Annotated in this window: 51 protein-coding genes (1 of these 51 running past the window's edge); 41 read left to right on the forward strand and 10 right to left on the reverse strand. The window is 50.8% G+C overall.

Annotated elements, in window-relative coordinates:
• Positions 1–168 precede the first annotated feature (168 nt).
• From I8J30_RS13930 to I8J30_RS13970, 9 genes are all read left to right on the forward strand, one after another.
• Positions 169–1,605, forward strand: coding sequence for a hypothetical protein (locus tag I8J30_RS13930; protein WP_210658580.1), 1,437 nt, complete (start codon positions 169–171; stop codon positions 1,603–1,605).
• A 79-nt stretch (positions 1,606–1,684) separates the two neighbouring features.
• Complete coding sequence (locus I8J30_RS13935; protein ID WP_210658582.1) at positions 1,685–2,209, forward strand: shikimate kinase; 525 nt, start codon at positions 1,685–1,687, stop codon at positions 2,207–2,209.
• A gap of 101 nt (positions 2,210–2,310) precedes the next feature.
• Positions 2,311–2,901 carry an HAD family hydrolase gene (locus I8J30_RS13940; RefSeq protein WP_210658584.1) on the forward strand — a complete coding sequence of 197 codons (591 nt, stop codon included), beginning with the start codon at positions 2,311–2,313 and terminating at the stop codon, positions 2,899–2,901.
• A 28-nt stretch (positions 2,902–2,929) separates the two neighbouring features.
• Complete coding sequence (locus I8J30_RS13945) at positions 2,930–3,685, forward strand: DUF4184 family protein (protein ID WP_210658585.1); 756 nt, start codon at positions 2,930–2,932, stop codon at positions 3,683–3,685.
• A gap of 200 nt (positions 3,686–3,885) precedes the next feature.
• Positions 3,886–4,371, forward strand: a complete 486-nt coding sequence (locus I8J30_RS13950) for a GNAT family N-acetyltransferase (RefSeq protein WP_240548092.1) — start codon at positions 3,886–3,888, stop codon at positions 4,369–4,371.
• A 255-nt stretch (positions 4,372–4,626) separates the two neighbouring features.
• Positions 4,627–5,331 carry a hypothetical protein gene (locus I8J30_RS13955; RefSeq protein ID WP_210658587.1) on the forward strand — a complete coding sequence of 235 codons (705 nt, stop codon included), beginning with the start codon at positions 4,627–4,629 and terminating at the stop codon, positions 5,329–5,331.
• 2 nt (positions 5,332–5,333) lie between these two features.
• Entirely contained in the window at positions 5,334–6,077 is a 744-nt protein-coding gene (locus tag I8J30_RS13960; RefSeq protein ID WP_210658589.1) for an S-layer homology domain-containing protein, read from the forward strand.
• Between the two features lie 358 nt (positions 6,078–6,435).
• Complete coding sequence (locus I8J30_RS13965; RefSeq protein ID WP_210658591.1) at positions 6,436–6,897, forward strand: hypothetical protein; 462 nt, start codon at positions 6,436–6,438, stop codon at positions 6,895–6,897.
• Positions 6,898–6,975: 78 nt separating this feature from the next.
• Positions 6,976–7,311: an immunity protein Imm33 domain-containing protein gene (locus tag I8J30_RS13970; RefSeq protein ID WP_420831226.1), complete on the forward strand. Its 336-nt coding sequence runs from the start codon at positions 6,976–6,978 to the stop codon at positions 7,309–7,311.
• A gap of 151 nt (positions 7,312–7,462) precedes the next feature.
• On the opposite strand, the gene I8J30_RS13975 is transcribed toward I8J30_RS13970, so the two are convergent.
• The 4 genes from I8J30_RS13975 to I8J30_RS13990 all read right to left on the reverse strand — a co-directional run bounded on the left by I8J30_RS13975 (position 7,463) and on the right by I8J30_RS13990 (position 11,694).
• Positions 7,463–8,722: a carboxylate--amine ligase gene (locus tag I8J30_RS13975; RefSeq protein ID WP_210658596.1), complete on the reverse strand. Its 1,260-nt coding sequence runs from the start codon at positions 8,720–8,722 to the stop codon at positions 7,463–7,465.
• Positions 8,723–8,954: 232 nt separating this feature from the next.
• Positions 8,955–10,052 (reverse strand): histidinol-phosphate transaminase, encoded by a 1,098-nt coding sequence (gene hisC / locus I8J30_RS13980; RefSeq protein ID WP_210658598.1) that lies wholly within the window; start codon positions 10,050–10,052, stop codon positions 8,955–8,957.
• A gap of 338 nt (positions 10,053–10,390) precedes the next feature.
• Complete coding sequence (locus I8J30_RS13985) at positions 10,391–11,125, reverse strand: outer membrane protein assembly factor BamB family protein (protein WP_210658600.1); 735 nt, start codon at positions 11,123–11,125, stop codon at positions 10,391–10,393.
• A 29-nt stretch (positions 11,126–11,154) separates the two neighbouring features.
• On the reverse strand, positions 11,155–11,694 hold the full coding sequence (locus I8J30_RS13990; protein ID WP_210658602.1) for a hypothetical protein: 540 nt from the start codon (positions 11,692–11,694) through the stop codon (positions 11,155–11,157).
• Positions 11,695–11,844: 150 nt separating this feature from the next.
• On the opposite strand from I8J30_RS13990, the gene I8J30_RS13995 reads away from it, so the two are divergent.
• From I8J30_RS13995 to I8J30_RS14010, 4 genes are all read left to right on the forward strand, one after another.
• Entirely contained in the window at positions 11,845–12,774 is a 930-nt protein-coding gene (locus I8J30_RS13995) for an ABC transporter ATP-binding protein (RefSeq protein ID WP_210658604.1), read from the forward strand.
• On the forward strand, positions 12,767–13,711 hold the full coding sequence (locus I8J30_RS14000; RefSeq protein WP_210658606.1) for an ABC transporter permease: 945 nt from the start codon (positions 12,767–12,769) through the stop codon (positions 13,709–13,711). Before I8J30_RS13995 ends, I8J30_RS14000 begins: the two co-directional genes overlap by 8 nt.
• Positions 13,712–13,887: 176 nt before the next feature.
• Positions 13,888–14,199, forward strand: a complete 312-nt coding sequence (locus I8J30_RS14005; protein ID WP_210658608.1) for a DUF1806 family protein — start codon at positions 13,888–13,890, stop codon at positions 14,197–14,199.
• Positions 14,196–14,903 carry a PIG-L family deacetylase gene (locus I8J30_RS14010; RefSeq protein ID WP_210658610.1) on the forward strand — a complete coding sequence of 236 codons (708 nt, stop codon included), beginning with the start codon at positions 14,196–14,198 and terminating at the stop codon, positions 14,901–14,903. Before I8J30_RS14005 ends, I8J30_RS14010 begins: the two co-directional genes overlap by 4 nt.
• Here I8J30_RS14010 and I8J30_RS14015 read toward each other — a convergent pair whose 3' ends face one another.
• A complete protein-coding gene (locus I8J30_RS14015; RefSeq protein ID WP_210658612.1) occupies positions 14,904–16,061 on the reverse strand; it encodes an acyl-CoA dehydrogenase family protein in 1,158 nt (385 codons plus the stop codon).
• 153 nt (positions 16,062–16,214) lie between these two features.
• Between I8J30_RS14015 and I8J30_RS14020 the strand changes: the two genes are divergently transcribed.
• The 5 genes from I8J30_RS14020 to I8J30_RS14040 all read left to right on the forward strand — a co-directional run bounded on the left by I8J30_RS14020 (position 16,215) and on the right by I8J30_RS14040 (position 21,045).
• On the forward strand, positions 16,215–17,558 hold the full coding sequence (locus I8J30_RS14020; RefSeq protein WP_210658615.1) for a helix-turn-helix domain-containing protein: 1,344 nt from the start codon (positions 16,215–16,217) through the stop codon (positions 17,556–17,558).
• 100 nt (positions 17,559–17,658) lie between these two features.
• Positions 17,659–18,069, forward strand: coding sequence for a VOC family protein (locus I8J30_RS14025; RefSeq protein ID WP_210659241.1), 411 nt, complete (start codon positions 17,659–17,661; stop codon positions 18,067–18,069).
• Positions 18,070–18,215: 146 nt separating this feature from the next.
• On the forward strand, positions 18,216–19,061 hold the full coding sequence (locus I8J30_RS14030; protein WP_210658618.1) for a DNA-primase RepB domain-containing protein: 846 nt from the start codon (positions 18,216–18,218) through the stop codon (positions 19,059–19,061).
• Between the two features lie 129 nt (positions 19,062–19,190).
• Positions 19,191–19,700 carry a DUF4362 domain-containing protein gene (locus I8J30_RS14035; RefSeq protein WP_210658620.1) on the forward strand — a complete coding sequence of 170 codons (510 nt, stop codon included), beginning with the start codon at positions 19,191–19,193 and terminating at the stop codon, positions 19,698–19,700.
• 70 nt (positions 19,701–19,770) lie between these two features.
• Entirely contained in the window at positions 19,771–21,045 is a 1,275-nt protein-coding gene (locus I8J30_RS14040) for an MFS transporter (RefSeq protein WP_210658622.1), read from the forward strand.
• A 78-nt stretch (positions 21,046–21,123) separates the two neighbouring features.
• Here the strand turns inward: I8J30_RS14040 and I8J30_RS14045 are convergent, their stop codons facing one another.
• The 4 genes from I8J30_RS14045 to I8J30_RS14060 all read right to left on the reverse strand — a co-directional run bounded on the left by I8J30_RS14045 (position 21,124) and on the right by I8J30_RS14060 (position 23,736).
• Positions 21,124–21,636: a hypothetical protein gene (locus I8J30_RS14045; RefSeq protein ID WP_210658623.1), complete on the reverse strand. Its 513-nt coding sequence runs from the start codon at positions 21,634–21,636 to the stop codon at positions 21,124–21,126.
• A gap of 63 nt (positions 21,637–21,699) precedes the next feature.
• Positions 21,700–22,569: an SDR family oxidoreductase gene (locus I8J30_RS14050; protein WP_210658625.1), complete on the reverse strand. Its 870-nt coding sequence runs from the start codon at positions 22,567–22,569 to the stop codon at positions 21,700–21,702.
• A gap of 91 nt (positions 22,570–22,660) precedes the next feature.
• Positions 22,661–23,119 carry a hypothetical protein gene (locus I8J30_RS14055; protein ID WP_210658627.1) on the reverse strand — a complete coding sequence of 153 codons (459 nt, stop codon included), beginning with the start codon at positions 23,117–23,119 and terminating at the stop codon, positions 22,661–22,663.
• A 92-nt stretch (positions 23,120–23,211) separates the two neighbouring features.
• A complete protein-coding gene (locus tag I8J30_RS14060; protein WP_210658629.1) occupies positions 23,212–23,736 on the reverse strand; it encodes a hypothetical protein in 525 nt (174 codons plus the stop codon).
• Positions 23,737–23,804: 68 nt separating this feature from the next.
• Here I8J30_RS14060 and I8J30_RS34220 point away from each other — a divergent pair, with 68 nt between their 5' ends.
• A complete protein-coding gene (locus tag I8J30_RS34220; protein ID WP_420831229.1) occupies positions 23,805–24,122 on the forward strand; it encodes a winged helix-turn-helix domain-containing protein in 318 nt (105 codons plus the stop codon).
• A 123-nt stretch (positions 24,123–24,245) separates the two neighbouring features.
• On the forward strand, positions 24,246–25,013 hold the full coding sequence (locus I8J30_RS14070; protein WP_210658633.1) for a class I SAM-dependent methyltransferase: 768 nt from the start codon (positions 24,246–24,248) through the stop codon (positions 25,011–25,013).
• A gap of 688 nt (positions 25,014–25,701) precedes the next feature.
• Here the strand turns inward: I8J30_RS14070 and I8J30_RS14075 are convergent.
• Entirely contained in the window at positions 25,702–26,409 is a 708-nt protein-coding gene (locus tag I8J30_RS14075) for a FadR/GntR family transcriptional regulator (RefSeq protein ID WP_210658635.1), read from the reverse strand.
• A gap of 351 nt (positions 26,410–26,760) precedes the next feature.
• Here I8J30_RS14075 and I8J30_RS14080 point away from each other — a divergent pair, with 351 nt between their 5' ends.
• From I8J30_RS14080 to I8J30_RS14180, 21 genes are all read left to right on the forward strand, one after another.
• Positions 26,761–27,918, forward strand: a complete 1,158-nt coding sequence (locus I8J30_RS14080) for an ABC transporter substrate-binding protein (protein WP_210658637.1) — start codon at positions 26,761–26,763, stop codon at positions 27,916–27,918.
• Complete coding sequence (locus I8J30_RS14085) at positions 27,915–29,114, forward strand: CaiB/BaiF CoA transferase family protein (protein ID WP_210658639.1); 1,200 nt, start codon at positions 27,915–27,917, stop codon at positions 29,112–29,114. Before I8J30_RS14080 ends, I8J30_RS14085 begins: the two co-directional genes overlap by 4 nt.
• Complete coding sequence (locus I8J30_RS14090; protein ID WP_240548071.1) at positions 29,111–30,322, forward strand: CaiB/BaiF CoA transferase family protein; 1,212 nt, start codon at positions 29,111–29,113, stop codon at positions 30,320–30,322. The genes I8J30_RS14085 and I8J30_RS14090 overlap by 4 nt, the downstream gene beginning before the upstream one ends.
• Positions 30,323–30,340: 18 nt before the next feature.
• Positions 30,341–31,183 (forward strand): amidohydrolase family protein, encoded by an 843-nt coding sequence (locus I8J30_RS14095; protein ID WP_240548072.1) that lies wholly within the window; start codon positions 30,341–30,343, stop codon positions 31,181–31,183.
• A 14-nt stretch (positions 31,184–31,197) separates the two neighbouring features.
• On the forward strand, positions 31,198–31,521 hold the full coding sequence (locus tag I8J30_RS14100; RefSeq protein WP_210658641.1) for an L-rhamnose mutarotase: 324 nt from the start codon (positions 31,198–31,200) through the stop codon (positions 31,519–31,521).
• 21 nt (positions 31,522–31,542) lie between these two features.
• Complete coding sequence (locus I8J30_RS14105) at positions 31,543–32,001, forward strand: MaoC family dehydratase (protein WP_210658643.1); 459 nt, start codon at positions 31,543–31,545, stop codon at positions 31,999–32,001.
• A gap of 86 nt (positions 32,002–32,087) precedes the next feature.
• Positions 32,088–33,716, forward strand: coding sequence for a response regulator transcription factor (locus tag I8J30_RS14110; protein ID WP_210658645.1), 1,629 nt, complete (start codon positions 32,088–32,090; stop codon positions 33,714–33,716).
• Positions 33,713–35,545: a cache domain-containing sensor histidine kinase gene (locus I8J30_RS14115; protein WP_210658647.1), complete on the forward strand. Its 1,833-nt coding sequence runs from the start codon at positions 33,713–33,715 to the stop codon at positions 35,543–35,545. The genes I8J30_RS14110 and I8J30_RS14115 overlap by 4 nt, the downstream gene beginning before the upstream one ends.
• Positions 35,546–35,614: 69 nt before the next feature.
• Entirely contained in the window at positions 35,615–37,315 is a 1,701-nt protein-coding gene (locus I8J30_RS14120) for an extracellular solute-binding protein (protein WP_210658649.1), read from the forward strand.
• Positions 37,316–37,476: 161 nt separating this feature from the next.
• Positions 37,477–38,382: an ABC transporter permease subunit gene (locus I8J30_RS14125; protein WP_091217728.1), complete on the forward strand. Its 906-nt coding sequence runs from the start codon at positions 37,477–37,479 to the stop codon at positions 38,380–38,382.
• A 19-nt stretch (positions 38,383–38,401) separates the two neighbouring features.
• Positions 38,402–39,280 (forward strand): carbohydrate ABC transporter permease, encoded by an 879-nt coding sequence (locus I8J30_RS14130; RefSeq protein ID WP_210658652.1) that lies wholly within the window; start codon positions 38,402–38,404, stop codon positions 39,278–39,280.
• Between the two features lie 61 nt (positions 39,281–39,341).
• Positions 39,342–41,105: a type 2 periplasmic-binding domain-containing protein gene (locus I8J30_RS14135; RefSeq protein ID WP_210658655.1), complete on the forward strand. Its 1,764-nt coding sequence runs from the start codon at positions 39,342–39,344 to the stop codon at positions 41,103–41,105.
• Between the two features lie 94 nt (positions 41,106–41,199).
• Positions 41,200–43,689: a glycoside hydrolase family 2 protein gene (locus I8J30_RS14140; RefSeq protein WP_210658657.1), complete on the forward strand. Its 2,490-nt coding sequence runs from the start codon at positions 41,200–41,202 to the stop codon at positions 43,687–43,689.
• A gap of 269 nt (positions 43,690–43,958) precedes the next feature.
• Positions 43,959–48,575, forward strand: coding sequence for a fibronectin type III domain-containing protein (locus I8J30_RS33695; RefSeq protein WP_338044872.1), 4,617 nt, complete (start codon positions 43,959–43,961; stop codon positions 48,573–48,575).
• Between the two features lie 144 nt (positions 48,576–48,719).
• Positions 48,720–51,635, forward strand: a complete 2,916-nt coding sequence (locus I8J30_RS14150; RefSeq protein WP_210658662.1) for a beta-galactosidase — start codon at positions 48,720–48,722, stop codon at positions 51,633–51,635.
• Positions 51,636–51,642: 7 nt separating this feature from the next.
• On the forward strand, positions 51,643–53,622 hold the full coding sequence (locus I8J30_RS33995) for a right-handed parallel beta-helix repeat-containing protein (protein ID WP_210658664.1): 1,980 nt from the start codon (positions 51,643–51,645) through the stop codon (positions 53,620–53,622).
• A gap of 17 nt (positions 53,623–53,639) precedes the next feature.
• Positions 53,640–54,956, forward strand: coding sequence for an alpha-L-fucosidase (locus I8J30_RS14160; RefSeq protein ID WP_420831227.1), 1,317 nt, complete (start codon positions 53,640–53,642; stop codon positions 54,954–54,956).
• Between the two features lie 242 nt (positions 54,957–55,198).
• The gene (locus I8J30_RS14165; RefSeq protein WP_210658666.1) at positions 55,199–55,477 is read left to right on the forward strand and encodes a Rieske 2Fe-2S domain-containing protein; all 279 of its coding nucleotides are present in this window, start codon (positions 55,199–55,201) and stop codon (positions 55,475–55,477) included.
• A gap of 117 nt (positions 55,478–55,594) precedes the next feature.
• A complete protein-coding gene (locus tag I8J30_RS14170; protein ID WP_210658669.1) occupies positions 55,595–56,491 on the forward strand; it encodes a proline iminopeptidase-family hydrolase in 897 nt (298 codons plus the stop codon).
• The gene (locus I8J30_RS14175) at positions 56,481–57,293 is read left to right on the forward strand and encodes an AAC(3) family N-acetyltransferase (protein WP_210658672.1); all 813 of its coding nucleotides are present in this window, start codon (positions 56,481–56,483) and stop codon (positions 57,291–57,293) included. The genes I8J30_RS14170 and I8J30_RS14175 overlap by 11 nt, the downstream gene beginning before the upstream one ends.
• A gap of 260 nt (positions 57,294–57,553) precedes the next feature.
• Positions 57,554–57,671 carry the start of an AAA family ATPase gene (locus I8J30_RS14180; RefSeq protein ID WP_210658674.1) on the forward strand. Its footprint extends 1,664 nt past the window's final position, so only the first 118 of its 1,782 coding nucleotides appear in the window; it begins with the start codon at positions 57,554–57,556; the stop codon falls past the right edge of the window.

Below are 57,671 nucleotides of genomic sequence, written 5' to 3' on the forward strand. Positions count from 1 at the left end.
ACACAATGGCTCAATACATTACAATGAAGCTGCCGGCACAACCGGTGGCTTCATTACATTTTAGGGCGGTAACGTGCAAATCAAGCCTGCAACTTTTTACGGAAAGTTGAGTCTACATTCAATGTAAATAATTACTAATAGACCCGGAAATAGAGAGGCTGGTTTGCGATGATCATTAAACCTATGAAGTTTATTTGGGCAGGGGTAATCGTGTTAATGGTCAGCTGCACGCTGCCCGTTTCAGGCGCGCTGTCCACATCGTCTACGAACGGCGGTAAGGCTGTTGGAAATCAGCCCATACCGTTGTTAATGAATAATCAATTCGTACTTATCCCGGGGGACAAGGCGCCGTTCATGAAAAATAATCGGTTGATGGTTCCTCTGATGACCTTTGCAAGGATGATCGGAGCACATGTAGAAGAAAGGAAATTTGTTGATGTCCAACAAAATAAGATCGTTCAGAAGAAGGCATATACGATTAGACCGACTCCGGGAGGTATTTATGATGAAATCGGCGGATTGAGAGAAGGGGCTGCCAATGCCGTTTTCGGAGGTGACATGGGTTTTGGAATCGGAGCGGCCCCTGAATACCGGGCAGGCGAACTGTTTGTTCCACTCACGCCAATACTGTATGGTATGAGTCATTCATTCGATTACGAGGTTCGGTCCATTGGAAGGTTTCGTAAAACACTGGCTATAATGGATCCGACCTTACCTCGACTATTGCCTCAAGTTCAAGATCCTGACGTGCAACTGCCTGAATATGCGTCAATAATGTCGGATACGCCTTATCCGCTCATTCCGATAGCTCTAACACAACATAAAATACAATCGACTAATGGAACATCTTCCTATCGCTTGAGAATCGAATTCGAAAGAGGCGATGGACTAGGCGAACGCATGAAATCCATTAAGCTAAGAATTATCGCTGTGGACAAGAACGGTGGTACAGCCACTTTCAAGAAGGAGCTTGCTCCGGAGGAGGAATTGACTAGAACTGACGTCACGGATGTTCCTATTGAGGCAGTATTCGTACTCGTTCAGGCAGTACCCCAATACAGAACCGAGCCTGTTTATCCTACGGGCTATCCTTTACAAATGAAGTTGACTCAAGCCGTCGCAAAGTTCTACACAAAGGAAGAGATGTTTTCAAGCTTTTCCCTTCGTCCGGTCGGTGTGAAAATAGACGCACAGGAAATGGCACTTACTGTGCGCGGAATTGCTAGGGTGCATCAAGCGGTTACCGGTGAGAAAATAGAGGCTTTAAAGCAGTCCATATTCGAAATGGTGGGGCGTTCATTTCCACTTCGCATTGATATAGAAACCCGATCTGAGCAGCCGGACATAACTGGAACAATAGCGTCCATTGATTCGGCTGGTAGAATCTCTATTAAACCGGAAGCTGTTAACGGCGGTGGTGCTGAAGAAACGGTTTGGCTGGGATCGCCAGATTCGGACATATATATTCATGCCAAGGATGATGAGACGTCATTAACTATCTCAGATCTCAGAGTCGGTATGAAAGTGAGTGCCTGGATTAGCGGTGAAGCAACGATGAGAGATAACGTAGTACATACACAGCTCCGTGAGTTGAATATGCATTAATATAACCTGAACGAAGCAATGCACCTGATTTCTAATCAGCAGGGCATCAGAAGAACTAAACGGGAAAAAGTGGTGAAGTATGAATATCGTTCTCGTAGGTATGTCAGGTGCTGGAAAAAGCTCTTTAGGCGTGCTGCTCGCTAAAGCTCTTGGAATGAATTTCGCGGATACGGATATCATCATTCAGCAGCACAAAGGTAGGTTATTGCAAGAAATTATTGATCAAGACGGCATCGATAAATTTATGCAGGTCGAAGAAGTTACTGTTTCGGAACTCCAATTAAAAAACTGCATCATTTCGACAGGTGGAAGCGTTATATATTCTGAAAAGGCCATGACAGCCCTTAAACAACACGGACAGGTTATTTATTTACACGTTTCATATGAAGAGATTGAAAAGAGGCTAACAAACGAAACAACCAGAGGAATTGTTATAAAGAAAGGCTATAGTCTTAAAGACGTTTACGACGAAAGAGTGCCGTTATACATAAAGTACAGCGATAAAACCATTGATTGCTCTAACAAAGATATAGAACAATGTGTAGGTGAAATTATTGCACTTATACAATCAGACCATGGAGGCGCAGATTGTGGAATACGGTGAGGGTGCTATAGAATTTCAAAAAGCAGTTCACGTAGGTATGTTTTAGCCCATCTAAGCTTCGGCATACATGGATGCCGAAGCTGACAAAGGAGAACGGAACAATGAAGAAGTACATACTCTTCGATCATGATGGTGTGCTGGTTGATACTGAATTCTGGTATTACAAAGCGGGAGAACGCGCTCTGGCTGACATTGGATTTACCTTGGATAAAGATCAATACCTCCGCGACATGACCCAGTCATTTGGCACTTGGTCCCAAGCTAGGGCGGCAGGTATTGATGAACAGACCATCAGCAAGCAGCGCGAGGTACGCAACGTCTATTATCAAGAATATCTATTAACAGAAGCCATAGAGATCGAAGGCGTAGTTGAAACTCTGGCCGAACTGTCAAAGTATGTCCGCATGGCCATCGTAACGACTGCAAAACGTGCGGATTTTCAACTTATTCATGAAAAGCGGCAGATTACACAATTTATGGACTTCGTCCTTGTTCGCGAAGACTACGAGCGCACCAAGCCGCATCCGGAACCATACTTGACCGGCTTAAAGCGCTTCGGAGCTACCAAAGAAGAGACCCTGGTTGTAGAGGATTCAAACAGAGGGTTGAACTCAGCCGTGGCGGCCGGTATCGACTGGAAAATATTGACGGTTACCAAACTTTGTCCAAGTATGAGTAGGTTTGTAGTCTAATGGAAAAAAAGGAGGTAAGCACTAACCGATGCCCTTTACCTTTGCGCACCCGGCCTACGCTCTACCCTCTAAATTTATATATCCACGTTGCCTCAGCGTAACCGGCCTCGTGCTGGGGAGTATGGCGCCTGATTTTGAATATTTCCTCTCTTTGGAGCCCCATCAAATGATTGGTCATTCGTTCACGGGTTTGTTCGTTCAGGTGATACCGCTATGTATCCTGTTCGCCTACCTTTTTCATACGTTTGTTAAGGAATCATTCGTCCTGCATTTGCCAGACATCTTTGGTTTGAATCGGAAGGCGTACAACCTATTATGTTCATGGAGTCTACGGACGCTTCGAGACTGGATTGTCTACCTCGTGTCTGTCTCCGTCGGCTTCCTCTCACATATAGCGGTCGACGCCTTCACACATGAAAGAGGATATATGGTTCAGCAGTTACCAATGCTGCAATCTATCGTCATTTTGGATCTGCCCGTGTATAAAATTTTACAGCACAGCCTGTCGATGATCGGTATGGCGGTTATCATCGCGCAAATAGGAGTCGCGCTTTACAGAACCGAGCCCCGTTTCAAAGAAATTCCGATTATCACATGCAAACAAAAACTAATGTATTGGGGCTTTGCGGTGATGGTCGCAGTCTTAATGACAGGGTGTAAACTACTTTTCGCGTCGGGCGGTAACATCTTGGGAATGTTAGTCGTAGCCCCAATCACCGGCTTCTGTGCGGGAATATTCCTTGCCTCGTTGCCTTTCTGGAGACGTTCTATGACGATTCAATGATCGATCGGCAGATAGGTTTAATGGACGGTTACTAGCGGGAAACTGATTAGCGCTCGTGAAGGTTACCTTATCTGAATGGCAAAATGTACTCTGAAGATGTACTTCAAGGCGCGCTAATGGGCTCGATTGTTCGATCACAAGATACCGACGAAGTGATGGTTACTAAGGAGGGTTACGATTTGACAAATAACTTCACACCAATGGAGTTTTATTTGAAAACCGAACGACTTGATCTTGGCATGTGGGAAGAGTCCGATTCAATTTGGTTTAGGCAACTTGTAGGCGAGCGTGGTATTGACATTCCGACGCTCGATGATGCTCGTAACCAAATCTTTGATGCACGTAAAAGAGCTCTTGAACAGGGTATTTCCTTACTCACAATCCGCCGCCGGGATGAGGGAGATTTTATTGGATACTGTGGCTTGGTAATCGGACGTTCCACACTTGAAGAACCGGAGATAGCGTTCGAGTTATTCCGCAACAGTCATAGGCAAGGTTATGCAACTGAAGCAGCTTCAGTGATCATGGACTGTGCAATCGCTACAGGGCGGCACAGGATTTGGTCAACTGTGCGAGCTTGGAATGTTGCTTCCTTCCGTGTCCTTGAAAAAATTGGATTTGAACGACACCATAGCACATGGGACGAGCGCGGCGAGCTAGTTTGGAACGTACGCGAGCTTAAATAGCTAGATCTGTAATGTATTATTCCAGCTCCTAATCTAACTAGGAACGAAAGCTAAATACAACATGAAGGCAATCACAAGATTGAACTAACAATGTGCGATAAATGAACAAACAAGGGGGCAGTTTGCCAGTGGCAGATGCTCCTTTTTTTATTGAAACGTATAGATTGATTCAATGAAAATAGGTATCAATTTATTGGAAAATTTTATATAATTTTGTTGGGTTTGAAATTGCAATCCAGATAGGGAGCTGAGAAGATGATCGCTTTGTGCAAAAAAATGCTGGCTCTGCTGCTGGCGATGATAATGCTTATCCCGTTGCATAGCACTTCCGCAGCGGATTCGAAGTATGAGTTTGACCGGATCGAGGTCGTGTATGCGGCTGAATTTACCGTTTATCCCAATTCTGTTCCATCCGATCACTGGCTGACGCAACTAGCTGGCGGTTCGGACAAGCCCATCCAGCTAATGTATGGGATTCTCCATCTGTACAGCGGTGACAGATATATCGATGAACAATTTATTAAAATGTCCGGCGAAGGCGGGTCGGAGCGATTCTTGAGCAACTCAATGCGCAAGGATTACTTCGATTCGAACGGTGCTCTACTAAGTCAATCATCCGTACAGTTTTGGTCAGGCAAAAAGCTCGATGGTACAGCGGTCGTGAAGGAAATGAACCAGCCGCAGAAGTCGGTAACGCTTGTTCAAGCGTTCGATCCCCAAGGAAATGTAACAGGCTTTAATTTCTACGCGCAGCCTCTGATCTTCCCTGGTGACGCATGGGATCCATTCGCCAACTACGTCGGTTCTTATACGTCCGATCCTAACAGTCTCCAGCACACAGGCGAAGTAAATGGCAAGGAAGTGGAGTCGCAGACAAAAGAAACAGAAATCGAGCAAGGCAATGTCCAGCCTGTTCCAGAATCAGTACAACCAGAACAGCCTAAAACTGAGGTGAAGTAGCCATGAGGAAATACACCATTACCACAATCCTTCTTCTTTCCATATTTTTGCTAATCGTCTCCCCAGTCAATGGGGTATCCAATGATCGCACGAAACAGGCCGATACCCTTCACCAGCTGGGGCTATTCAACGGCATGGACAATGGTTATCAGCTCGAGGCTGCGTTTACCCGTGCACAAGGGACAGCCATGCTGCTGCGTCTTGCCGGTGAAGATGGCGCTGCGGCTAAAGCACAGCTAAAGCCGGCTTTCACCGATGTGAAAAGCACGCACTGGGCAGCGGCCTCCATCGCCTATGCCATTAACAAAGGGTATGTGAAAGGGATTAGCAGTTTCAGCTTTGCCCCTGATCGATTGATGACGGGCAAGGAGTTTTTGACGCTGATTAATCGACTGCTCGGATACCCCGATGCCGTACCTGCCAGGGCAGCCGAGCTGTCACAGAAAAATGGTCTTTTGCAAACGAATGCTGCTGAAAGGCTGACTGGTGCAAATCCGTTCTTGCGAGGCGATATGGTCGAAGTTGCTTACGCAGCACTGATCGCCAAACCAGCAGGCAATAAGAATACGCTGCTTCAAACGCTTGTCGAAGACAAAGGAGCGATCTCGGCAGTAGCCGCTGTTGCTAGCGGACTCTATACATCGACATCCAAAGATACTGATGACGATTTCTACACACCGGAGCCCGGATCCGATCCTATCGACTCTATCGAGGAAGCTATTCGCCAGAAGCTCGACGGGAAATAAAGATTATACAAATAAAGAATCTTCACCCCCGTCTCTGGCGGATGTGAAGGTTCTTTTAGCATGATGGTACAGCAGACGAATCTAATAATTATGGTTATGTTGGGAATGATCCTGATAATAAATACGAGTACTACATGCGGGGATACCCGAAGGAAGATCCTGTAATTGAAGTTTACACTAGACAAGAAATTGTTTCTGGGGACTCAGAAGTAAGTCAGATTAAGTTTCTATTCGGATAATAATGATGTTATAGAGAGTATTATGATTTTTGGGACTTCTGTTTAATGGGGTATTTGGAGGAACACGCCAACGCTCAACAAAAAGCTCTTTTAGTTTTTCAAAGAAAGGAGTAGGTTAATTGAAATTATCCAGATTATTGTTAATTTTAATTCTAGTACTAACTTTAGGTGTAATAACCTACTTTACTTATCCATTGAAAATTCAAAATATTTTACCAATCTCAGATAATATTCAAAATATTCACGTGACATATATTACAAATGGACAGTTTTTCGAATATAACTTTAATAATAAGCAAGAAATAATTGATAATAAAAAGCAGTTGGTCAAAATTCTGGATTCCACTTTTTTTAGAAGAAGAGTTAATAGTTTTAAAGGCGGAGTTGCTGATGTAATTATGATTGTTATTATCTATAAAGATAAGGAAGGTAATAATAGAAGTTATTTTATTGATTATCGCCAATCAGGAGCTTTTATGGTTGATAAGAAAGATTATCAAATATATGGAAAGACTAAGTTAACATTCGATAAACTTGTAGAATGGTTTAAAAAAGAAGGAACTTTGTTAAAGGCTTTATGAGCAACCCTCAAACTATTAGATTGAGTAATTAATTAAACTAACTGATGAACGATAATTTAGATGAGGTGCGTTGAGCAAATGATTGCATCCCAACATAGCATCTGTAATAGATATGGTGCTGAATTTCTTGGAAGTGATTTTGATGAAAAGCTGGGAATTGCCCTTAATGTAATGGGTAATGTAGTCCCTATTAACGGTTTAAGATATAAGCCTGAAAATGGAACATGTGGATGGTATATCTGGGCTGGCGAGGGATATTCAGACGATCCTGACTTCTTTGTATCCTTACATGTAAAGCACATAGATGAATGGAATCCACTAATAAGAAAATATCTTGGACTGGGTCCAGGTTGGAGATTTCTTATTGCCGACAAATATGAAGATGTATGGTTCGATCAGTCATTATTGGATTAGTTTGAACGTTTGATTATTAATCTAACGGAGAACAATACCTTAACAACATAAACGCAGCCGTTTAAAACTGCACTGCACCCCAATTGCTGGTTACTATCTAGCAATTGGGTGCAGTGCAAAACGATCGGCTGCCTTTATTACATTCAACTGCTTAACCTTGCAGAGTTGAGAACGAAGCATGTTCTTTATCGAAATAATAGCGTCGATAGTTGTTGACGTGACCATAAAAATAACGTGTGACGCTGATTATTCGCTTTACATTCAGATCCTTGTTGTACCAGATCGAACGGATTACATTCTTCTGTCTATAATGCTGATCGATCTCAGCCGATAACGCCGGATCGGAAATGTAGCGCCGTAGTACCATCCTCGGCACATTCGTCCACAGCGCAGATGCTTGCCCGTATACGCAATCGGTTTCTTTGCCGTAAACGACTTGGTTTATGAGCGCTTCAATCATGTTCAAACCCGCTGCACGGACAAACAAACTACTTCTGCCTAATCGCGGATTGATTTCAAACATCATATATTTACCCGTCCTGCTGTCGAACTTCATGTCAATATTGGAAAATCCGACATATCCGATGTTTTCCAAGAATGCCTTGACCTTAGCATAAATGTCCATATCGAAGCGGCTAATGATAGCCGCGTAATTTCCGAGCGTTTTCGGTGCGTATTCTTCGAGTACGGGCTGGCCGAGACACATCATTTTAACGTTACCTTGGTCATCGGAGTAACTGTTGATTACGCGCATGGCACTGTCGCCGCCCGGAATAAACTCTTGGATGATCAATTTCCCGTTATAATCGGATGTATTCATATTGCGGATCATCGCCAAATAGTCTTCTCGTTTGTCAAAGAAGAACACCTTTTTCTTACCTTCAAAGTGACAATGAAGGTATTCAAACGCATTGCTATTCTCGGGCTTTACTACAATCGGAAATTGAAAATCCATGCGATCTAACGCGTTTTCACGTTCGCGCGGTTCACATACGACCGTCTTTGGGTAGTCTAAACCGAATCGTTCGCACAAGGCATAGAATTTATCTTTTGTATCGAGCGTTTCCAGCAGCTTGTCCGATAGGAAGTGATTCGCTATCAGCCCTTTGAACTTGTCATAATGGCGCGATAACATCCCCGCATAATAATCTGAACAAGGAATAACGATCAATTTCTTATTTGGTTCGGCATACTTCTCTAAGATGGACAACAAGGCGTTAGGGAATATGTCTTCTTGATCGAAGCGGTCAATTTGGACGAGTTCGAACAAAGTGCTATGCATGGTTGGAATCAACAGCCGCGTACAGAGAAGTAGCGGTTTAACCTTGTAAGTTTCATGGATAAGTCTGACATTACCGTAGGCGTTCTCATCGCTGCCAAGTATGATGGGTAGAAAATCGTGACGATTCATAAGTTCTCCTCGTTTAACAAGTTCTTTGTATTTTGTTCTTATTATAGCTTATTTAAGTCCAAGGATCTGAGATAATTGTTCAAATGTCATTAGATGTTCGAGTTCTCAAGGTCAAATTGATTTAAATTATACGGCAAGGAGATCAGATATTTTATTGAAAGTTACCATAAACCAGCGAGGAAACATCCCAGACAAGCCGTCTGGGATGTTTCCTCGCTGGTACGTAATCGCCTTACTTAAGAATCATTCGGAGCGCTTGAAGCAATATATTATTTTCCTCTGGTGTGCCGATGGAGATTCGTACATGCTGCGGAAGCCCCCACGCCGCTCCGTATCGAACGATAACCCCTTTCCGCATCAGCTCGACGTAATGCTGCTCCGCATTCTCGTAAAGCTCAACAAGAATAAAGTTACTCATGCTCGAGGTGTAAGACAAACCGAGCTCCTCAAATCCCTGGTACAGCCGCAGACGTTCTTCCTTCACCAGTAGGCTGGATTTTCGGACATGATCATCATCTACAATTGCTGCCGCTGCTGCTGCTTGGGCAAGAGCATTTACATTAAAAGGTTCCTTCACTTGAAGTATCGCTCTAATAATCGATGGCGATGCGACCCCGAAGCCTACCCGGATCCCTGCTAATCCATAAACCTTGGAGAAGGTTTGCAGTACGATCACGGGATAACCTGCTTTCACAAACTCAATCCCATCTGAATAATCGTCTTCGGTTACAAAGTGACTGTAGGCGGAATCGAGTATAACAAGCACATTTGGAGGCAGTGAATTCAAGAACTCCGTTAGCGCCGATTGAGACAGGATCGTTCCAGTTGGATTATTTGGCGAACATAAATACAGAAGTTTCGTACGTTCACTAACAGCTTCAAGTATTGCGGGCACATTGTATTGATAGTCTTCTGTCAAAGATACCGTCCGGATGACTGCCCCCATTAATTGGCCTCCAAACTCATATTCACTGAAAGAAGGACCCGGCACAATGATCTCGTCCCCCGTTTCGATGAATGCCTCGGATACGAGCGTAATCAATTCATCTCCACCGTTGGTGACAATGATTTGCTCAGATAGAAGCTCATATTTCGCGGCTATCGTTGCACGTAAATCCACTGCCTGAGCGTCAGGATACCGATGAATATCAGACAACAATTCGCGTATCGCTTCCACTGCTTTTGGTGAAGGACCGAGTGGATTCTCATTGGAGGCTAGCTTCACGACTCGATCAAGTCCCAATTCCCGCTGTACCTCCCAAATTGGTTTACCTGGCGAATAAGGCTTCATGCGTTTCAGTACATTTCGTGATGGAATGGCAGACTTCATTTAGGACATGACAGGTCACCTTCACTTTTTCAATTTGGTTTTTTATTTGATGTGGTTCATTACGTTAATTCGATAATACAATAACGCGTTAATTTAATAAAGTATTTTCTTGCGTAAAGCCCGCAGAATACTAAAGATGTACGACGGCGTACAATAGTAATATGGTAAATTTCGTGTTACTAGAGGTTTCATGAATAGGCAAATTAAAGCACCTAAAAAGTAAAATACGGGATATATTTCAGCGAATTGGATTAGAAATTTAGTGTAAAAGAAGAGGGATGGAACTAATGGCATTCAAAACAAGAAGGTAGCCGACCGGAGACGATCGGCTACCTTTGTTAGTTACCGGGCGCCGTCAGCGCATACATAATGCCGTCTGTTGAAGCGACGTAGAGGATATGATTCATGTTATCGACGACCGGAGAGGATTCAATCGATTTACCTGTTTCATATTGCCACGCTCCAATCCCGCTTGGATGAATCGCGTATAGGTAATGATCGTACGATCCGACATAAATCGTTCCATCTGCAGCTACGGCCGGTGTTGCCGCAATGCCAAGCTTCGCCTTAAACGTCCATTTTTTCGTCCCATCGGGCTTAATCGCATATAATCTTCCGTCAACAGCACCGACATAGATGGTGCCAGTCGGACCGAAGGCCGGTGCCGACACGACCTCTCCGTTCAAGTTGCTAAACGTCCATTTTATCGTTCCGTTTGTATTGACGGCGAAGACATGTTTATTCGTTGCACCAGCGTAGATAACACCATCCGGGCCAATAGCCGGATAGACACGATCATAGAGTACCCCCAGACTGAGCGTCCACTTTAAGGTTGGACCCAAACGCGTAATCTTGATAAATCGTCCGAGTCCAGTGTGTAAAGTTATCGTGCTTCTGGTTCCGACGGCAATCAACTCGCCGTTGGACGTCCCGGCATAGATGGTATCATCTGGCCCGATGGCCGGGCTTCCTACCAGACCATATTGGATGGAATAAACCCATAGCACGGTACCGTTTGGTCGAACCGCAACTAGTTTTCCATGACCGCCAGCATTCGTGAATACATAGATCATGCCATCCTTGCCAAAAGCGGGTTGACCGATTACAGCTTTAATAGGCGCAGACTAATTTGATTCTGTCCATCTTGCTGATATGCAATAAACTCATTCGAAGTGCCAACGTAAATGGTACCGTCCGGCCCATCGGCGAGCGTTGTAAGGGGGTCAGTCAGGGTGATCAACGCGTGGCTTCTCGTGCCGTCATCATTCGAATAGAAATGATAAAGTTTGTTGCTGGAATAGACATCCCAACTGGCAAGGAAGAGACTGCGGGAGTTCTTAAGCACAGGTGTATAGATGTTGCCGAACGCCGGAACGAGATAGTCGATAAAGCCGGTGTTGAAGCTCCATATGACCTGGCCTTGTCGGATCAGAAATGGGGGACGGGGAAAATCGTCAATAGAGGGGCGCGTAAACAAAGGATCGCCGTTTACAAGTCTTCCTGTTTGAGCTGTGTTTGCGAATACGGGAACAGCTCCCAGGAAGCATATCCTGTGCTTTTTCTGATACCAAGTTCCGGAAAAGTTCAGGTGGCGCGTGGAGTGAGCCAGGTAGTACATGTAATCGCGGGACAATAACAGCATACATTTAACAACAATAATACATTATAATTTAATAAAATTTTATTGCAAAACAATAAACTATCAATTAAAATCAAATCATTACTACGAAGTAAATTACTTCAGGCATCATTTTTTTGCACTCAAACATTACCATTTATAAGGAGATCTATCATGAGCAATGAACCTGTTCTGAGCTTGCGTCAATTAACAAAACGAATCGGCCGTACCACGATCATTGATAACCTAACGTTCGATGTTCCGCAGGGGGAGATTTTCGGATTTTTAGGTCCTAACGGGGCAGGCAAGACGACCACTATTCGCATGATGGTTGGCTTAATGTCCATTACCGAAGGAGAAATCTTCATTAAAGGAAAAAATATTAAAAGCGAGTTCGAGCAAGCGATTCGTCATGTCGGAGCCATCGTGGAAAATCCGGAAATGTACAAGTATTTGAGCGGCTACCACAATCTCGTTCATTACGCGAGGATGGTGCCGGGCGTGACCAAGGAACGCATCGATGAGGTGGTTAGCCTCGTCAAGCTGGATAATCGGATCCGTGACAAGGTGAAGAAGTATTCGCTGGGGATGCGTCAGCGTTTAGGCGTGGCGCAGGCGCTGCTGCATCGTCCATCGCTGCTCATTCTGGATGAGCCGACCAATGGGCTTGATCCTGCGGGCATTCGCGAGCTTCGCGATTATTTGCGCCTCTTAACCCGCACGGAGGGAATTACCGTCATTGTCTCCAGCCATTTATTGTCCGAGATGGAGCTGATGTGTGATCGGGTGGCCATCCTCCAACAGGGCAAGCTGGTCGATGTGAAACCGATTCAGGAGTTTGTGCAGTCGGCGGACCTGGCGCAAACCTACGTCATTGAGGCGAAGCCGGTCGAGCGCGCACTGGATGCAATGAAGGAGATGGAGGATGTGATGGAAGTGAAGGCTGTTCCTGAAGGGCTGGAGTTTATGACGGAGAAGGAACGAATTCCGGATATCCTGAGCGAGCTGATGAGGTTGGACGTCAGAGTCTACGGTGTTCAAGCGCAGCGCCAATCCTTGGAGGATCGATTCTTAGAAATAACTGGAGGCGGGCGAATTGGGTAGTCTGTTACTGAACGAAAATATGAAGCTGTACCGCCGGATCCGGACGTGGATCATGATCGGCGTCATGATCGTTATTCTTGGTTTTGTGAACTTCATGGTATGGAACGACTACAGCAATGATGAGCATAGCGGCACTTGGCAGGAACATGTTGCGGCAGAGAAACAATCCCGAGAGGAAGCCTTGCTGAAGCCGGACTTGAACAAGCAAAGCAGAAACAATAATGAAGAGCTGGTAGCCCAGTACGAATACCAACTTGCGCACGATATCCGGCCGGTCGATGGTACGATGTGGGTGGGGATCAATCTATCGACGAACTTTGTGATTTTGATCACGCTATTTACCGTTATTGTCGCAGGGGACAGCATGGCGGGTGAATTCTCCTCCGGCACAATTAAGCTGCTGCTGATCCGGCCGAACAGCCGACTGAAAATCCTGCTGTCTAAATATGTGTCCATGATTATGTTCGGGATCACGCTCCTGATTATCTTGTCTATCGTATCGATCTTGATCAACGGAGCGCTGTTTGGATTTGGGCACATCGACTTGCCCTTGTTAGAGGTTAATGCTGACGGAGCTGTTGTGGAGCGGAACATGGTCGCGAACCTGTTGCAAACGTATTTGTATAAAGGCGTTTCGACGATTATGTTTGTTACAATTGCCTTCATGATTTCCACTGCGTTCCGCAGCAGCGCGATGGCCATAGGGTTCTCCCTCTTTGCGATGTTTGCGGGTACGATCGCTACGGAGTTCTTACGCTCCTATGCCTGGAGCAAATACATTTTGTTTGCGAATATGGATCTGACCGCCTATTTATCAGGCAGCCCTTATCAAGAAGGGATGACTCTTACTTTCTCCGTTGCTGTGCTAAGCGTATACTTCATCGTATTTAATCTAGTCGCTTGGCTCGTATTTACGAAGCGGGATGTTGCAGCGTGACTGTGGGGAATTCAGCATTGGCATAACTGGTATGGCTTTAAGGTAACCGAAACGGGTTACCTTTTTTGCTTTTATTAGAAAATATCGAGCAGCAGCAGCTCCGGAATCGAGGTTAGGTTCCTCTCATGCTACAATAAGCTTGATCGTACATTCCCTAAAGAAAAGAGATTTGCGCTATGAATCCTATAAACAGAATGGAAGTGGAGACCGAGCTCCGGAAGTTTGTTGGGGCTGAGGTTTATATCCACAGTGAAGCGACGTCGTTCATGTTCGTCCGCAATTTCAAGGTACGGGTAACGCATGCTTATATCGCGGGGGAAGAGTCTTTCCGCGCCGCACTCCGTTTCGACAGCCACGGCTGGCTGCGGATGGAGGCGCTCACGCATTTCGAAGCAGACGGACAGGGCCGCTTGCTGCTGGCCGGCTATGACGACAGAGGTCGCATGAACGTCGCGCTGCATATAGGAAGGGAGCCGTTTCCTGAATGAGCCATGAACAAGTGCTAAAACGTAAGCTGCTTGCGGTATTCGCCCATCCCGATGACGAATCGTTTATTTGCGGGGGCACGCTTGCGAAATACGCAGCCGAAGGCGTCGAGATTACGCTGGTAAGCGCAACGAAGGGCGATATGGGCCGCCGCATGGGAAACCCGCCGTATCTTAATCGCGAAACGATGGCTGCCGCCCGCGAGCAGGAATTGCGGGAAGCCTGCGATTGCCTGGGCATCGGCAGGCTGATCTTCTTCGGCCTCCGCGACAAAACCGTTGAATTCGCAGACGAAGAATTGCTGATCGGGCGCATTGAAGCTCTTATCCGCGAAGTGGAGCCGGACGTCGTACTGACGTTCCATGAACGGTACGGCGGTCATCCGGACCACTGCGCGATCGGTAAGGCCGCGACGGAAGCCTTCCGGCGTTCGGCTGACAAGGGAGCGTTATTCTTCATTACCTTCGGCGACGCGCTGAAGCATCCGGAGCATTTCGGGTACACCGCCAAGGACGTTGTCCGTGTCGACGTGCAGGCGCACAACGCAGCTAAGCTCGCCGCCTTCCGCGCTCACCGCTGCCAGACCGAAATCGACGAATGGGTATGGCAACCCGATAAAGCCGCGCTGTCCCGGTTCGGAAAGTATGAATATTTCCTGAAAGGGGACGTCAACGCGCCGCTACGGGCGAGTGACAATTTGTTTTAATTAGGATCCCTCGCCAAGCGCCGACGCGGCCAGCATCTGGATGACCGAGCTGTCCATCGGCGGGTTGTGCAAGCCGGCTCGGACGTCGCGATAATAGCGCTCCAGCGGATTCGCGCGCGATAAGCTGGTGCCGCCGACAATGCGCATCGCCAGGTCAACGACGCGGATGGCGTTGTTCGTGACCGTATATTTCGCCAGGCCGAGCTCCGGCTTCATCGCGATCCGCTCCGCCGGTTCCTTGTCCCATCTGTCGGCCGCCGCATACAACAGCGTGCGGGCGGTGCGAAGCTCGACCTCCATTTCCCCGATCGTTTGTTGAACGGAAGGAAGGGCCGCAATCGGTTTATCCAAGGAATTAGGTTTATAGGAGCGAGCGAATGCCAGTGCATAGTCCCGCGCGGCAAGGGCAATGCCCATGTAGCACGCCGGAATATGCAGCAGCCAACCGCCGCCGTCATCGATTCCTTTGCCGGGCAGCCGGCTGTCCGCGCCGGCGAAAGTGCCGTCCAGCACGACGTCATGGCTGCCCGTCGCGCGCATTCCAAGCGTGTCCCATGTCTCTACGATCGACACCCGGTCCGACCGATGAATAAGAAAATCGGCTGTACAATCTTCATCCGGGAGATAGGCGGACACCACGAAGCGGTCGAGAATGGGCGACAGCGTGCTGAACGTCTTGCGTCCCGTGATCCGCCAACCGCCGTCCGCGGCAACCGCGATCGTCTCCGGGCGGCCGCCGCGGCTCGGGCTGCCGGAGGACGCTTCGCTGGCGAACGTGTTAATCATCGTGCCGTCTTTTACGACGGAGCGGCAAAGTGCTTCGAACGTATCCGCCGGCCACTTACCTGTCGTACGCAAATGCATAATCTGGCCGAGATGCCAGCCGACGGATAGCGCGGTTGAGCCGTCCCCGTAAGCGAGTCTTTCTTGCAGCAGGACGAACTCGTACAGCGAGATTTCTTCGCCGCCGAAAGCCCGAGGAACGGTGAGCTGCAGATAGCCGTCCTTCCGCAGATCGGCAAAATTATCGAATGGAAACGCACCCTCGCGATCGTACCTGGGCGCTCGCTCCGCAAACCGGGCTGCCAGCCGCTCGACGAGAGCAGCTCGAGTGCGTTCTTCATCATTGCGAATAGGGCTGTCAATAAATCGTTTCATCCTAACTCACTCCTTCTTCTCGTAGTATAGCAACCCAATCCAGCATAGTGAGAGCAATAGGTTTGCAACAATATCTGAGAATTTTGAACATTGTGGGAGAAATTACCTTTGCTATAATAAGGCTAAAGAAACCGAAGCAGCAGGTGATGAAGCATGCGCTATCAGGAATCCGTGCAGCGAGCGATTGATTATATCGAAGCGCACTTAGATGAGGAAATTGATCTCGCGGGCTTGGCAGAACTGACCTATCTCTCTGTCGCACAATTGTATCGCGTTTTCTCTTCGCTTACCGGACACCCTATTAAAGACTATATCCGAAAAAGAAGAATGAGCGTAGCTGCCGCTCACTTGAGAAACTCGAAGCGAACCATCGAGGATCTGGCGTGGGAAAGCGGGTTCGAGTCGAATCACTCGTTCGCGAAGGTGTTCAAGAAGATTGTCGGACTGACTCCGTCAGCTTACCGCCAAGCCGACATCTATTATAGCTTCGAACCGATTCGGTTGGAAGAACGGGTCGCTTACTTGGAAGATAGGGAGCAGAGCGAACGTTTTCTGGAGGTCAAAGTGATCCGGTTCATGCCGGAGAAGGCCTATGCCTACTTGCATATTGCGGAGCAGGAGCTGGGGATGGAGAACGAGGCTTTCCGAGTCGTCAACGAGTTGTTAGCAGGCCCACAATCGGCTTCGAAGATGAGGATATTCGGGCACAATGTCGATCTTCCCTCAACAGAAGGCAAAGCGCAATATGGGTACCGGGTGCTTGTGGTCTGCGAAGAAGAGCAAATTAGGCATCATGCTTTCAGGGAGGTGGAATTCGTCGGAGGTCTCTATGCCGTTAGGAAAGTCTCCGCCAAATCCCCGAAGATCGTTCAAGACAGTTGGGACCAGCTGCTATCGGATTGGTTGCCGAAGAGCACTTTCGAAATCGGTACGCATCCGTACGTCGAAGAGTTCATCGCCTACAACGGCAAAGTTGCTCGAATGAACTTGTATCTCCCGGTACGGCGAAAGCAGCGCAACGAATCCATTGTAGTCGTGAGCCTTCCGTCGACCGAAGCGTATTATTGCAAAGAACATGGGGCCGGGGCTCAAGAGGCCGCCGAACGGCGGTTGATCGACTGGCATGTAAAGCAGGCTTCCGGCATTGGCCGGGATGACGAAGGTTATTATTACATGTCGTACAACGATGGCGCCGGCGATTCGGAGGAATACTGGTGGGAGAATGGAATCCTTGTAAACGCTCGGGCAAACGTGCTAGAGGCGGGTCTTGAACGGAAGCGCATGGGAGCGGGATTGTATGCTTGCCGCGAATCCAAGACTTACGGGCAACTAACCGGCATTCTGGATTCGATGCATCGGTGGATTGCGGTCAACGGAGAGTACCGGTTCGATGAAGCCAGACAATGGTTCGCATCCTATCATACATTGGAAGACGGGGATATCGAGCGGGATACGCTCGTTAAATTATATATTCCGATTCTATTGGTAGAGGAGTAAATAGTAGATGAGCAGGGAACCACTTCGCACGGATATACCGAAAGACTATCGGCCGTTGATGGTACCGAAAGCCTTTAAATTGATTAGTGGAGGAAAAACCATGAATGAACAGAAACAATTCGAAGCGGAATCCTTATCTTCCAGTCCTATCAAGAACAAAGTCGGAAGCCTGTTCGTACCGGTTCGGGATATAGAGAAGTCGCGCGATTGGTATTGCCGGATTCTCGGGCTGAGCGCAGCCGACTGTGAAATTTTGTCCGGTCACCTGTGCCCGCTGCCTATGGAAGGAACCGGCCTCATATTGGATACGATGCCGCAGTGGGGCGGCCAAGGGCCGGGCGGTCCTCCATCGATCGAGACGCCGGCGTTTATGCTGATGACGGAGGATCTGCAAGGTTCCTTGGACTATATGAAGAAGCTCGGGGTCGAGCTTGTTACGGAAATCGAGCATGACCATTGGTTCGTCGTGAAGGATCCGGACGGCAACAAGTTGATGATTTGCCGGGAATGATACTCGCTTTACTAAACATGACAGCAGCCGATAAGAAATCGGCTGCTGTTTTTTATTCTCGACCACACGCATGGAATCATGGCAGAATAAGATTATTTTAAGGAAAAGCAGCGTGTAATGTCAGCCTAAATTGAGGATGTGATTGAGTGGAGCAGCGTTTGACCCTGCATGCCAGCCGCATGTGGATGCGTTCTCGTCAATTCCGGCTTTTTATCAGGAAACTCGGCTGCAGAAGAAGCCAAACTTTACATTTTACGCTTGTCCACGATACGATGGCGCGCAAACCGACGCGGCCTACTTCGCAGAGCAAAGCGAGGGCGATGACGCTGCATAAACCGATGAAGCAATTAGAGCGCCGGTTGTCTCGGATTACGCTGTTGACTCCTGCCAAGAAGTCCGTTCCGCTGCTCCGCAAAAACAAAGAAGGTTATGCGGTGTTCATGACCGTCAATTATCGGGAGCAAGCCCGGGGCGACTTCAAGGAGGTTCGCGCCCACTTCATCGACGTCGACCTCAACAAGATCTCCGAATTGCTGCAAACGAGCGAAGAGGCGGAGCGCCGCAAGCAGGAGCTGCAAGCGGACCCGGTGGAACAGATCGAATCCATCACCGTGACACCTACCAAGCAAGGACTTTATCGGCTGATCGCCCAGCGGGGCAAGCGAAGAGTGAGGCAGCTCAAACAGAAGTTTCTTGCCAAGCACCGAATGCTCATTCGCGGTTCGATGATCGTCGAAACCAAAAACGGCTACCACATCTATTGGGCAATCCGAAAAGGATCGATCGGCTGGTTCGTCCCCATCCAGCGAGCGCTCGTCCGTAAGTTCAACTCCGATCCCCAAATTACGGACCTCGCTCGCGTCATGCGCGTTCCCGGCTTCTACCACCGGAAAAACCCGGCAAGCCCGTACCTCGTCCGCGTAAAACGCTGGGGGAGGAAGCAACCTTTTACGCAGCCAGAGCTCATCCGGCGCTTAAGATTAACTTTATGAACATCCGTAGGCGTAACGGCCTTGCCGTTCCAATACGCTGCGACGACTTTCACGGCAGCCAGCATAATGGCTGCCGTGATGCAACTTTCGCGGATGTCTTCGCGTCGATAGGCATGAGGTGATTGTTATATGATGAGAAAAGCGGCAATTATTGCATTAGCCCTGCTGCTGCTGACGGCTTGCGGCCGAGTAGGAGACAGCGGCCAAACCGACGGCAGCGGTAAGAGGCAAGGGGCCGGGGATGATTTTTCGAAGGTGGCTGAACCTTACAATCCTGACCAGGCAATCGAGAATGGCGACGTTGTTAATGTGCATGGGAAGTACTCAAACTTAGAGAAATGGAATCAATTTGTGAAACACGCGAAAGAAAAACAAGCCGGCCGAATGAATGTGCGGATTACCCAATATACGATTGAAGGGGATCCGATCTTCTATGAGCTTACATACGACGGGAAGCAGATTTATTATACGTTTGACAATAGCATGGATGCCTTCGGGAGCGATCTGGGCAGACCAAGCACGACATGTGAGGGTTTGGACACGAAGCAGAACGACCAAGGACAGTCGTATATCGTGCTCACCGGCTGCGTAGATCAGAAGACGGCGGATACCTTCTACTTTGCGGCTGATGCCAAATGACGAAAGCGGTTGAAGGCGACCTCTGCATCCATTAGAATAGGAGGACATCAGCTAGAGGAAAGGCGTTATCATGTGGAAGTATACGTATTATTTATTTCGTGATCTATCTCCGGGCGTAAAGCGATTTATTGCCACGGAAAGTCTGTTTGGCATCGGGGCGGGTATCTTTAGCCTCATCCTCAATTTGCATTTGCTTGATCTGGGATTTTCCAAGGGTGCCATCGGTCAAATAACATCGCTCGGAGCGCTCACGATCGGGCTGACGAGCTTGCCGGTGGGACTGATTGTGCAGCGTGTCGGACGCAAACGAATGCTGGTTATCGGGATGCTGCTCTCCTTTATCTCGCTCGTAGTGTTCGGCTTAGGCACAAGCAGGGCGGCGGTTACAGCGGCGCAGCTCATCTGGTCGCTTGGCGTTACGGCGATCGTCAATTCGGAGATTCAACTGATCTTCCAATATTGCAAAAGCAAGAAGGAAGAGACCAACGCTTATTCATTGCTTTTTGCCGTATTTACGCTGTTCACGGGGATCGGCACGCTGCTTGGCGGGTTTCTGCCTAACTGGATTCAGGGCAGTACGACGGTATATCAATATGCTTTCTTCGCAGCGGCAGGTTGTTTTGCGCTGTCCGCGATCCTTAGAGGAATCTTGTTGCCGGCGCCTGACCAGGCAACGAATGAAGGACAAGAGGTACAGAAGGAAGATGCAAAAGGCGCTGCGGGCGGACGGCAAAAGAAGCGGCATGCGGTTTATTTTCTGCTTGCGCTCTCGCTGCTCATCTTCAATTCCGGGTTCACTTATGGATTACTCAGTCCGTTTCTGAATGTCATTCTGAAATTCCGCTTTGACATGAATGATGACACGATCTCCGGTTTGCTTGCGCTGTCCGGATTCTTCTTCTTCATCGGTTCCATCATTATGCCGTATTTCATTGAGAAGCTCGGAAGCCGTAGAAGCTTCATCGTTCTGTTTCTCTACAACATTCTGATTGTGGCGCTGATGGCCGTAGCTATACCGGCGGCGCCATTTGCGATTCTGCTCCTGCTACGCGGGACAGGCTTCACCATGCTAAACAACATCATAGACAGCGAATCGATGTCGGCCGTAGCCGAGGAAGACCGGAATTTATTTGCGGGTATGCGAACGGTATCCCGAAGCGTCGGCAATACGATTGCATCCTACTGGGCGGGGTATATTCTGGCCGGCGATCATTATTTGCTGCCTTTCGTACTGACGGCTGTAGCAACGCTGCTTGGTTTTATCGGTTATACGTGGTTTATACAAGGGATGCTGGAGCGCAGAGGGAAGAGCGATCCGGCGAGGCGCGAACCTGCTGAAGCGTAAGCGTCGAATCGTGCAAAGGCGAATTCACACTCAAACGGCAAAGGCGAATTCAAACACACAAACGGCAAAGGCGAATAATCAGCCTTTGCCGTTTATTTGTGAAGCCAGTAATTGATCCGTCTTGGACTTCATGGCCGAGACGACCATTTGTTTGTGACGAACCGCAAGGAGGAGCACTTGCGCTTGCTGCTTGCGGGATAATTGTTTGAAACGGTGATCCTCTTTCAAATAGGCACGAACGATTGCCCAACTGGAGGGGGTTAGCCGTTTCAACGCGCTCGCTGAAGCAGGATCAGCCGTGGGCGGCTTGCGCGTGAAGCGCTGGAGCCAATTCTGTAGTCGGGCACCGAGCTTCGATTCATCGACGATACAGGGTGCCGTCAATTTCTTAGTATGGTTGCGCAAATACTCATAGCGGTCATTGCCGAGTAAAATGCGGTATTGGCCATCCTTGCGGTCCTTCTGCACGACGATGAGATGCAGGCCATCCCACATCAAATGGCGCAAATACCGAAGGCGGGCGGTCATGCCGACAGGCAAGCCGGGTTTGATTTTGCTCAACGGGATGTAGCGGACTGTGAAACGCATCATGATCCCCTCCCTTATTGGAGGATATGGGGAGTATCCGTTGTCCTAGTCCTCGCAAAAGCGTGCTTACTTGCCTTTGCGAGACAAAGCGGCAAGTGCGTTCCATTGGTCATCCGTGACATCCGCAAGTCCGTTGAATTGGCCTGCACCTTGCAGCCATTCTCCGCCGTCGATGGTCACGACCTCGCCGTTGATGTAGCCGGCGTAGTCGGAAATCAGATAAGCGGCGAGATTGGCGAGCTCGATCGGATCGCCGACTCGCCCGAGCGGAATACGCCCGAGCAGGCGCTGCTCAATCTCCGGCGTCGGCATCAAGCGCGACCAGGCGCCTTCGGTTGGAAAAGGCCCCGGTGCAATGGCCACCTGCCGAATGCCATGCGGTGCCCATTCGGCGGCAAGCGAGCGGGTGAGCGCCAGCACGCCGGCTTTCGCCGCTGCAGATGGCACAACGTAGCCGGATCCGCTGGAAGAGGAAGCGTAGGTGGTCACGATGTTGAGCATCGTCCCGGCTCTTCCTTGCGCAATCCAGCGTTTGCCCAGCTCCAGCGTCGTGTAGAACGTACCGTGCAGCACGGTTCCGAGCACGGCATCGACTGCGCGATGGGAGAGGCGCTCGGTCGGGCTGATGAAATTGCCCGCAGCATTGTTGATAAGGACATCAATATGACCGAAATGTCCTTCCACCGCGTCCATGAGCGCTTGAACGGCAGCAGGATCGCGGACATCGCAGATCTGGTAGAACACGGGTGCCGAAGCAGCCCCGCCGGAGCTCATTTCCGCACTTGCTTGTCGCAACGCTTCCTCACGGCGGCCGGCAATGGCCAGTTGAGCGCCGAGAGCAAGGAATTGTTCGCCCATCGCGCGGCCGAGGCCGGTGGCGCCGCCTGTGATAAGCACGACTTTCCCTTTCAATAAATCAGGTGCAAAAGGTCCCATAAGCCGATTCTCCTTTGTATCAGACATGCGGCAATTATGGTTATAGGTATGTCAGTAGGTCAAGCGGCATGCCTGCCAGCTCGCGCTTAGGTTACGTGGCAATCTGGCGAAGCTCCGGATAGTCCTCCAAATAACCGGCATGCTTCAGCTCAAGCAGCGCTTTGCGAATCGTGGACTCATTTTCATCGGATTGGTCGGACAGCGCGATCAGTTCATCTACGCTGGTGCTTGGATGTTCCTTGCAGTAAGTAAGCAGCCCTTTCGCCGACCAAGACAGACGATCGTCCTGAAACTCGCCAATTAAGTGCCGGAACACTTTATGGGAAATCAGTTTCTGCTCGGTAAGATCCTGCATCGCTTTAATGACCTGCTTGATGGTCATTCGACCCTTGCGGGCCATATCAGGCACGCTTAAGGAAAGCGAGTCCGACGCGCCGGAACTGAGCACGATATACGTCATTTGGGCATAAATATCGAGATTGGGCATCGAGAAAATTTCACCGGAAACCGTGAAGCTGCGCGCTGAGGCTGCAGAGGATTCTTGCGACATATTGATCTTCCTCCATTTGGCAGAATTTAAGGCATCCCTATACAATACGCGCGCGCCGTCAGGAATCAGGGGTATATGAAAAGTTTCTAACCTTATTTGCCGATACAATTTCGCGCGGCATTGTGAGCCATGCGGTGCAGCGCATTGTTCGTCTTATGACGGTGCATATGCTTGATCCTGATCTCCATATCCGGGCGCAGGGTACCTAATCGCTCCAGGATCGCATGAATATCATCTCGGACCACGGCATAGCGGGCATCGGCAAAATAAGCCTTCGTCAGCAGTCTCTCTATGGCGTGACAATCGGTGAAAACAACAGCAGATTTAGGCTTGGGCCGGAGCTGTTCCTCTGTTAAGGCACGGGCAAGCCATTCCAGGCTAAAATGAACCGCCTGCAGCTCGCCATAATCGGAGCCGAGGGCATAATCGTACTCGAGCCGCTTAGCCTGCACACGTAGGGACCGATTGAACACAAATGTGCACGCAACCGCATGAACATGCTGCTCGGAACCGGAATAGTCACAATACAGCGAAATCATGCCGGAATTCACAAGGTTTGCACGGACTGCCGGCGTTGCGTACGCTTGTCTGGTTAAAGCATCCATTGTAGAATCCATAGTGATCGAGCACCTCCTTTTGAATGGAACATAAGCCGGAAGTGGCGTTGCCGCCTTCTGCTTTTAGCATGGACACAAAAGCAGCTGAGCAAAACAATGCCGGGCAAGTACGAGTGTTTGATGATGGTCAACCCCATACCATGGATTCGATCTTAGAACAACCGGCGGTCGCATTGAACCTAACCGACTCCGATCGAAGCGAGCTAGTGATATGCGGGAGACCATTTATCTATATCAATCGGATCATATCCGCGAGAACCTATTTATTACGAGCTGCATGTGTTGCATACGATACTAACAAGCAACTAGTCATAACCGAGACAAGTAGAGAATGGTTAAAAACAAACTCTCCCATTGACCAAAATTTTCCTTGCGCATATAGTTGAGTTAATTTGATGAAGGCGAGTGATTTCCATGCAAATGCGTTTAATCCGGAGCAAGTCGGTTCGGAAGGGATAAGACAAAACATCCCTTTCGTGAACAATGCCAACTCATGGAGGGAAGAATAGATGTCGTATAGCTATTATGGAAAATTATGTACCGAGGTTTATGATTTAACGAAGCGTGTCGGTCAGTCGTTAGACGGCGATCTGGAATATTACCAAGCACGGCTAAGCTCTTGCAAAGGACGAATTCTTGAAGCGATGGTGGGTTCCGGGCGCGTCATTATTCCTCTACTGGAGGCGGGATTGCTTGTTGACGGCGTGGACTATTCACCCGAAATGCTGGAATCTTGCCGCAAACGGTGCGAAGACAGAAGTCTGACCGTGCGATTGTTCGAAGCGAATCTCGTAGAGCTTGACTTGCCCGATCGTTACGAAGCGATCATTATTCCGGGCGGTTCGTTCTTATTGATTGAGAATCGAGAGGATTCGATTGCTGCATTGAAGCGATTGTACGAACATCTGCAGCCGGGCGGACGATTGCTGCTGGATCTGTTTCTGCCGGACACTCATTTTGAAAGCGGCGGATTCAGCGGATCATCGACCTTTCATCTGCCGGATGGCGATCTGATCACGATGGAGGGCAAGCTGCTGGAAGCGAGTTTATTCGATCAATACAAAGTGTCCTTGTTAAAATACGAGAAATGGCGCAATGGTGCTTTGATCGAGACGGAGCTGCAGCGTTTTGCCTTGCGGTGGTACGGCGTGCACGAGTTTAAGCTGGTGCTGGAGAGCATCGGTTTCACGGATGTGGTCGTGTCGGCGAATTACGAATTTGGTCGAGCTCCAAGCGATGGGAAGCAGAATTATGCGTACGAGGCGATAAGGAAGTAAAGTAGAGGGCTGTTTCAGAAGCGGGATTGCGGCTTTTGGAGCAGCCTTCTTTTTATTGATTGGTGGGGGAGAAGGGGCTGAAAGCAAGGAGAGCAGAAGTTTGGTCGCCGAGTGGGTGGGGGGAGTAGCGGCGGTTTTTCGAGAGTCGGAATTGGCGACTCTCAGCGTCAGATTAGTGTGTTTTCGCGGTTGAGAGTCGGATTTTCCGACTCTCAGTGTGTGGCGAAGATGAGTATTTGGAGATTTGAAGGACGTGAGTCGGATTTTTTGCGATTCATAGAGGCTGATAGGGGGCAGTGGTGGGGGGAGGAGGCGCGAGAGTTCGATTTCGGAACTTTCAGTGCATGAAAAGTGGGATTATGCGATTGAGAGTTTGATTTTGAGACCCTCAGCTGCTGAAAGGGGGCAGTTGGTTGGTTTAGGAGACGTGAGAGTTCGATTTCGGAACTTTCAGTGCAGGAAAAGTGTGATTTTGTGGTTGAGAGTTTGATTTTGAGACCCTCAGCTGCTGAAAGGGGGCAGTTAGTTGGTTTAGGTGACGTGAGAGTTCGATTTCGGAACTTTCAGTGCAGGAAAAGTGTGATTTTGTGGTTGAGAGTTTGATTTTGAGACTCTCAGCTGCTGATAGGGGGCAGTTGGTGGGGGGATAGCGGGGAAGAGTTACGAAAGAAAGGGGGCCGTCGCCACCTTAGTCGGTTTTCATAATGTTGGCGTAGAACTGCTTCGAGGATGTGAAAAGCCCCTTGAGTGCGGCGTGCAGCTGTTTCTTGTCGCGCGAAGTAAGCGCGGCGAGAATGGCGGAGCGCTGTTTGACGCTGTTTTCTTTGGCGCCGGGTACGCGGAGCAGCTTTAGGCTCGTTTCTCGCCTAAGATGGATGCTCATTTGCATCAGCTTGTTGAAAATTCGATTGTCGGAGCGTTCGCCGATGCGAAGGTCGAAATCATCCAGCAGCTGGAGAAATGCATCGGCATCCATATGAACCGATGCGGACATATGAGCGAGCTTCTTATCAAGCAGAGCAAGCTCCTCCTCGGTGAGCTGTCCGGCGGCTGACAGGTATACCTCGGTTTCGATCAGCTGCCGCGCAGCATAAACTTCATCGAGATTATGCTTCTCGCGATGAAACATCCAAGCAATCGTATCCGATGGAATCGGCTCCTCCTGCTTATTCACAAAGCTGCCTTCACCCGCTTTAATGGTGATCAGGCCGATGAGTGCAAGTGCGCGAAGCGCCTCGCGTACACGTCCGCGGGTAACGCTGAACCGCTCGGCCAGCTCGCGTTCGTTAGGCAGCTGCGCGCCAGGCTCGAGGTGACCGTTCGTAATGAGTTGAGCGATCTGCTCCATAATTTGTTCGGTAACCGTTAGTCGTTTGACGGGTTCAATCTGTATCATGAAAGGTAGTCTCCTTAGGCTGCACATGGAATTAAAAATTAAGATTGATGGATGATCATGGTTCATGATACTCTGGTCTCGTGGTACTACCAGAGAACCGATCTGAAAAAAGCTTAACACGAAACAGAAACCGAGTAAAGAAGAGCCATTTCGTCATCCAGCCATCTAGTCACTTATCCAGCTGTCCATCCATTTAGCCTTCCATCGAGCTATCCAGTCTCTCAATCTTCCAGCCATCCAGTCTCCCAGTCTTCCATCAATCCATCAATCCATCAATCCATCAATCCATCAATCGTGGTACTACCAGAGTACCGCCCAATACTAGTCGATCAGCTGAAAGGTGATGACAAAGTGACGACAACTTTAAGAGGCATTACATGGAACCATAGCAGAGGTTATGTGCCGAAGGTGGCGACCGCGCAGCGTTTTATGGAAACGCATCCGGGCGTGGAGATCAAATGGGAAAAGAGATCACTGCAAGAGTTCGCCGATGCGCCGATCGAGCGGCTGGCCGAGCAATATGACCTGCTCATTATCGATCACCCTTGGGCAGGCTTTGCAGCGGATAAAGGAATATTGGTACCGCTCGAGCAGCATGTGTCCGCCGATTTTCTGGCCGATCAAGCGCAGCATACGGTTGGCCGCTCACATGAAAGCTACCTCTTCGATGGCGTGCAGACAGCATTCGCTGTAGATGCGGCAACTCCGGTAGCTTCTTATCGGCAAGACTTACTTGCTGCTGCAAACGAAAATGTACCGCAGACTTGGGATGAGCTGCTTGCATTAGCGAGGAAAGGCCGGGTTGCTTTTGCGGGGATTTCCGTCGATACGTTGATGAATTTCTACATGCTCTGTGTCACGCAGGGGGAAGAGCCTTGCAGCAACAACGGTGATCAAGTAGTGAGCGAAGAAACCGGTGTTCGAGCACTCGAGCTGCTGCGTGAGCTGACGCTTCTGTGTACAACTGAAATGTTGAATTGGAATCCCATCCGAGTGTACGAGGCCATGTCCTCAGGAGATCGCATCGCTTATTGCCCGTTCGCTTATGGCTACTCGAATTACGCTCGCGCGGGGTATGCGCGGCATTTGCTTCATTTTGCCGATATGGTGTCGCTCGGTGCTCATGGGCCGCTTCGGTCCACGCTTGGCGGCACCGGAATTGGCGTCTCGGCACGATGCGCCAATATGGAGTTAGCGGTTGAATATGCTGCCTATATGGCTAGTCCGGAGATCCAGCGAACGCTGTTCGCCGAGAACGGAGGCCAGCCCGGACACCGCGCCGCTTGGGTCGATGAGGAGCTGAATCGGCGGACGAACGGGTATTTTCAGGCAACATTGCCGGCACTGGACCGCGCCTACTTGAGGCCGCGATACAGCGGATATTTGGAATTCCAAGATCATGCGGGCGATGCGGTACGGGACTATATCATTTCCGGCGGGCGGCCGCAGGCAGTGCTTGCGCGCCTTAATGAGTTTTATCGGTTATCCGGAATGGAGGCGGCGAAGTGAAACCATTAGAGGGACTGCTGGTTTTGGATTTCAGTCAGTTTCTGGCTGGCCCGTCGGCCGCGCTGCGGCTTGGTGATATGGGTGCGCGGGTCATCAAGATTGAGAGGCCGGGGACCGGTGAACTGAACCGGCAGCTGTCGATCAAGAATCAGATGGTGGACGGCGACAGTATGCTTTTTCATACGATTAATCGGGGAAAAGAGAGCTATGCGGCGAATTTGAAGGACAGCGAGGATGCAGCAAGTGTAAAGGCGCTGATCGCGCAAGCGGATGTGCTTATTGAAAATTTTCGGCCGGGGACCATGGAGAAGCTAGGTTTTGGTTATGATGCGGTCAAGGAACTGAACAGCGGCATCGTCTATGCCACCGTGACCGGTTATGGGCAGGAAGGACCGTGGCGGGATAAGCCCGGGCAAGATTTGCTCATTCAATCATTATCGGGACTCGCATGGCTAAACGGAAATGCGGATCAGCCGCCGGTACCTTTTGGACTCGCGGTCGCGGACATGTTCGCCGGGGCTCATTTGGTGCAAGGAATTTTAGCCTGTCTGGTGCGCCGTGGCCGAACCGGCCAAGGCGGGCGTGTGGAAGTCAGCCTTCTGGAATCCGCGCTGGATCTTCAGTTCGAGGTACTGACGACACACTTGAACGATGGCGGAGAGCTGCCGCAGCGAAGTGCGGTGAACAATGCACATGCGTACTTAGGCGCACCTTATGGCATTTATGAAACGAAGAATGGCTATTTAGCCCTCGCGATGGGATCGGTTATAAGGCTGGGCGAGCTATTGGCGTGCGAAGCACTTGCAGCGTACCAAGATCCCAAATCATGGTTTACGCAGCGAGATGAAATTAAACAAATCCTCGTCGATCATCTACAAACGCGCACTACCGATGAGTGGCTTCAAATATTGGAGCCGGCTGATTATTGGTGCGCGGATGTGCTGACGTGGAAGCGATTGTTCGCTCATGACGGATTTAAAGCGCTAGGTATGGTGCAAGACGTAGGACGGGAAGATGGCGCCCGCCGACTTCGCACGACGCGTTGTCCGATTCGTATCAATGGCGAGCGGCTATTCGATACGAATGCGGCGCCGAAGGTCGGGGAGCACAATGCGTCAATCGAGCAGGAGTTTAAGCTGCGCGATGCGCAGCCGTCGGTGGGACAACATCAGCCTGACGGAGGCGAGAGAATTTGATCGACTTCAGAGGGAAAAGCGGGACCGAGCAAGGTGCGATCATGCATCAACGCCCATTGGAAGGAATGCTCGTCCTTGATTTTGGGCAGTTTCTGTCTGCTCCTTCCGCAGCGCTCAGGCTGGCTGATCTGGGCGCGCGCGTGATCAAGGTGGAGCGGGCAGGAAGCGGGGACATCTGCCGCAGATTGTATATTTCCAATATGGAGCTGGATGGAGACAGCACGCTATTCCATTCTATCAACCGAAATAAAGAGAGCTTCGCTGCCGATCTTCGCGATCCGGCCGATGCGGCTGAAGTGCATGCACTCATCCGGCAGGCGGATGTGTTCATTCAGAACTTTCGCCCAGGCGTTATGGAGCGGCTGGGCCTTCATTACGAGGCCGTCAAGGCGATTAATCCAGCCATCGTCTATGGAGAAATTACAGGCTACGGGAACGAAGGTCCTTGGGCAGGCAAGCCGGGTCAAGATCTGCTCGTGCAGTCGATGTCCGGATTGACGAATGAAGGGGGGACCCGTTGCGGAGCGCCGCCCATGACGCTCGGGCTGGCGGTCACGGATATGATTGCCGGCGCGCATCTGGTTCAAGGTGTGTTGAGCTGCCTGGTGCGAAGAGGCTTGACCGGAGTCGGAGCGAGAGTCGAGGTCAGTTTGCTGGAATCGGCGCTCGATCTGCAAGTAGATTCGCTGACCGCGTATATGAATCGCGATGACGACAAGGCTCATTCGCAATTCCAGCCGTATTCCCGGCTGCTGCCGCAACGGCAATCCATGCCTGAAGCCCAATCCTCCTGCTTCCCCATGCCTGACAATGGCATCTATGCCACGAGCGACGGCTACGTCACCGTGCAGCCGCGGGAGCAAGAAGCAGCTATCGCAGACCATGAATCGCATGATGCAAATGCCGCAAACCCGGCATCCCTCCTGCTCGCCACCAACACCAAGACAACGCAGCAGTTATCCGCAGCGCTGGAGCCCGCCGGATACGAGGTCGCACAGGTGCTGAATTGGCGGCAGCTGCTGGAGGAGGAGCATTTTAAAAGGCTGAATATGGTGCAATCCATCACGCGCGGCAACGGAACAACGATGCGGACTACATGCTGCCCGATCCGCATAGACGGTATGCAGTTTCGCTCGGAGAAAGGCTCGCCGAAGGTCGGCGAGGATACAGCAGCAATCCGGAAGCAGCTGATTGGTCCAACAATTTAAGGAGGATGACTCCCGAAGATGATGAGAATCGACGCGCACCAACACTTTTGGCATTTGGAGAAGGTCGCTTACCCGTGGCTGGATCCTGCATTCGGCACGATTTGCCGGACGATCGAAGCGCCTGAGCTGGAACCGCTCCTAAAGGAAGCGGGCATTGATAAGACCGTCATCGTGCAAGCGATGAACAGCTATGAGGATACGGAATATATGCTGCAAGTGGCGGAGGAGTTTGACTGGGTGGCCGCGGTCGTAGGCTGGGTACCGCTTAACATCCCGGAAATCGCGGATAAAAAGCTAAAGCAATTCAAGCAGAATCCATATTTCAAAGGCGTTCGTCACTTAATTCACGAGGAGAAGGACCCTGATTATATCATTCGCGATTCAGTCATTGAGGGTCTGCGCGTGCTCGCCTCATATGACCTCACGTTCGATCTCGTGGCGGTGTTCCCGGATCATCTCAAACATGCTCCTCGACTGGCGAAAGAAGTACCGAACCTCAGAATCGTTATCGATCATCTGGCCAAACCGCCGATTAAGGACAAATTAATGGGCGAGTGGGCGGAGCAGCTTGCACGCGCCGCGCAGTTCGAGAATATCTTCGCCAAAGTGTCGGGGCTGAATACGGCCGCAGACCACGACAACTGGTCGGCTGAGGATTTGCAGCCGTACATCGATTATGCCAAGGAGCAGTTCGGTGCGGACCGCCTCATGTTCGGCAGCGACTGGCCTGTTGCCAATTTGGCCGGTGATTACGGCAAAGTGTGGAGCGAAACGAATCGCGCCATCGCCGCTTATTCGGAAGCGGAGCGGGATGCGATCCTCGGCGGAACTGCGGCGAAATTTTATCAAATCAAATCATAGGGGGCTCTGCGAGAATGCAGCGATATGGCAGCGTAATCCATGTAAAACCTGAGATGCTGGAGGAATACAAACGTCTGCATGCAGCCGTTTGGCCCGATGTGTTGAAGCGAATGAAGGAGAGTCATATTCAGAACTATTCGATCTACTACAAGGACGGCTGGCTGTTTAGCTATTTCGAATATAACGGTGACGATTACGAGAAAGATATGGCGCTGATCGCCTCCGACGAGACGACGCAGCGTTGGTGGGACGTATGCAAGCCATGCCAGCAGCCGCTCGCCACAAGGCGCGAAGGCGAATGGTGGGCGGACATGGAGGAAGTATTTCATCTCGACTAACACGACTAAGGAGTGACCACGATGAAAAGTATATTTTACGACGATTACGAGATAGGGGCTGTAAGAAACACATTCGGACGCACGATCACGGAGACGGATATCGTGCTGCATGCCGGTCAAACCGGTGATTTCTATCCGCATCACATGGATGCTGAATGGTGCAAAACGCAGCCGTTCGGCCAGCGAATCGCACATGGAACGCTGGTGTTCAGTGTCGGTGTCGGGATGTCCGCGGGTGAACTGAATCCGGAAGCATTCTCCTATGGCTACGACAAGCTGCGTTTCACCAAACCGGTGTTTATCGGCGATACGATCTCGGTGCGCATCACCATCTCGGAGAAACGGGATTATCCGAAACGTCAGGAATACGGCGTCGTTGTGGAACGTGTGGAGGTCATCAATCAGAATAAGGAAACCGTGCTGGTCTGTGACCACCTGCTGCTGGTGAACAGAAATAAGCCGGATTCCCAAGAAACGTAGCGGACTAGCGGAAACGATTGACCATCTGCCAGACAAAATAGTATGGTAAGCTTGCAGCACCATCAGAGGGGCTAGGAGGCTTCTGCATGTTCAACGTCATGATTGTTGAAGACGAAATGTTGGTACGTTTAGGGTTCAAAAACTCCGTGCAATGGGACAACTACGGCATGACCGTATGCGCAGATGCAGCCAATGGCAGGGAGGCTTGGGAATATTACACCAATAGCGTGCGTCCGGACGTCATCATTACCGACCTTCGCATGCCGATCATGGGCGGGATCGAGCTCATCAAGAAAATTCGCGACCAGGATGCGCAGACGCGTATCGTGATTTTGTCGTGCATGGAGGATTTCGATTTAATTCGCCAGGCGATGCAGCTTGGAATCTCCAGTTATATTTTGAAGCTGACGATGACGGAGGAGGAGATCCATAATGTCCTGATGCGTGTGCGCGAGGAGCTCGGCACACAGATGACGCTCGGTACATCCAAAGGGATTATCCGCAATCCGGATCTGCTGAAGGAAAACATTATCAAGAACTTCGTCTTCTACCATCTCTATTCCAAAGACGAGTTCGTTCATCATATCGATCAATTGAAGCTGCGGCTGAATCCGGAGCGTCTCATCGTTGCGATGATGGAAATCGATCATTTCGAGCTGGTGCAGACAAAATTCAACGATGAGAAGGGCGAGCTCATTCGCGTTACCTTCCTGAATGTCTTGAACGAGCTGCTCGTACAGTCGCAGCGCGGAGAAGTCGTGTCCGATGAAGACAAACGGTATCTCTTCATCTTCAGCTTCCGCGATATTGCGAGCGAATATCAAATTCGCGAGGAAATGATCGGGATCATGACCCAGATCCAGAAGGTGCTGGGGCGATTCTTCAACATATCGGCAACGTTCGGCGTGAGCGGCATGAAGAGCGGATATGCTTCGCTGCACACGCTGTACAAAGAAAGCGAGCGAGCGGTTGCGCAGAAATTTTTCTATGGCACGGAGCGATTGCTGTTCCTCGGCGATGGGGATACCGACGCGACAGAGGAACTCGTGCGCAGGAAGCTGCAGCAGTTTCATGAGAAATGGTCGATGATCGAAGAAGCGGCGCAGAAGGATGTGGAAGCCATCGTGCAATCCTTCCTCACATCCGGTCGGCTGAGCCATGAACAGGATATTAGGAAGCTGTTCGTCCGGCTGCTGCATTGTCCCTCTGTCACCGCCTCGCTTAGCGAGTCCGAGGTATCGGCGCTTGTCTCCGCCTACGGGGAAGAGATGCAGAAATGCGAGACGCTGGATGAAGCAGCGACAGCCTATAGCAAATTTCTGACCGAAATCATTTCAAGAGGCGGCATTAAGAAGCAGCTGAGCAAAGACATTGCGCGCTCCGTTAGGTTCATTCAAGAACGTTTCCACGAGGATATCTCGCTGCAGCAAATTGCGCAGTACTTGGAATTGACACCGAACTACTTAAGCGTGCTGTTCAAGAAAGAGCTGCAAATGAACTTCTCCGAATATCTCAACCGCATTCGCTTGGAGAAAGCGAAGGAGCTGCTGCTCGGCACCAATCTCAGATCGTACGAGGTGGCGCAGCAGGTCGGGTTTACCGACGACAGCTATTTCAGCCGCGCCTTCAAGAAGCACACCGGCGTCAGGCCGAACGGCTTCCGCAGATTGTGGATCAATGATTGGACAGGCACGGCGGAGGCGGAGGACAAATGATTGCAAAAGCAGCGAAGTTCAAGTTTCGACTCTCCGGCATCTCGCTCAAAGCACAGCTGATATTCTCCTTTATGGCCGTTACTCTGCTTGTCCTGTCCGTCAGCTCCTATTACAGTTACAAGAAAACGCTGGACATCTTCCAAACCAGAACACAGGAAACCACTTTATCGCAATTTCGTCAGATTGAAATGAATACGCTTACTTTGCTCCATGAGGTCGATAAGCTGTCGAAGACGTTCCTCATGGAAACCAAAGTCCAGTCGTTTCTGCAAAGCGACAAGCTTTCGCATCTCGAATTCATTGCAATGGAACGCGACATTATGGATCGGATTAATCAATATTTAACGACTTATAATTATTTGGATTCGGTGTATATCTTCGCTGAGAACGGCACGGTTATCGGGGGAACGCTCTCGCAGAATCAGAGCACGGCGGAGGTAGGCAAGAATTATCCTTTCTACCGCACCTCGCTGTACGAGCAAGTGAAATCCAGCTTCCCCCAAACGATCTGGACCGGCGGATTGGAGACGATCGATTTTATGCGCAGCTCGATTCCCGACGGGCTGTCCAATTCCAGAGTGATCTCCTCCCTTCGCGGCGTCAGATGGATCGGCGGCAGCCAAATGAGCGCAGAGCTCGTCTTTAATGTGAATGAGCGGTATTTCAATTCCAGCTACGGAAGTCTGCAGAGCACGCCCGGCGGCTCCATGCACATCATCGACCGCTATGGCAAAGTGATCTCAAGCACGATCGAGGAGACGATTGATCAGCCGTATCCGTTCAACACGAAGCTCGCGCCGGAGCATGCGTTTGGCAGCTTCGCGGGCAGTCGAGCCGGAACGCATGAGCAAATCATTTATTATCGGATGAAAGAAACCGGATGGACCTTAGTGAATGAGGTGCCTACCGAGCTGTATACAAGAGATATTAGCCAAATCGGGCGTTTTACCGCCGCGGTATTCCTGCTGTCTCTTATTCTGATCGTCGTCTTCGCCTCCTTATGGATGGACCGCATTATGAAATCGCTGCATCAGCTCATTAAAGGGATGAAGAACGTCGGTCGAGGGAATCTCGGTATGACGCTGCCGCAAGCGTCGAATAAAGAAATCGGCCTGCTGATTGAGCAGTTCAACAGCATGTCTACCGGGATTCTGGAGCTGATGAATCAGAATGAGGAGACAGAGAAGACGAAGCGCCAGCTCGAGATTGAAGCGCTCCAATCCCAGATTAACCCGCATTTCCTGTACAACACGCTCAATACGGTGAAGTGGATGGCGGCCATCGCCAAAGCGCCAAACATTATGGAGTGCATGACCAGCCTCGGCAATATGCTGAGACCGATTTATTATGATCCGTCGCCATTATGGTCGATCAAAGAGGAAATAGCATTCGTCCAGAACTATATCAACATTATGAATTTCAGGTACGGCGAGGAAATGAGGTTCGAATTTGACGTGCCGGAACAGCTGCTGCAATGCCAAACGCTTCGCTTCATGATCCAGCCCTCCATCGAGAATGCGCTTATTCATGGCGAAATGCATAAAGGAGTCATTCAGATCTCCGTCTCCGAGCATGGCGGCGATTTGTTGGTAGTCGTTCACGACACCTGCGGCGGCATGGCAGCAGATAAAGTGATCGAGGTCAACCGGAAGATCCAGTCCCAATTGAACGGCGATCGGACATCGAAAGGGATCGGGCTGAACAATGTCAACAAACGGATCAGGCTGCATTTTGGCGAACGATACGGCATTGAAGTGCAAAGCAAGGAAGGGGTCGAAACGAAAGTGTTTATGACCATTCCCGCCATTTACGACAGTGCGGCTTCGTGACGACCGGAAGCGCCAACCAACAACCAACGGACCGATCAACCTCACCGATTATTACTGGAGGCGAACAGCTTGAAGCCGATAAATAGGCCGCGAATCTTGTTGACGATGACGATCCTGCTTGCCTTGCTGACCGGTTGCAGCGGAACCGGCGAACCGCAGCAGCAATCGCAAGATATACAGACGGAAGACAACAACAATGCCGTCGTGCCGGCCAAACAGCCGGTTACGCTTAAGGTACAGCTGAACAGCGTAGGGAAAGATTTCGAGCATACCGAAGTTTATAACGAAATTGCGAGACAGACCGGCGTCACGATGAATCTTGAGTTGTATGATGAGCAGAAATTCAAGGTGGAGCTCGCCGGCGGGGATCTGCCGGATATTATTCAGGTACCGAATAAGAACATTAAAGAGCTTATTGAGGGCAATAACATCATTCCGCTGGATGAGCTGCTGAAGACGAATGGGCCGGATTTGCAGCTCCCGGTGTATGAGAAGAGCTTCGCGTATATCCGGAAATTCTGGAGCGACAACACGAACAAGCTGTATATGGTTCCGGTCCAAATCGGCACGAGCGATTTTGGCTTCGAGCAGCAGGTCGGGTTTAATGTGCGCTGGGATTATTACAAGGAGCTCGGATATCCGAAGATCACGTCCATTGATGATATGGTGAATATGCTGGCCGATATGGTTCAGCGGCATGGTACCACGAAGGATGGCAAGAAAGTGTATGGGGTCAGCATGTGGAACGACTGGTCGACATGGGGCGTTCGAAGCATGGGGCTGATAACCGGAAACGGCATGTTCAATACCAATTCGACGCAGCTGGTCAATAGTTATACGGATGCGGCTCACAGTGAGATTTGGGACACCGCCATGTTTATGTATAAGGCGCAGCAGAAAGGGATTTTGGACCCGGATGCGTTTACAGCCAAATATAACGACATCGTAGCCAAAGCATCGGAGGGGACCCTGATTTCGGCGGTCGCGACATGGCCGTTTACGCGTATCAACGCGGAGCTGCTGAAGGAAGGACCGGATAAAGGGTTTGTTACGATTCCGCTGGACTGGGGATTCACGAATGTCGGTGGCACGACGGTAGCGGGCTGGAGCGATCGCGCTTTCGCCATTTCGGCGAACTGCAAGTATCCGGAGCGGGCGATGGACCTTATTAATTTCCTCGTGTCCGAGCAAGGCTCGCGGCTGATTGCCAGCGGCATCGAAGGGGTACATTGGACGTACGTGGACGGGAAACCGGCTATGAAACCGGAGACGGTCACGCTCGCGGCTGCCGGCGGAGACAGCTGGAAGAAGACAGGGATCGGCATGATCGCCAACCAGCAAGGGCTTGCCGATTATACGAAGCTCAGCGACGGAGGCATTGTCAATCTGTTCAATACGCCTGCAGTATTCGCGACCAAGGTGAATGCGCTGAACAAGGATTATGACGAATACTACGATGTCTCCTACCCGGCGGAGGCATACAAACGGCTCGTGGATCAAGGGAAAGTGAAAACGCTGTCCCATATGCCGCTCGATGTGCTGAGTGCAATGCCTACGCCACCGGATGACATCAAACGAATACAGACCAAGCTGGATGAGCTGCTCGTGAAAGGGATGCCGATTATCGTGCTGGGGTCCAAGTCCGACGAAGACTTCAAAGTCCACCAACAGGAATTAATAGACGAATTAATAGACGCAGGCGCAGATACCTATTTCGACTGGTATAAACGTTCGTATGAGGAAACAAAGGCACAGCTTGTCACCGAATAACCCCTGCTTCTCTATGTAATATCTATCCAGGCTCTTCCAAAGCAGCGTTCAGCTGCCGCGGGGGAGCCTATTTTAGTCCAAAAATCGTAGAAAACTTCATATTTACGCCGTTAGCGATTTCTTATACTGAGGATAGAAAAAGAGATGGAGTGATAAGAGAGATGAAATGGAAAGCAAGCCGAGTCACATTGTTTCTGATGGTTATCCCGTTTATCCTTCTGGTGTTCGTCTTCAACTACATTCCATTGTTCGGATGGGTGTACGCCTTCTACGACTACAAACCAGGCATTCCGCTCTCGCAGACGCCGTTTGTCGGACTGAAGTTCTTCCGCTGGGCGATCGAGGAGAAAGAGGATCTATTCCGTGTTTTAACCAATACGCTCGCACTCAGTTTATTATCCATTCTGGCTTCACCGCTATCGGTTATCTTCGCGATCATGCTTAACGAGCTGAACAGCAAGCGCTTTCGGAAAGTCGTGCAGACATTGACAACGCTGCCGAATTTCATTAGCTGGATCATCGTGTACTCGCTGGCCTTCTTCATGTTCTCCTCCGGCGGCTTGCTCAATGAAGTCTTAATGAGACTCCACATCATCGATGAACCGACGACCGTGCTTGGCAATTCCGCTGCGACATGGTGGTTCCAGACCGGCGTGACGATCTGGAAGAGCTTAGGCTGGGGAGCCATTATCTACTTGGCCGCGATAGCAGGCATCGATCCTGAGCTGTACGATGCCGCGAAGGTAGATGGAGCCGGCAGGTTTCAACGCATTATGGCGATCACGGTTCCGGGAATTATGCCAACCTTCTTCGTCCTTCTGCTGCTCAACATTGCCAGCGTCCTATCTAACGGAGCCTCGGGCTTCGAGCAAAACTTCGTCTTCTACAATTCCCTTGTAGCAGACCGGATCGAGGCACTTGATTACTACGTCTACCGCGTCGGGATTACGACAGGCGACATCTCCTTCGGTACGGCAATCGGAATTGCCAAATCCATTATCAGCATTCTGCTGTTGTTCTCGATGAATGCACTGTCCAAGAAAATAAGAGGCCATTCGGTATTCTAGCTGGAGGTAATGACGACCAATGAAAAAAGATTCTTCCAACCTATTCGATATCTTCAACTACACCGTTCAAATCCTATTTACTCTCATGTGCATATACCCGTTCTACTATATCTTGATTTATTCGTTCAGCGATCCGCAGCAGGCGCTCAAAGGCGTGTTTCTAGTCCCGAGGGGGCTGTCAATCGTCAACTATACGACGATCTTCAAACTCGATAATATGCTTCATTCGTTCGGCATATCCGTGCTGCGTACGGTTATCGGAACTGCGCTTACCATCGCATGCTGCACATGGTTTGCTTATGCCGTGACGAAGAACGAGCTGTATCTGCGCAAATATATTTATCGCTTCCTTGTCATTACAATGTATTTCAACGCCGGTCTGATTCCGTGGTACATCACGATGAAGGAGCTCGGTTTGAAAAATAACTTCTTGCTCTACATTCTGCCTGGTGCAGTTGTCGCTTATTATGTGGTCCTGCTGAAGACGTTCATTGAGCAGCTGCCGCAAGCGCTGGAAGAGTCCGCCATGATCGACGGCGCCGGTCATTTTAAAATCTTCACGAATGTCATCTTCCCGCTCTCGATGCCAATTGTCGCCACCATTGCCGTATTCGCTTCGGTGGGGCAGTGGAATACCTGGTATGACAACTACTTCCTCGTCTCAAGTGATAATCTGCAGACGCTGCAGCTGATTCTGTACAATTATTTGACCGACGCGCAGCGCATTGTGGCAAGCAGCAACATGCAGGATTTAAATCGCGGCCTGGCTTCCAAAATATCGCCGGATTCGATTCGCATCACGATTACGATGGTCGTCACGCTGCCGGTTATGCTGGTGTACCCGTTCTTGCAGCGTTATTTTGTCAAGGGACTCATGCTGGGTGCGATCAAAGGGTAATTCAGGATGCAATAGCTCATAGAGGCTATCATCATAGAACTTAAATTCGGGAGGTCATGGTATGAAGGGGAACAAAGCATTACGCGGCAAGGCAGCAATGATGCTGGCCGCTATGCTGGTTGTATTGTCGGGCTGCGGTGGAAACTCATCGAATAATGCGAACAATACAGCTGCGACGAATGCACCTGCAGCGAACGAAACGGCAACTAACACAGAAGCAACAACGAACAACGCCGCAGCTACAGATGATGCAGCCGCGACCAATGAGTCGACAGAGCCTGCCAAAGCGCCTGTTACGTTGAAGGTTCAAGTAAACAGCACGACAAAGGACTTTGAGAACACCGAGGTATACAACGAAATTACGAAACAAACGGGCGTTACGATGGATCTCGAAACGTTCGATGAAGAGAAATTCAAAGTACAGCTCGCAGGCGGCGATTTGCCGGATATCATTCAAGTGAAGAACGTCGGAACGACTTATTTGAAGCAGCTGATCGAAGGGAAAAACATCATTCCGCTGGACGATTTGGTAGCTTCGAACGGACCTGACATCCAGAAGCCGATCTTCGAGAAAAGTATCGCGTACAGCAAGAAGTTCTGGAGCAATGACACCGGTCAACTGTATGTCGTTCCGGTTCAAATCGGTAACGCGGGCTGGGGCTTCGACCAACAAATCGGCTTTAACGTTCGTTGGGATTACTACAAGGAGCTTGGCTATCCGGAAGTGAAAAATATCGATGACATGGTAAACATCCTGGCTGATATGGTCGCGAAGCACCCGAAATCCCCGGATGGCAAGAAAGTATACGGTACGGCCATTTGGAATGACTGGGGCACTTGGGGCCTTAGCGGTATGGGACTTCTGACAAACCCTGGCGACCCTGTCGTCAATAATTACACGGATGTGCCGAAGAGCAGCTTCTGGTCCACATCGGAGTTCTTGTACAAAGCGAAACAAAAAGGCATCCTCGATCCGGATGCATTCACGGCTAAATACGAAGATCTCGTAACGAAGGCTTCCCAAGGTACACTGCTTAATGCGATCGCAACATGGCCGTTCCAAGCAGCGAACGGTGAGCTTCTGAAAGAAGGTCCGGACAAAGGTTTCGTGACGATTCCGCTGGATTGGGGTTTTGCATGGACCGGCGGCTCGACAATCGCAGGCTGGGGCGACCGTGCTTGGGCGATTACGTCGAACTGTAAAGATCCGGCGCGCGCTATGGATTTGATCAACTTCCTATCCTCTGAGCAAGGTTCCCGTCTGATCGAAAGCGGCGTTCAAGGCGTTCACTGGGATGTGGTAGACGGCAAACCGCAAATGAAGCCGGAAGTTGTAGCACTGGCAGCAGCGGGCGGCGACCCTTGGAAGAAAACGGGCATTAACATGATGGCGAACCAACAAGGTCTCTCCGACAATACGGTTCTGAGCGACGGCTTCCCGGTCAACCTGTTCAACTCGCCTGAAGTGTATGCAACGAAGCTCAACTCGCTTAACAAAGATTATTCCGAGCACTATGGCGTTGCTTATCCTGCCGCAGCATACAAGAAGTATGCCGATGAAGGCAAAGTAAAAACGCTTGATGTCATTCCGCAAGACGTGCAGGCTGCAATGGCTCCGCCGCCGGAAGATATCAAACGGATTCAAACGAAGCTGGATGACCTGATTACGAAAGGCATTCCGGATATCGTCCTGCATGCGAAGAACGATGAAGATTACAAAGCAAGACAGCAGAAGCTGATCGATAAGCTGAACGAAGCTGGCGCTGAGGAGTTCTACCAATGGCAGCTGAAAGCTTTCGACGAGGCAAAAGCAAAATTTGAATAAGCGGCTTATGCTGGCTTAAAACATGCAGCGCCGGACAGAGGATTCAACTTGTCCGGCGCCTGTGTTTTTTGCCGTTTCCAGAGAGGGGACGAACATGGGGATTGGCAGACAGGAACTGAACGGGGCATGGAAGCTGCGCGGAGCGGACGGACAGCGCGGTGCGGTGAAGACGCATCACCTATTTGAAACGGATGCCGCAAAGTGGATGGACGCAACCGTCCCGAGCGAAGTCCACCTCGAGTTAATGAAGCAAGGACTGATTGAGGAACCGACGGAAGGACTGAACGCCTTGTCCGCTCGGTGGGTGGGGGAGAATCTCTGGAGCTACAGAAGAAGCTTCGCGGCTTCCGAGGAAGCGATCAGCAATCATGCTTGGTTGATTTTCGAAGGGCTGGATTATCATGCGAAAATTTATCTGAACGAAGAGCTGATCGGCGAGCACGCCAATTTCTATCGTCCATGCAAGGTAGCCGTGACCGGTAAGCTGCGCAAGGAGAACTTGCTCGTCATCGTACTCGACAGCGGATTACATATGGCTGGGAACAAATCCATCGAAGGCTACTATGAGAACTCGCAGGACCATGAGCTCCATAAGCGGATTTGGCTTCGCAAGCCGCAAAGCTCATTTGGCTGGGACTGGTCAACGCGCCTTGTAAATGTTGGCATTCATAAGCCTGTTGCGCTTGAATGGGCGACAAGCGTGCGGCTCGATGATGTTGTAGTGTTGTCTGAGGTCAATGAAACGATGGATGAAGCGGTAGTGACTGTTCGCGCATTCGTAGAGGGCTGCGGGGAGAATCCCGTATCAGGTAAATTGACGGTTCGAATCGGCGAGGAAACGAGTGCCGTTCAGTCGTTTGACTATACGATTGAACCGGGTATGCAGCGGCTCGAAGCGAAGTGCACGGTAGCGAAGCCGAAGCTGTGGTGGCCGGCAGGTCATGGGGAGCAGCATCTGGCTAGTGTAGAGGTCGAACTTCATGCTGCGGACGAGCTTGCCGGGAAACGCTCGAAGCGAATAGGATTCCGCAAGCTGCGGATCAACCAAGATCCGCATCCGTCCGGAGGCAGCTATTTCTATCTGGAGGTCAACGATCGTCCGGTGTTCGCCAAAGGCGCGAATGCGATCCCGCCGGATATGATATTTCAACGCGCAGACCGTGCTCGATACGAAGGGCTGATCAGCCGTGCGCTGGAAGCGAACTTCAATTTCCTGCGCGTTTGGGGCGGCGGCATCTACGAAACGGATGACTTCTACGAGTCGTGCGATGATCATGGCATTATGGTCTGGCAGGACTTTGTGTTCGCCTGCGCGGACTATCCGGTGACGGATGCTTCATTCATGAGCAACGTGAAGCAGGAAGCCATCCATAATGTTCGGCGGCTTGCGCATCATCCGAGCCTCGTGATGTACTGCGGAAACAATGAGAACGAGTGGCATACTTTCTACCGGGAAGAAGGCATTATCTATCCGGACTATGCCCTCTACCATCATATTCTTCCGCGCATCGTGCAGGAGGAGGACCCTGGCAGGTATTATCAGCCGAGCAGCCCGTTCTCGCCGGATCATCAGTATCCGAACGCGAATGATCGCGGTGATCAACATCCATGGACGGTTGGTTTTGAAAATAACGATTTCCGTGATTATCGCGAGATGATCTGCCGATTCCCGAATGAAGGCGGCATTCTGGGTACGACAAGTCTGCCTGCCACGAATGCCTGTCTGCCTGAGGGCGGAGGATCCGTGCTCTCCTATGCTTGGCAGCAGCATGATAACGCGGTAGATTCTTGGTTTGCGTTATCGGCACCGGATAAGCAGATCAGCGATTGGATCGGGCTTGATCCGCGCAGCATGTCTATTGAGCAGTTCGTCTATTATGGCGGCTTGATTCAAGGGGAGGGCTTGCGGGAGTATATCGATAATTTCCGGCGGCGCATGTTCGACTGCGCATCGGCGATCTTCTGGATGTTCAATGATTGTTGGCCGGCGACGCGCAGCTGGACAGTCGTCGATTATTATTTGAACCGAACCCCTGCGTTCTATCCGGTAAAGCGGGCTTTCCAGCCGATTTCCGTCGTGGCAGCCAAGGAGGGGCAGACGGTTCGCATATTCGGCATTAACGAAACCGAACAGACATGGGTCGGGGAGCTGCAGGTCGGTTTGTTCCGATTCTCCGGCGCGTATGTAATGGATGAGCGTCTGAAAGTGGAATTGCCGCCGAATACGTCGGTATGCGTGATGGAATTCAGCGATGCGCAGTGGGAAGAAGCGGGCATTTCCGATACGGCTGTTTTCGCAAGGCTGCTGAATGAGCAAGAGGACACAGTGGCGCGGAATCGGCTCATTTTGCCTCGATTTGTGGAGATGAGATGGGATAAACCGCATATTGAAGTGGTTAGAGAGGATTCATATGCGGTGTTCCGCAGTGACGTCTTTGCATGGGGCGTTTGCATCGATTTGGATGGAACCGAGCCGCTTTCGGATAACTTCTTCGATATCTGGCCGGGGATGGCTTATCGGATTCCGTGGCCGGAGGATCGGGCACTGCCGGCTGTCCGGTATGTAGGCAATTTAGTTGAATAATGTGGTGTTGGGCGGGAGTGCGCGAACGGTGCGTACTCCCGCCTATTTTTAAATGTCCAAAAACAGTAGAAATCTTCATTTCACCAAACTGCCTCGAAGCGCTATACTTTTATTTGTCGAAGAAAGCGTTTTCAATCTTAGCCAACGAAGATACATAGTTTATTAAGTCAGAAGAGGCAGGTGGATTCAAAGGTAGGATGGCTGCTGATTTCAAGCCTGCGGTTTGAGGGGGTTGAGATACAATCTTGAGTGAGGAAAGGGTGTAATTGATGAGGAGAAGGTTCATCTCGTATCTTCTGATTGCGGCTTTGCTGCTGACCGGTTATGTTACGGCGGCCCCGCAGAAGGTATCCGCAGCAGGCAACACGTACTATGTCGATGGCGTAAACGGCAGCGACACAACCGGTACAGGCAGTACGGGCAGTCCGTGGAAAACAATCAGCAAAGCGGCAAGCATCATGACAGCGGGCGACACAGCCAAAATTCGTACCGGCGTATATCGCGAAACGGTAAAACCGACGAATTCCGGCACGCCGGGCAATGAGATTACGTTTCAGCCGGATACCGGCGCAGATGTTACGATCAGCGGCGCGAATCTCGTAACGGGCTCATGGTCGGTTCACTCCGGCAGTATCTACAAGGCGAGCGCAACCTTGCCGATGGGCGACTACCTGGATTCCGTCTATGTCGATGGCATTGCCAACAATTTGGCCCGATCCCCGAATACAGCCGTCGGTAATCTCTACGATCCGGCCCTCTATCAGTACAACAACACTTCAAACCGCGGACTGCTTGTCGATTCCGCCAATCTGACACAGGCTGCCGGCTATTGGGATAATGCTTCCGTCTTCGTGGAGGATTCCGGCGAATGGAACTTCAGTAACGCGCTGGCAACCACGTATACCCCCGGCAATTTGAATCTCAAAACCTCGCAAAATGCATACAGCCTTAAATTTTCCACCTACGATAACACGCTCAAACTGCTTGGCGTAGGCGGGGCCGTGTTAGGCTCTTACAATGTGACCATCGCGCAAAACACGACTTACAATCTGAAGGTCACGACTTCGGGCAGCACCATTAATGTCTATCTGAACAATGGAGCCTCACCTGTCATTACGGCGACCGATACGAATCTGAAAGAAGGCAGCTTCGGATTAGGCGTGGAATCGAACAGTTCTGCGACTGCGGCGAAGGCGGAGTTCACGAACGTGAACGCAACCATTGCGAGTCAGGATCCGAATCAAGCGACCGGCCGGGAGGCGGCTTCTTTCACCAGTAACATCAAAGGCTGGTACGCACCGGAAGCGTCCGGGTACTGGAAACCAAGCGGAGCGACCTTGCTCGGCTATACCCAGCCTCAAACTTCAGGAACAACGGCATGGTATGAGTCGACGACGACCGCCAAAGATTTCACATACTCGGCCGATGTGAAGCTGACAAGCGCAGGTACGGCATATCTCGTGTTCCGCAAAGAAATGCCTCCGGGCAGCGTCATCGATCTATCGAACTGGGGGTATGGAGCGGCGGAATATTTTATTATGGGCAAGCTTGCCGCGCTCGATTATCCGGGGGAATGGTATTACGACAAAACAGCCGGGCAGCTGTACTTGCGCACTACGGCAAGCAATAGCCCGGCATCCCATACGGTTGAGTATAAAGCGAGGAACTTGGCTTTTGACTTGTCCGGCAAATCCAATATCGTCATCAAGAACGTGAAGCTGTTCGCAGCGGCCATTGATACCACCGACGGTTCGAACAATGTCATCGACGGCATCAATGCCAAATACGTATCGGAGTTCAACCGCGCCATCACCTACTCGGCAGGGGTGTGTCTGTGCGGAACGAACAATACGCTGAAGAACAGTGAGCTGCAATATTCATCAGGTGCGATCGTGACCATAGAAGGCGATAATAACAAGCTCATTAATAACTCGATCCATGACGGCACGTATGGGCCGATCGTCTTCAACTCCGTCGTCGATATTACCGGCAGAGGCCATCTGATCAGCCATAATACGGTTTATAATTCAGGAAGATCGCTTATTGGCGGTGAATTCTTCGCGACGGTCATCCAATATAACGATTTCCATCATGGGAATTATTTTGCCAAGGATACCGGGATGTTGTATACGGCCCATAATGATCTGGGGAACTCCGAGATTCATCACAACTTCTGGCATGATTCCGTCAGCCGTGCGAATGCGGATGCCAATGGATCAGGCGGTTGGACCGGCGGGATCTACTTGGATGAATCATCGGCGAATGCCTTGGTGTACAAGAACGTAACGTGGAATTTGTCCTGGGTTGGCGTTATCGTCAATCATCTCTCTGACTATGTCATGGTCTATAACAACACGACGCATAACTTCTCCGGTATCCGGATTTCAGAACCGACTTATGGCATTGATGCTTACAAGGATCGGATTGCCAACAACATAGCGCTGCAAGAGTTCGGCACGGGCGCTTCCGCCATCGGCGCGGTTTTCAGCAACAATATGACTTCCGGTTCCCCGCTATACGTGAATACTGCGACGAATGATTTCCAGCTGCAGTCCGGTTCTGGAGCCAAGGATATCGGATTGCCGATCAGAGGAATTACGGATGGATTTACCGGTACCGCACCGGATGCGGGGGCATATGAATACGGCGGCGCGAGCTGGACGGCAGGCCATAATTTCGCCAGCCCGCCAAGTCCTGCTTATCAGCTGGTTGATACCGATTATAAGAATTTGGTGGTGAACGGCAGCCTGGATATGAACCGGATGCGGCATGCGGCCATGGATAGTTTATATGGCTGGACCAAGACCAATTCACAGACGGCGCAGCCTGCCTATGACTACGCAGGAGGCAAGGTGTCGAGCAGGTTCACTTACGAGACCGGCGCGAGCCTGGGCTCTGGGGCAGACGGAATCGAGCAGACGATCACGGGTTTGACGCCTAATACGACCTATGAGCTTTCCGGTTATTTGCGGGCCGGCTCCTCCGGGCAAACGGTCCGGCTTGGCGTTAAAAATTATGGCGGCAGCGACACTTACCAAGAGAACACCACAACGTCATGGGTGAATAAGACGTTCACCTTTACAACCGGAGCCGCGAATACGAGTGCGACGATTTACGGGCTGAAACCGACGACCGGCGGTTATGCTTTCGTCGACGACGTTATGATGTCCGCGACGACGGCATTATCGGGCAGTGACACGACTGCTCCAAGTGCGCCAACAAGCCTCGCCGTAGCTTCTGTAACGGATACAACCGCATCGCTGACGTGGACGGCATCGACGGATAACGTCGGTGTAACGGGCTATATCGTTTACCGAAACGGTGTACAGGTGGGTACGCCAACCGGAACCGGCTTCACGGATACGGGATTGACGGCAAGCACGACCTATACGTATACGGTAAAAGCAACCGATGCCGCGACCAATCTATCAGCGGCCAGCAGCTCGGTTAACGCAACTACGAGTGCCGGTTCGAGCGGCTATTCGGAGAACTTCGAAAGCACGACAATCGGGCAGATGCCCGCCGGCTGGACAGTCAACACGGCAGGCGGTGCTGTGTCCGTGCAACAAGTCGCTGATGGCGCCAACACGACGAATCGCGCACTGACTTTAACGCAATCGTCAGCTAACTATGGCGTTGCGGATGTCAGCGCGACGAAGTCGTTCAGCGCAGCAACGGGGTCGGTCACAATCGACATGCGGATGAAGGCGAATCAGACGAGCGCGCTCACCGCAAGCCCAGTCTTGTCGAACAGCAGCGGTACTCCGATCGTGCAGCTCGGCTTCCGTGACAACGGAAAATTTGCCTACGTTAGCTCGAGCATGGCATGGACGGACACGACGATGACGTATGCTGCGAATCAATGGTACGACGTTCATATTGTTGTAAATCTGACGGCTGGAACGTTTAGCGTGACGATCAATGGTACAGCTGTGTTAACGAATGTGCCTGTTATGGCCTCATCCAGCAATCTGTCGCAAATAAATTTCTCATCGAACATGTGGTACACGGGTATCGCTTCTTACGACAACATTCAAGTCGGTACCGGGGATACGCAAGCGCCGACGGCACCAACAGGGCTGACGGCAGCTTCGGTGACGGCTTCAACCGCATCGTTAACCTGGACGGCGTCGACCGATAATGTAGGCGTGACCGGATACAAGGTTTACCGCAATGGAACCGAAGTCGGCACTGCTTCAGGTACCGGCTTTACGGACAGCGGATTGACGGCGAATACTACGTACGCGTATACGGTCAAAGCGTATGATGCCGCAACGAATCTGTCGGCTCCGAGCGGTTCGGTTAATGCCAAAACAAATATCTTCGCAGAGCTGTTTGATACGACAACGATCGGGCAAATGCCTGCCGGCTGGACGGTTGGCACTTCCGGAGGCGGAGCATCGGTACAGCAAGTTGCCGATGGAGCCAACACGACGAATCGTGCATTGACCTTGACGCAATCCAACTACGGAATCGCTGACGTCAGCGCCGTTAAGTCGTTCACATCCGCTTCGGGAACGGTAACGATCGATACGCGGATGAAAGCGAATCAAACGAACGCGCTTATCGCCGGCCCTGTGCTGCTAAACAGCAGCGGAACACCGATCGTGCAGTTCGCCTTCCGGGAGAACGGGAAATTCGGCTATGTCAGCTCAAGCATCGCATGGACGGATACGTCAATGTCGTATGCGGCGAACCAATGGTACGATGTCCGTCTCGTTGTGAATTTGACGGCAGGAACGTTTAATCTATCGATTAACGGGACGTCCGTATTAACGAATGTACCTGTCATGGCCTCAGCGACCAGCGTTTCACAGATTTCGTATGTCACCAACATGTGGTACTCCGGCGTGGCTTCATTCGATAAAATTCAGATCTCGCAGTAACGGCAGGCGGGAAACGGTTGGTGCATTCGTGCACCAACCGTTTTTTCTGTTTACCCAGTGCGGATTTCGTCCAAAAATCGTAGATAACTTCATATTTGGTCCAGCTTCCGGCTCGTATACTCGAAAGTGTGAGAGTGGGATTCCATGACTATTGAAGATAGAGGTGTAAGGATGAAGCTGACGTATGACGGCAAATCATTTATGAAGGACGGCGAGCGGATCTGGATTATAGGCGGTGAGATTCATTATTTCCGTCATCCGCGCAAGGAATGGAGAGAGGTGCTGCTCCGGGCTAAACGTGCCGGTTTGAATACGATTTGCACGTATGTGGCCTGGAATTTTCATGAGTTGAAGGAAGGTCAGGTCGATTTCGCGGGCGATAAGGATCTTGCAGCCTACATCGACCTCATCGGGGAACTGGGCATGTATGCGATGCTGCGGCCCGGCCCTTATATTTGCAGTGAATGGGATGGCGGCGGAATACCGGCCTGGCTGTGCGCGAATCCGGTTCTCCGTTTCCGTGAAGACGATCCGGTCTACATGGCTGCCGTGGAAAGCTGGTTCGATCAGCTCATTCCGATCATTAGCGAACGCCAGATTACGCGAGGCGGACCTGTTATCACGATTCAGAACGAGAATGAGTATCCGGGCGGCTGGGATGAATCCATGCGCCGTTATCTCTATAAAATCAATGAAATTTATTATGGACATGGCATCAATATTCCGATTCTGGCTTGTAATGTCCATGGCGCTACCCCAACGACCGTTAAGATCAACGATTCCACGGACGCTGCTGATCAGCTTATCGATGAGAGCATGATTCTGACCTACAACCATCATGTTGAGGTTGAGCCTGTATACGATCTTAAGAGTAAGCAGCCTAACGCGCCGTTGATTACGACAGAATTCTGGTGCGGAGCGCCGATCTATTGGGGCAATCAAGTCAGCGACTGGCCGAACCGGCTCGATCTGGCGCGGGCGGTCTACGAGTATACGTCATCTGCCACGCAGGTTTGTTATTACATGTTCGAGGGCGGAACGAACTTCGGGTTCTGGGGCGGCAACAACATCGCTACCTCGTATGCCTCCGGCTACCCTGTCGGTGAAGGCGGGAAGCTGACGGACAAATATTATGCGGTGCGGCCGGCGAATTTGTTTATCTCGCATTTCAGCGATTATATCATGGACAGCACAGAGCTTCAGGATCGCGGTGGCCTGACATGCGAGGAAGGCGTGCGGCTGATTGTCCGTGAGAGCGACAGAGGTTCGCTTGCCTATGTGTCCACAGCTGATGCGAAGCGGGAACTACCGATCACGACCAAAAACGGCAAGCAGCTGACGGTTCATCTGGGCGAGGTAGCCGCCGCGGTTATTCCGGTGGAGCTGCAGCTGTTTGGTGCTTCGGCCGGCAATGGCGTGACGGTCAATTACAGCAGCCTATGCCTGCTGGCTTGCCATGAAGCGAAGAAAGCTCTTCTCTTATACGGTCCTGCCGGAACGGACGGCGTGATTAGTGTAAACGGGCTGGAGTACGATCTGTCCGTTAAGCGGAGGAAAGTACTGCACACGGTTATCGATGGCATTAATGTGATCGTTGTTGATGAAGAGTTGGCCAGTAGATGCTGGATCGTCGAAGAGCAGATCGTTTTTGGCCCTGATTACGTGGCTGAGCTGCTGAGTGATGGTGCACTTGATATCCGGGTAAGCGCTGGGACGCCTGATGTGGTTTATCTGGATGCAGCCGGTCTTCCGGTCAGTCACTCCTTTACGCATAAGGCGTTGCAAATTACCTTGCCAGAGCTTGATTCATGGAAAATAGCTCCTTGTCCGGAGATTCATGCCGGAGTAGACTCAGCATCAGCTGGTTGGACCGCACTCGATAAGCCTCATTCCCATGAGGATTTAGGTGTCGTTCAAGGGTATCTCTGGTACAGTGCGGAGCTGGAATGGGACAAAGACGGCGTTGAGACGATGCTGCTAAGTCATACGCCAACCCGAGCAACGGTGTATGTGAATGGACAATTATGCGGCATTCATGCAGAGCGCCGATCCGTTCGCATGAGAGACGAATACGGGCATCCTGCGGATTGGGCGTTCGAGGAAATTACGGTAACGCTGAAGAAGGGCACGAACCGCTTCGTCTTCTTATCCGACGATCTCGGTCACAATTACGATGTACCGATTGCTGTCGGCATTCAAGGACCGGTAGTCGTCGGTTCGCGCAGGATTCAGATCGAGACATTCCGCGAAGCGAGCCCGCAGCCAATGTCCGCGCAAGCATTTCACTTTCTATATAACCGCTTCTACCGCGAACTAGAGCCGCTTCCGGCGATCGAATTCGATCTATCGCTGCAAGCGGATCAACAAGCCTTCATTATGATTCATGGCGTGAAGGCATGGGTGACGGTGAATGGGGAAGAGGTGCTTCCATTATCGTATCCGGATTCGCCATGGACGATGTTCTCCCAAATCAAGCGGTGGATCACTTGGCAGCTTCCCGTGCCGACTGCCGATGGCGAGAAACTCCAGGTGAGGATTCATTATGCTGAGAACGTACCGGATGCCGTGAAGGAGAACTTGGCTGTCTATGTGGCACAGCAATCCGGCGAACTGAGAAATTGGGCGTGGAAGCCTTGGGATGAAAGCGGCGATTTCTCTGCTTCGCAGCTCATGAACGGTCAAGCCAAGGAAGAAGAAGGGCTTGTCGTACTGCTGCCGGTCGGAAACCGAGTGGCTCGGAAAGGCAGATCATTGAAACCAGCCTATCTGCAGACCCATTTCAAGCTGCCGGATGGTGATCGACCTGTTTACCTCCAGATCGGAGAGCTGCAAAAAGGTCAAATTTTCTTGAACGGACATAATGCCGGCCGCATGTGGGCTTATGGCGGTACGCAGGATCGTTATTATTTACCGAGGAGCTGGATGAAGGCGGATAATGAGCTGGTGATCTTCGAGGAACTCGGTTTAAACCCCCAGAACACTTCGTTGGTGGTTGGCGATGCCGGTGACTGGAGCAGCGTGCAGCTGAAATTCGAGCAGAAGGAAGCTCATAAGGGGTGACTGGGGAGTGACGACGAAGACGATGGACTCCATTTATGTGGCGCCTAATGGGCTGGATTCCAATCCAGGCACGGAAGAGCTGCCGGTTGGGACGTTAGATGAAGCGCTGAGTCGCACAAGAGCGATGAAGTCCGAAGCTGCTGCTGCGAAGCGAATTATCGTTCGCGGGGGACACTATTACGATGTCAGCTTGACGCTCAATAAGGAAGATGCGGGACTTCAAATTGTAGCCTATCCGCAAGAGAAGCCGATTCTGTTCGGAGGTGCTCCCGTCACATCCTGGCAGCGAGATGGGGATTGGCTTACGACACCGATTGCCGGCGTGTATGATCGGGAGCTGGATTTTCGCCTCATTGAAGTGGATGGGACGTTCCGACAGCGCTCGCGACTGCCGGAGCAGGGAGCATTCCGTCACTTGAATGAGTTTAAGGTAGAGTGGCTGTCGACCTTCGCCGGCGGTTGGAAGCGACCGCCCACAGATGAAGAAATGATGGCATTGCGCGTGAAGAGAGAGGATGTCTCGGACTGGCTCGACATTCGCAATGCGGAGCTGACCATTTATCATGAATGGGATGAATCGCTTGTAGGTGTTGCCGGTATACGGTCAGATAATGAAGAAGCCGACATTCGCTTCTTAGAAGCGCCGGGACATCCGCCTGGCGCGTTCTATGAACGCAATGCCAACGCAAGAACCTATGTGGTTTGGAATGTACGCGAGGGCTTGAAGCAACCGGGACAATGGTACTTGGACCGATCGAATGAGAAGCTGGTCTACTGGCCGCTGCCCGGCGAGGAGATGGATCGCATTCAGCTGATTGTCCCTTCGAAGGAGCATATCCTCTGTTTGGAGCCGGGCACTCGTGATGTTCGATTCGAAGGTCTAACCTTCGCTTGTGCGGCAACGCCGCTCACTGCAGGAGGCTTTGGGGCGATCGCCGTGAGCGCCGCCATCCACGGCGAAGACGTGCAGAAGATCGTATTTGATCGCGTAACCGTCCGGAATACGGGCGGGTGGGCGTTTAATCTGAGCGGTAAAGAGATTCATCTGCATGAGTGCCATATCCATCATACCGGAGCGGGCGGCATTAGGTGGAAAGGCGAGGAGGTTCGACTGGAGCGATCGCGCATCCATGATATTGGGCTGACGTATCAGAGCTCCATCGCCGTCAACAGCGATGGAACGAATCATACCCTCGTTCATAACGAGATCTATAATACGCCGTACAGCGGGATTGCCAGCAGCAGCCCGAATACGGTCATCAGCGGCAACCTGCTGTATAACACGATGCAATTTATGAAAGACGGCTCCGCGATCTATGTCTGCTGGTATAGCGACAATGTGACGGTGAGCGGTAATGCGGTTTTTGCCGCCTACAACGCATCGGAGAAAATTCGCCGATATGCGTACTACTTAGATGAGAAATGTACGAATTGTTCCGTACAGGATAATTTGGCCGTTAATCTCGGCGTTCCCATGCTCAGTCATATGACGCGCGATTGCAGCTTCGAGAACAATGTTTTTATGGATCAAGGGCTGCAGGTGGTTTCGGTGTTGAATTCCTCCGGAACGCGGTTTGAACGCAATATTCTCCTTGCGGATGCGATTGAAATTCATACACCGCAGGGGAATCCGGAAGGTCTGATATCGGAGGAATATGACTCGCATCCTTACATGAGCACGTTCTCCGCGTCCGATGGGATCGTTTCCTTCCGGAACAACATGTTGTTTAGTCGGAAGCAATCGAGACGCTTCAAGCGGTTTTTTCATTATAAAGCGATCCATGAATATGAGCTGCAAGAGTTGGAAGGGAATGTGTTTGCTGCCCCCATCCTAACAGGAGCTGCTGAAGGGGACTATTCGTTCGACGCGGATTCTCTGGCTTGGTCACGCGGAATCCGCCCGTTATCGTTCGATACTGTAGGCTGTACCGGACGATTTGCTGAGGTATACGAGCAATTCAATGGCAATTTAATGAAGAGAACATAATGAGAGGACGAATGGAGATGGCAAGCATGACTACGAACACCGGCGCAAGCACCAGCCCCGTGGCACCGCATATGAAATGGTTTATGGACGATCGGTTCGGCATGTTTATCCACTGGGGACTCTACGCGATTCCGGCGCGGGGGGAATGGGTACGCAGCCTGGAGAAGCTGTCTGTCGCGGATTATGAGCCATTCTTTGAAGAATTTAACCCCATTAAATACAAGCCGAAGGAATGGGCCAAAGCTGCTAAGGCTGCGGGCATGAAGTATGCGGTGATGACGGCAAAGCACCATGACGGCTTCTGTTTGTTCGACAGTAAGCTGACGGACTATAAAGCTACCAATACGCCTGCAGGCAGAGATCTGATCCGCGAATATATTGAAGCATTCCGCTCGGAAGGACTTCGCGTAGGACTCTATTATTCCATTATCGATTGGCATCATGAAGACTATCCGCATTTCGGGGACAAAATTCATCCGATGCGTGATAACGAAGACTATCGGAATCATCAGATTGAATTCGACCGCTATCTGACGTACATGCACGGGCAAGTGAAGGAATTGCTTACGAATTACGGGACGATCGATGTGATGTGGTTCGACTTCTCCTATGATGACATGACGGGGGAGAAATGGAAGGCTACCGAGCTTGTGCGGATGATGCGCGGCTTGCAGCCGGACATCGTCATTGATAACCGGCTTGGCGGCGATAAGAAATCGGCCGAACCCGAAGTGTACGCCGGCGACTTTATGAGTCCCGAGCAGCTGCTTCCGCCGGAAGGAGTCGTGAATGAAGCCGGAGAACCGCTTCCTTGGGAGGCTTGTATTACGCTGAACGATCATTGGGGTTATTGCGCGGGAGACAACAACTATAAGTCGCCGAAGACCGTCATTCGCGGGCTGGTCGAATGTGTAAGTAAAGGCGGAAACCTGCTTCTGAACGTCGGTCCGAACGCGAAAGGCGAAATCCCGCGGCAATCCCTCGAGATCCTCGCCGAAGTCGGCCAATGGATGGATGACAACGGCAGCAGCCTGTACGGCTGTGGACCAGCCAAGCTGGAAAAGCCGGAGTGGGGCCGGTACACGCAAAATGGCAACTATTTGTACGCCCATATTTACGATCGAGGCATGGGGCCGATTAACTTCCGCGGATTGAATGGCAAAATCAAGCGTGCACGCCTGCTCGCAGACGGCACGGAAATCAAAGTGGAAACGCCATGGAATGCTTGGGAATATCCGCATGATGCTTTTATCAGCTTCAGCGGTGCCTCGCTCCCGGATGAAGTAAATACGGTCGTAGAGCTGGAATTATCGGAGAACGCATTAGATAATTAATTGCATGAATTGTTTTGGAGAAGAGCAGATTTACGGTTGGAGAATCGGCATGAGCAATCCGTGCCGGCGCTTTTATCGTAATGCTGTTCTTCTTTTTCATAGTGGGGTGGGGTGTTATGAGTCGTCGGCGCATTGGCGGGAACGACCGGCTTATTCTATTACGGGGCGGTAAAGCATCGCGGAAATGTCAATGAAGGGTTACCGATGCTTGGAACTCCAAACCTGTAAAAGGATTTGTCTATGTGGCGGTAGATGATCAAGGCATGCGGCGGATCATGTCACCTGCCTACTCGCACCTCGGCTGTACAATTGAGCCGGCTACTGCTGCGCAGATTAATGCGGCGAAGGACAAATCGACTTATTTTCATTGTCCGTGCCATGGCGCACAATTTGATCGGGTCGGGAATGCCACCTATGTCGTGACAAGAGGCCTTGATTTATACGAACCGATTGTCTCCGGCGGCAACGTATACATGGATATTATGAAACCAATTGTACGGCAAGAGGGTCAGCGAACTTAACCTAATCGTTCGCTGCAGTGTTGCATGTTGCAGTTCTCCTCTACAATCAGGTAGGATCTAATAGAAGTAAAAGCTGCTTTCTAGGTAGAGCGCTATGTGATGCAGGAGGAATTCGTTATGACAATTAATGAAGGATATATTGAAGTACCCGGCGGGAAAGTCTGGTATGTGCAAGTAGGCGATTCGGGGAAAACGCCGCTTATCGTCCTGCATGGCGGGCCTGGTAATGTGCACGATCCCTTAATGTCGGCGTTAGGCGCGTTAGCGGATGAGCGGCCGGTTATTTTCTATGATCAGTTAGGCTCCGGCAATTCCGATCGGCCTGAGGACCCGTCATTATGGCATACCGAACGGTTCGTGGAGGAGCTTGCTTGCATTCGCGAAGCGCTCCATCTGGATGACGTGCATGTACTTGGGCATTCATGGGGGACGATGCTGGCATCCTCTTATTTCATCCAACGGAAACCGAAAGGGATCCGAAGCTTGATATTGTCCAGTCCATGCTTGAGCGCGCTTCGTTGGAAACAAGATGCGGACCGTCTGCTTGCACGGCTGCCGGAAGAGATGCAGCAAGCTATTGCACAGCATGAGGAAGAAGGGACAACGGACTCCGAGGCCTATGGGGAAGCCATTAAAGCTTATTACAATCGACATGTGTGCAGACTTGATCCTTGGCCGGCTATTATGGCGGAGAGCAGACCGAAGGGGAACAAAGAGGTTTATCTGTCCATGTGGGGACCGTCGGAATTTTGTCCGACCGGCAGCTTGAAGACCTACGATGTCACGGGGCAGCTGCATGAAATCGACGCACCGACATTGTTCCTATGCGGCCGATATGATGAAGCGACTCCGGAGGCGACACGGTATTATCAATCTCTCGTCCCCGGAGCCAAGCTGCATGTATTCGAGGAGAGCTCGCATATGGGCTATCTGGAAGAAACGGATGCGTATTTGCACGTAGTTCGTCAGTTTATACGCGAGGCAGAGGATGAGGAAGGCAATCATGATTATTAATGAAACGGAGCGTCCGCTGACTCGCACATCTATCGCACAAGCTTTGAGACATATAGGTGTTCAAGAGGGAATGACCTTACTCGTCCACTCTTCGCTTAAATCGTTCAACCGATGGATTGTCGGCGGCGCCGAAGCCGTCGTACTGGGACTTGAAGATGCCCTTGGCGAAGACGGTACACTGGTTATGCCGACACACAGCAGCGATTTATCCGAACCGTCGGTATGGGCGAATCCTCCGGTGCCGCAGGATTGGTGGCAGACGATTCGGGATGAGACGCCTGCGTTCTCGCCGGATCTTACGGTAACGCGGGGGATGGGGCAGCTGGTGGAATGCTTCCGCAAACAAAATGGAACGCTGCGAAGCGGGCATCCGCAGGTTTCGTTCGCGGCTCGCGGACCGAAGGCCGCGTTTATTACAGCCGGCCATTCGCTGGCCTTCGGCCTTGGCGAGCAATCTCCGCTTGCCAAACTATACGAATGCGGGGCTTATGTCCTCTTGCTTGGCGTAGGTCATGGCAACAATACTTCACTTCATCTGGCCGAGTATCGGACAAGCTATCCGGGCAAGAGCGAGATTACACAAGGAGCGCCGATCGCCATGGATGGCGTCAGAGAATGGGTAACGTTCACGGATATTAACATTAATTCGGATGACTTCGCTGAGCTTGGTGCAGCGTTCGATGCACATGCCGGCGCCTCTATGAAGTCGGGCTTTCTGGGAGATGCAGAGGTGAAGCTTATGCCGCAGCGAGAGCTTGTTGATTTCGGTATAAGCCGGCTTGCTAGCTTCCGCAAACAGTAACCAAGTCTAAGAGGATAAAAACCGCAGTAACCCCCTATCCATAAGTGGATAGGGGGTTTTCTTGCATGCGAAATCAGCTTATTTTAACGTTCCCGTTCTATTTTTAGATGTCAGGTTTTCTAGTATTTCATTTATATTACAGATGCTTGCAGCGGACTTTCTTCTCTTGATTCCACGCATATTTTCAAATATTACTAAGTAAAAATGAGTATCGCAATTATTACGAGCGAGCACATTTCGTGTGAAAAGGAAGTGTAGCCATGAGGAGTTATCAGTGGATCAAGTGGCGCAAATTCCTCATAAGGCTCACCGCCATCGTCATCATTGGCGTGTTGGTGTGGACAGGGGGGCCCCAGGTTTGGGGAATTACGCTCAGCA

The sequence above is a fragment of the Paenibacillus lignilyticus genome (assembly GCF_017942085.1).
Lineage (GTDB): Bacteria > Bacillota > Bacilli > Paenibacillales > Paenibacillaceae > Paenibacillus_Z > Paenibacillus_Z lignilyticus.

Excerpts from the sequence above, each read along its gene's own strand:
- I8J30_RS14020 (WP_210658615.1), top strand. The coding sequence starts at position 16,215 with ATGCGCTATCAGGAATCCGTGCAGCGAGCGATTGATTATATCGAAGCG.
- I8J30_RS13945 (WP_210658585.1), top strand. The coding sequence starts at position 2,930 with ATGCCCTTTACCTTTGCGCACCCGGCCTACGCTCTACCCTCTAAATTT.
- I8J30_RS14010 (WP_210658610.1), top strand. The coding sequence starts at position 14,196 with ATGAGCCATGAACAAGTGCTAAAACGTAAGCTGCTTGCGGTATTCGCC.
- I8J30_RS14045 (WP_210658623.1), bottom strand. The coding sequence starts at position 21,636 with ATGATGCGTTTCACAGTCCGCTACATCCCGTTGAGCAAAATCAAACCC.
- I8J30_RS13950 (WP_240548092.1), top strand. The coding sequence starts at position 3,886 with ATGGAGTTTTATTTGAAAACCGAACGACTTGATCTTGGCATGTGGGAA.
- I8J30_RS13940 (WP_210658584.1), top strand. The coding sequence starts at position 2,311 with ATGAAGAAGTACATACTCTTCGATCATGATGGTGTGCTGGTTGATACT.
- I8J30_RS14040 (WP_210658622.1), top strand. The coding sequence starts at position 19,771 with ATGTGGAAGTATACGTATTATTTATTTCGTGATCTATCTCCGGGCGTA.
- I8J30_RS13985 (WP_210658600.1), bottom strand. The coding sequence starts at position 11,125 with ATGATCTATGTATTCACGAATGCTGGCGGTCATGGAAAACTAGTTGCG.
- I8J30_RS14140 (WP_210658657.1), top strand. The coding sequence starts at position 41,200 with ATGGGGATTGGCAGACAGGAACTGAACGGGGCATGGAAGCTGCGCGGA.
- I8J30_RS13955 (WP_210658587.1), top strand. The coding sequence starts at position 4,627 with ATGATCGCTTTGTGCAAAAAAATGCTGGCTCTGCTGCTGGCGATGATA.
- I8J30_RS34220 (WP_420831229.1), top strand. The coding sequence starts at position 23,805 with ATGGACACAAAAGCAGCTGAGCAAAACAATGCCGGGCAAGTACGAGTG.
- I8J30_RS33695 (WP_338044872.1), top strand. The coding sequence starts at position 43,959 with ATGAGGAGAAGGTTCATCTCGTATCTTCTGATTGCGGCTTTGCTGCTG.
- hisC (WP_210658598.1), bottom strand. The coding sequence starts at position 10,052 with ATGAAGTCTGCCATTCCATCACGAAATGTACTGAAACGCATGAAGCCT.
- I8J30_RS14160 (WP_420831227.1), top strand. The coding sequence starts at position 53,640 with ATGGCAAGCATGACTACGAACACCGGCGCAAGCACCAGCCCCGTGGCA.
- I8J30_RS14150 (WP_210658662.1), top strand. The coding sequence starts at position 48,720 with ATGACTATTGAAGATAGAGGTGTAAGGATGAAGCTGACGTATGACGGC.
- I8J30_RS13960 (WP_210658589.1), top strand. The coding sequence starts at position 5,334 with ATGAGGAAATACACCATTACCACAATCCTTCTTCTTTCCATATTTTTG.
- I8J30_RS14170 (WP_210658669.1), top strand. The coding sequence starts at position 55,595 with ATGACAATTAATGAAGGATATATTGAAGTACCCGGCGGGAAAGTCTGG.
- I8J30_RS14110 (WP_210658645.1), top strand. The coding sequence starts at position 32,088 with ATGTTCAACGTCATGATTGTTGAAGACGAAATGTTGGTACGTTTAGGG.
- I8J30_RS13935 (WP_210658582.1), top strand. The coding sequence starts at position 1,685 with ATGAATATCGTTCTCGTAGGTATGTCAGGTGCTGGAAAAAGCTCTTTA.
- I8J30_RS13990 (WP_210658602.1), bottom strand. The coding sequence starts at position 11,694 with ATGCTGTTATTGTCCCGCGATTACATGTACTACCTGGCTCACTCCACG.
- I8J30_RS13930 (WP_210658580.1), top strand. The coding sequence starts at position 169 with ATGATCATTAAACCTATGAAGTTTATTTGGGCAGGGGTAATCGTGTTA.
- I8J30_RS14075 (WP_210658635.1), bottom strand. The coding sequence starts at position 26,409 with ATGATACAGATTGAACCCGTCAAACGACTAACGGTTACCGAACAAATT.
- I8J30_RS14070 (WP_210658633.1), top strand. The coding sequence starts at position 24,246 with ATGTCGTATAGCTATTATGGAAAATTATGTACCGAGGTTTATGATTTA.
- I8J30_RS14115 (WP_210658647.1), top strand. The coding sequence starts at position 33,713 with ATGATTGCAAAAGCAGCGAAGTTCAAGTTTCGACTCTCCGGCATCTCG.
- I8J30_RS14015 (WP_210658612.1), bottom strand. The coding sequence starts at position 16,061 with ATGAAACGATTTATTGACAGCCCTATTCGCAATGATGAAGAACGCACT.
- I8J30_RS14095 (WP_240548072.1), top strand. The coding sequence starts at position 30,341 with ATGATGAGAATCGACGCGCACCAACACTTTTGGCATTTGGAGAAGGTC.
- I8J30_RS14125 (WP_091217728.1), top strand. The coding sequence starts at position 37,477 with ATGAAATGGAAAGCAAGCCGAGTCACATTGTTTCTGATGGTTATCCCG.
- I8J30_RS14130 (WP_210658652.1), top strand. The coding sequence starts at position 38,402 with ATGAAAAAAGATTCTTCCAACCTATTCGATATCTTCAACTACACCGTT.
- I8J30_RS14060 (WP_210658629.1), bottom strand. The coding sequence starts at position 23,736 with ATGGATTCTACAATGGATGCTTTAACCAGACAAGCGTACGCAACGCCG.
- I8J30_RS13970 (WP_420831226.1), top strand. The coding sequence starts at position 6,976 with ATGATTGCATCCCAACATAGCATCTGTAATAGATATGGTGCTGAATTT.
- I8J30_RS14105 (WP_210658643.1), top strand. The coding sequence starts at position 31,543 with ATGAAAAGTATATTTTACGACGATTACGAGATAGGGGCTGTAAGAAAC.
- I8J30_RS13995 (WP_210658604.1), top strand. The coding sequence starts at position 11,845 with ATGAGCAATGAACCTGTTCTGAGCTTGCGTCAATTAACAAAACGAATC.
- I8J30_RS13975 (WP_210658596.1), bottom strand. The coding sequence starts at position 8,722 with ATGAATCGTCACGATTTTCTACCCATCATACTTGGCAGCGATGAGAAC.
- I8J30_RS14055 (WP_210658627.1), bottom strand. The coding sequence starts at position 23,119 with ATGTCGCAAGAATCCTCTGCAGCCTCAGCGCGCAGCTTCACGGTTTCC.
- I8J30_RS14025 (WP_210659241.1), top strand. The coding sequence starts at position 17,659 with ATGAATGAACAGAAACAATTCGAAGCGGAATCCTTATCTTCCAGTCCT.
- I8J30_RS14035 (WP_210658620.1), top strand. The coding sequence starts at position 19,191 with ATGATGAGAAAAGCGGCAATTATTGCATTAGCCCTGCTGCTGCTGACG.
- I8J30_RS14100 (WP_210658641.1), top strand. The coding sequence starts at position 31,198 with ATGCAGCGATATGGCAGCGTAATCCATGTAAAACCTGAGATGCTGGAG.
- I8J30_RS14005 (WP_210658608.1), top strand. The coding sequence starts at position 13,888 with ATGAATCCTATAAACAGAATGGAAGTGGAGACCGAGCTCCGGAAGTTT.
- I8J30_RS14175 (WP_210658672.1), top strand. The coding sequence starts at position 56,481 with ATGATTATTAATGAAACGGAGCGTCCGCTGACTCGCACATCTATCGCA.
- I8J30_RS14135 (WP_210658655.1), top strand. The coding sequence starts at position 39,342 with ATGAAGGGGAACAAAGCATTACGCGGCAAGGCAGCAATGATGCTGGCC.
- I8J30_RS14050 (WP_210658625.1), bottom strand. The coding sequence starts at position 22,569 with ATGGGACCTTTTGCACCTGATTTATTGAAAGGGAAAGTCGTGCTTATC.